The organism is Nostoc sp. PA-18-2419, assembly GCF_005869855.1.
Lineage (GTDB): Bacteria > Cyanobacteriota > Cyanobacteriia > Cyanobacteriales > Nostocaceae > Nostoc.
This window is the reverse complement of record NZ_SZNH01000001.1, coordinates 288,357-346,027: the sequence shown is the minus strand read 5'-3', so window position 1 is coordinate 346,027 and position 57,671 is coordinate 288,357. Positions and strand designations below refer to the sequence as shown.

Here is a 57,671-nt window from a genome sequence, read left to right as displayed (position 1 = left end):
ATTTACGCAAATTATCCTGTCGCCATTTAGCATCAGCTTTACGATTTGTCTGCAACTCCAAAACCTGAATACCTGTAGTTGGTAGTGGGTTCAATTTTTGCTGCAACTCTTCCCAAGAACTAATCAATTCATGCTGCACATTATAAGTAGCACACAACTGAGCGAAATCAATATCCTGAGGAGTGCCGAAAAACTCTTCAAATGGTGGTTCAAATTTGGCGATGGGTAACATTTCAAAAATCCCTCCACCATTGTTATTGATTAATACAATTGTCAGATGTCCGACAAATTTATTGCGGATTAAAAAACCATTGGTGTCATGCAACAAAGCTAAATCTCCTGTTAACATCACACTACTTTGCTGGCGATGGGCAATTCCTAAAGCTGTGGATAATGTGCCGTCAATACCATTTGCACCCCTGTTAAAATGCGATCGCACTTTTAAATTATTCGGTTTCCAAAAAAATTCCACATCCCGCACAGGCATACTATTAGCAATAAACAGCGGTGTTCCCGGCGGTAGCGTCTGAGAAATTAACCAAGCTGCTTTACTCTCAAATAATTCCTCCATATTCCCCATAGTTTGATCAACAGCTATCCTGACTTGCGCTTCCGTTGTACACCACTGGTGGAGATAGTCAGGGGGAGATGAGGTAGATAAAGAAGTATTTTCTTCCTCATCTCCCTCATCTTCCCAAAAAAGCTGTTCTACCCTCATCCGCAAATGTGTCGTCCTCCCGTGCAAAGGGTCGAGGTTTTGGTTACTAGGGTCAATTACCCAGCGTTGGGGTTGGGTTGCATCTATCCAGGTACGTAATTCTTTACTTGTAGGCATTTCTCCTATTTGAATCAGCATTTTGGGTGCTAGCTGTTTGGCTAGTTGCTGATTTCGCAAAATCAGGTCATAGGTGGAAATTAAATAGGGGTTAAGGTCAGCATAATTTCTCAGTGGGGAGAGTCCCTCTGCTAAAACAGGCCATTTGAGAGTTTGGGAAAGTTCGGCGATCGCCTGACAATACTCTCTTGGTTGCTGTGGTTGGGCTACACCTGCAATAATAATGCCGCGATCGCATTCCTTCCATTGTTGGGGAATAGGGAATGGGGTATGGGGCATGGAGAATGGAGTGGCGCTTGTTATTTCTGCAAAAAAGTCTTCTGGGTGAAACTGTGATTGCAAATAGCTCAAGTCAGTTCCATCAGGAAGAGGCGCTAAGGGATCGCGAAAGGGAATATTCAAGTGTACTGGCCCCTTTGTAGGAGTTTGCGCTCTTTCCCAGCTATGAATTACTATTTGCCGCAGGTAAGCTAACATTCCCATCTCAGCAGAGGGTAAGGCTAGCTCGGCTTGCCAATTTGGGTAGTTACCATATAATCTCAACTGGTCTATGGTTTGCCCAGAGTGACAATCTCGCAATTCTGGTGGTCTATCGCTGGTTAAAATCAACAGTGGTACGCGGCTATATGCAGCTTCTATTACTGCTGGAAAAAAGTTCGCTCCTGCTGTACCAGAGGTGCAAACAACTACCACAGGGCGTCCGGTTGCTTTGGCTTGTCCTAAGGCAAAAAAGGCAGCTGAGCGTTCGTCAAGCACGGAAATTGCTTCAATCTCAGGTACTTGTTGAGCAAAGGCCACTGCTAAGGGTGTAGAACGCGAACCAGGACAAATGATGGCACAAGTCAATCCCAGCTGCTTTAACGTCTCTGTTAAGATATAAGCCCAAAGTTGATTAATATTTTTAAAGGCGATCAGCATCAAATCAAACATAGCTATAAAACAATCTTAAATTTTAGATTTTATTTAGGGAAATTCAATTTAAAATCCGTCTGGGAAAGTTGGACAAGCAAAAGTCTAAGGCTCGGTTTTTGACCTTCGGAGGTTCAAAAGCAGCTTTTCTTAAGGGTAGGTTGCAAGTTCCTCCTCGCATTTGTAAGGATGGAAACCGACACTGCCAGGCAAGTTTGTTGGCAATAAAATTTCCAGACAGACTAGCTTGACGCCAGTTGATTCAACTTGGGGAAAGTCCATAACGCAGTGACTAGACTTTCTACAACATGCACACAATTTGTTCTCAAACTTTTATGGATTGCATTTATTTAACAGGAATTCGCTGCTATGGTTACACTGGGTATCTGCCAGAAGAACAGGTGCTAGGACAATGGTTTGAGGTGGATGTGAGGTTATGGTTGGATATCTCCACAGCTGCTAAAACTGACGCGATCGAAGACACTTTAGATTATCGCAGCGTTATTAGTTTGATACAACATTTGGTCAAAACTTCTAAGTTCGCTTTGATAGAGAAGCTAGTAACAACGATCGCAGATTCTATCCTCCAACAATATGATCGCATAACACAAGTTCAAGTCAGTCTCAGCAAACCTAGCGCACCAATTCCTGACTTTGGGGGCAAAATTACCATTGAACTGACTAAAAGTAAGTCCAATCTCTAAACCACAAAATGTGTTTTTGCGTTCGAGATTTATAAACTAGCAAAAATAGGGGTATAGCTGGAGCGGCTAAATATCTAATCAAGAAATTTTTCCTCCCATTTATTCCCCGAAATCCCATTCATTCTCAAAAACCTAAAATAAAATTGAGCCTAGTGGCAAGCCAGTGCAATTTTAAATTCCTTTTGAATTCCAATCTTGGATAATTTGTACCCTGATTCTTATTCCTAACTGCTTAAAAGTTAATATTCCCTAACTGTACTTCAAAAGGATAAAATCAGAGATTAGTATGTTATGAATTTATGAAATTTTATTCTTGATTAATTTTTTTATAAATACTATACTATTAATCTCCCATTTTTATTAACATAATTATTTTATATTTGTGAAGAGCAATTTTTAATTGTTGCTAATTTAGATTCAAAATTATTGCGGCTTGATATTAGCTGTATTATATAATCAAATTAGCTTTATGAAACACAGAAAATATGGCAGGTAAATAACATGTTGTCTGCTATTGAGCTAGGTATTGAGAGATTGTTTATGATATGATTATCGAATTTTAGATCTAGTTGATAGTGACAACAAAATCTCAACCTTAGCAAACAGGCTATTGTAACATGCTCGCCCGCAAAATCCTAGTTGTTGAGGATGAAAAAAACCTAGCCTCGAATATCAGAAAAAGCTTACAAAAATTAGGCTATTCTGTTTCAGATATAACTGAGTCTGGTGAAGAGGCTATAAAAAAGGTAGCAGAAACTCATCCAAATTTAGTATTAATTGATATCTGCCTAGCTGTGGAAATTAATGGTATACAACTTGCGGATATTATCCAGAATAATTTTCATGTGCCTGTAGTCTATCTCATAGACCGTTATGAATATAAAATATTACAAAAAAATCAGTTAAGTGAGCCTTTTACGTACATATTTAAACCACTTATTGAGAGTGATTTACATTTTGTAATTGAAATGGCTCTGCATAAACATCAAAGTGAAAAGAGATTACAGGAAGAAAAGCAGAGGCTGACAGCAATTATTAACAGTATGGGTCGTGGCGTAATTGTGACATATGCAAATGGTTGTATTCAAATGATGAATCCAATAGCAGAAATTCTTACTGGGTGGAAACAAAGCGAAGCCTTCGGTAAAAATTTAGTAGACGTTGTCAGCTTAGTTGACAAAGATGTAGGAGAAGCAATTGAAATAGTCACACATGTAATCGAAGCAGGTGAAGTTTTAAATCTACCGGAAAATTGTACGCTAATTAACAAAGATGGAAAAGAAATACCGATTGGGGATAATGTTGCACCCATCCGCGATCGCAATGGTAATATTACTGGTGCAGTTTTAGTTTTTCAAGACATCACCCAACGTAAGCAGACAGAAGCAGAACTGCTCCGTAATGCCTTTTATGATGGACTAACAGAATTACCGAATCGTGTTTTATTTCTAGACCGACTCCGACAAGCTATTGAACGCGGTAAACGTAAAAGCGACTATTATTTTGGAGTTTTGTTTTTAGATTTAGATAACTTCAAAGAGATTAACGATCACTTTGGGCATAGAGTAGGGGATGATTTTTTAATCGCGATCGCTAGACGTTTAGAATCATGCTTACGCAGTGGCGATACTGTAGCACGGTTTGGTGGTGATGAGTTTACCGTTCTTTTAGAGGATATTAAAGATGTTAATGACGCTACTAATGTTGCCAAACGTATTCAAGACTCCTTAAGGTTACCCCTTAGCCTTAATGGAAATCAATTATGTACTACAGCCAGCATTGGTATTGCTTGGAATTGTAGTAATTATGAAGAACCTGCAACTCTGCTACATGATGCTGATACTGCTATGTATCGAGCTAAGCGACAAGGAAAAGCTTCTTACGCAGTATTTTAGTAATTTACAAAAATTCTTTTAGGATCAATACGCTTGGTGTTAGTGCCAAAAATCATAAACTGGGAAGGTGAGTTTAACCAACACATTTAGGGAGCATCTCAATCGAAGATCTGTTATGGAAAAACCGAAAAACAGAAAATGCTCACAGGCGAGTTATATTTTACAGAAGATCCCGAATTAGCTGCTGAAAATAAGCGAGCTACTCGTTTGTAATTTATCCTAGAATTAAAATTTATACCCTCTAGCAATCCAATAGAGCCAATCTGCGATCGCTTCTTGAGTTTCACTGTCAGCGTCAATGGCTACTATTTCCGATAACTTGGCAGAATATACATCATCATCCTTACCATTAATATCAGCCACTTCTACAAACATATCTTTTAAGCACTCATCATCAGGTGCCATTCCTAGTACTTCAACTTGTTTCTCCTCTACTGAAGCTGATTTGCGCCCCTTCTTATTCCATTTAGCCATAAACGGAAAATTCAGAGTTTCTTCTAAGTAGTAGTACCAACCCATAGCCCGGTCTTCTTTGTCTTCAGCATCTACAACAATCTCTGTTTGAATGCGATGCTCTCGTTTTTCGTCAGGTTCAACACTAGGCATAAAACAACGGTTTGCGTATGATGCACTATATGGTATATCCTTTTGGCGACTGTCTGTCAATTATTCTAATTGATACTTCCATCCAAAAAAGCGAGTAGCCAGTGTCGGTAAGGATTCAACAATGCTAAGGGAACGCTAAGAAATAAATTATCCTGCTTGAAGTTGCTGACTGTTGACTGTTAACTGACTGGAAACAGTGGGATATTTTTTATTTGTCAGTCTTTAAAATTATTAAAAAATCCATTCCATCTGACTTTTAACTTTCAAGAGTCAGTTGTTACCCTTAGAGAACGCTAAAGCCCAACAACTCACCTCAAGTCAACCAAACGCGCCCACAGTGCTGTCTTTCCTATGCACTGGCTGCTTTTTACTTCTGTCTTACACTACTAGTAGTGGGTCTGGTAATCAACTGTTAGACATCGTTTCATTTCTTAACCTAAACTTATCAATAAATTAAATATAAAACTTATTTTTAATTACATTACAATCAGAGGCTGAGAGCTAAGTAATAGTAAGTCGGCATTATTAAACGTAACTATATTTTTCCAATTTTTTAGAGTTTAAAGGCTTGCTATCAACTTTAATACTTAATTATCAAAAGTGATGTTTATTTTTAACCTGATAACTCATTTGGGATTTTTCTCTGTTTACCGTAAAAGGTGTTATTAAATTGATGGTTGCTTCATTTAAACCTAAAAATCAACATTATTTCCCAGAACGCAGGCTAATTTATCAGCAGCGATCGCCAACTTCTAAGATTAAGTTGGAAATTTAGTTAGAGAGTTAAAAAAATATGGTACTGTATAAAAATAATTGAAAAGTATCCATAAATATTGATGCAAACTCATCGTTAAATTCACTTATCAATTTGATAAACAGCTATTTAAATGCTTGCTTATCTAAATTATTTATTATCTAGAAATGCTTAGAATTTATCATTGGTGAATTTATTGGACTGAGAGATCCCAACTTCATAATTTTAATAAAAATAAACAGGTATAATACTCTTAATTTTCTAGATATTCTGACTCTCAGAACTTCTGAGCGGCGGGTTACACTGCTTAAAATTTCTGAATTATGACGCTTTTTTAATATGTTATTAAACTAGTAATCAACTTTAATTCTCTTTTTAGAGAAGAAATTTGATTAGTAATTAAAAATGACAATTCTAGAAAAATATAAATAATATCTGTAAAAAATAAAATGGTAATCTAAATTGACAAAAATTTTTTCAACACCAAATCGTTGAATTATCTTCAAGTAAACACGTAAAATCAGGAGGATCTATGCGTTTTTCTCACCTTGCAGCAATTGTTGGTTGTACGACAGCAGCTTTTATATCGATTGCACCTATACAAGTAGAAGCGGCAACTTTTAAAATAGAATCTGGAGTCACCAGCATTGATCGCGACCATGAAGAAATTCTCAAAAGTCTCGGGCTATTCATCACAGACACAGAGAATACAGTCCCACCAATTCCTAGCAATTATTTAGTTGGCTTGCCAATTGATTCAGATACCAATTTCACCTTCAGTGACGAAGGCGGTTTTACTCCGCTGTTTGGTTCAATCGAGCATACTGGCACTATTACCTTTAACGACCAAATGACTGTTGGTAACTTTTCAATTGGTTTTGCTCCTGGACGCACAGTCCCCAATGCTAGCGGACTTGTTTTAAGAGACACAGTTTCTCCCCTTAATCCGATTTTGTTTGACTTAGGCGCTCCCCAATCTGTGACATTTGATAAAGACAATTTAAGTTTAACTCTGGCTAATGTTCAATTGTTCATTTCTCCAGAGTTCGCTCAGGGACTTGGCAAGTCTAATTTGGCAGGTTTGTTTGCTGGAACTGCACGAATTGATGCTAAAGTTGCTGCCGTACCCGAACCTGGAAGTGCCCTAGCAACTTTGGCGGCGGGTGCGGCTTTGTTAGCAGCGAGATTTTGTACTCAAAAAACTAAATACATTTAATATCCTCAAGCATATCTAGATGCTTGTTAACAGGTGCAAGGGTATTGGCGGCAATCATCCCACTAACGGCGACTGCTGGTAAACCAATACCCGGAAATGTCGAATCTCCACAGCACAGTAGCCCTGGTAGGGGAGTAGTGGGGCCAGGAAATATACCAGAACCAGCTGCAATTGCTGGGCCGTATGAACCTTGGTGACGACGCAAGAAACGCTCATGGGTTAGAGGTGTACCAACAAGTGTGACTTCGCAACGAGAACGAATATCTGGAATAATCCGCTCTAGCGCTTGCCACATTACTTCTGCACGCGATCGCTTTTGTTCAGCATATTCTTGGCTTTTTCTATTCATCCCCTGCCAAATAGCATATGGCTCATTCCCCGGAGTATAAACGTGAATTACATGCTTACCTGGTGGTGCGAGGGATGAATCAAGAGTTGAAGGAATTGATATCACCACCATATTTTGAGGTGCTGTTACCCCCGCTTCCCAATTATTCACCACGACGTAATGACATTGTAAATTTGTCTGTAATCCTTGGGCGTCAATACCTAAATGCAAATGCATGAAACTATCACACTCAGGCGTTGCTTGTCGTTTAGCGCGGAAATGTTTTGATACTGCATTTTCTGGTAACAGCTTTAGCGTGTCCCAAACCGATGCATTAGAAATTACTGCTTGACGGGCGCGGATTTCTTGGCGATCGCCAAGACGCACACCCACCGCCCGATTACCTTCTACCAGCACTTGCTCGACATGCGCGCCCAGTTTCAATTGACCACCGTGACGCTGCAATCCTTGTACAAGAGCGTCAACTAAAGCACCACTACCACCAATCGGATAGTCAAGCACTGCCCCTGGTTTATACCAGTCGGCAAACATAAATGCTACTTCTGCGGCGATCGTGCCATCTGCTGGCAGTCCTGAAAGCAGAAAACACAGCAAATTCAGCCAATTTTGGGTAAATTGGTCTTTGACAACACCATCCATAATCCGGCTGAAAGGCCCAGTCAGCTTGATGATACTGCCAATATGTTTTGCTAGAGTTGGGGCAAATCGTCCCACAGTTTGCACTGCACCCAAATCAAAGCGTAATGTTGCCGGCGACATAGCCGTTGCTGCACTCGCCAGTGGTTCCATAACCCGCTGAAGTTGCTGCCATTCGGCTACAGCATTACGACCACGCAATTTCAGCAATACTTCACAGAATTGCTCAGCTCCAACTGATGCGTCAAAATAACCTTCTGGCAAGAAACAACCCCAAGTATTGTAGGTTACACATGGTAATTCCGAGCCAATAGCATCTAAGACTTGGCGCAGGGGGTTTGTAGAGGGGCCTGCCGAAGACAGTCCAGAGTAGAGAGACGGGCCAGACTCAAACTTAAAACCATTGCGTTCAAAAGCGTGGGCGGCACCACCAGGTATGGAATGACTTTCGCAGACTATCACATCAAACCCATACCGTGCCAAAAGAGCAGCACAACTTAAACCGCCAATACCGCTACCGATGACAACTACATCTGTGTTTTGCATATTCTATGTTTGCAATGATGGCTCTTAAGATTTGTTAAGCGATATTTGGCAGTATAACTCGTTGCGCTCGTTATAAAAGTTTGGTAACAGTCTCACTTGCTAAGGTCAGTTTATACTACTTACAGTATGACTTCCGGTAGGATATGGCTAAAATTTCTATTTCGCTGCCAGATGAATTATTAACTTTGCGTCAATATCTGAAACTGTAGGCTAAAAGTCAGCATGAGCATCATCGTTTTTGGCAGCATCAATATAGACTTGGTAGCTACAGCACCCCGTTTACCACTCGGCGGAGAAACGTTGCTCGGAGAAGATTTTTTTCAAGTTTCGGGAGGTAAAGGAGCTAATCAAGCTGTAGCACTAGCCAAATTGGGAATTCATGTCCAAATGGTGGGGCGTGTCGGTGCAGACAATTTTGGTGTAGAACTTGTCAACAATTTGCAAGCCTCTGGCGTGCAGACAAGCAATGTTTTGGTTGATGAAACTGTTAGTTCTGGAGTCGCCATCATCACCGTTAGTCAGAGTGGAGAAAATCAAATTGTTGTGATTCCTGGTGCAAATGGCCGCGTCAATCACGAAGATGTGCAACGATTATCTCACTTAATACCAGAAGCTACAGCACTACTTTTACAATTAGAAGTTCCGATTACTGCTGTGGTTGCAGCGGCGAAAGCAGCAAGAAGTGCAAACATCAAAGTCATTCTCGACCCTGCACCGGCACAATCTGATTTACCTGCTGAACTTTATCCATTAGTAGACATTATCACACCGAATGAAGTTGAGGCTGGGCAGTTGGTGGGTTTTGCTGTGGATGGAGAAGAAACAGCAGCCAAGGCGGCTGAGATTTTATTGCAACGGGGAGTGAAATGTGCGATCGTCAAACTGGGTGCTAAGGGTGTTTTTTGTGCAACTCTTCAAGAAAAGTTTTTTGTACCCGCCTTTGGAGTTCATGTGGTTGACACAGTAGCCGCTGGGGACGCTTTTAATGGCGGTTTAGCAGCGGCGCTTTTTGCCGGAATACCTTTACACCAAGCAGTTGTTTGGGGTGCAGCAGCAGGTGCTTTGGCTGCGACAAAACCAGGCGCACAAACATCATTACCAGATAGGTTGACGTTTGATGCTTTTCTCAAGCAAAAAGATAAAAGTTAAAAGTAAAAAGAGTATTAGGTATAGTGACTCTCTTAAAAGTCAAAGGCACAGTCTAAGAGCGATCGCTATTTATCACTTATTTAATCACGTCAAATCCCGTTTTGTAGTTTTATAAAGTGTGTTATACCGCTCCCTTTCATACTTAAAATACAGGATGGTGCGTTAGGACTAGTATCCATAACGCACCCTACCATCTGAATCCCCCGCTATCAAGATTTCTAAATTCTAGATTTTTCTTCAAAATCCAAAATTGGTGTTAACTCACAAAATTGTTCCAGTTTCTTTCAAATAAACCCGTGTAAATGGTTCATCTTCGCCCAAAGTGTAATCTTCAATTAACCCTTTGCGACGAATAGAAATGTTGTTGCCTCTTTTAATTATCACAGTAGAACCATCAAAGACATCCCGCGCCAAAATCATCTCAGTTTCCGTAGGGTCATCCAAAACTACAATATTACTGCGCTGATAAAACATACCCTCTTGCTCGAATATATCTTGTGGATACTCAGCAATTAACAAATCGACTTTGGGATGACGCAGTAAAGTTTGAACATTGCTGTTGTAATTTTTGCTTAATACTTTTTTCGAGCGATTTACAAAAACTGCGTCATGGCAAACAGCGCCAATTGTCCAGTCAGGATGTTGCAATAGAATATGGTCAATTGTTGTTTGTAGTTCTTCAACTGAGATTTTATTAAACGTAATAATTGGTATCCTGGCATCTGCGCCGGACTCAAAAAACGTTTCTAAAATATGAGAAGGCACATCAACGCTCTCACCTTCAGATGGTTTAAGATGCATTAAAATTCCTGGTGCAGCGTTGATTTCCAAGATAGCGAAGTTACTCGATTTCCAAGATTCTGAGAGACTTTTAGTAATGACATCAATACCCAGACAAGTTAGCTGAAAGTGTTGAGCAATATCTTGGGCGAGGATAATATTGTCATCATGAACCGTGTGTGTTGCATTGATACTTATACCGCCAGCAGATAGATTGGCAACTTTACGTAGGTAGATAGTGCGCCCTTTCTCAATCACACTATTCAATGACAAACGCTGTTCGTCTAAATAAAGTTCCATCGCATCATCCACCAGAATTTTACTCATCGGCGAAGTGGGTGAGTCTAAACGTGCGGGGAGGCGGTTCTCTTGGCGAATTAATTCGGCGATAGTTAAGTAGCCATCACCAACAACCGATGCTGGACGGCGTTCTGTGGCGGCGACGAATTTGCCATCGACACACAATAAGCGAAAATCCGATCCAGAGATGCTTTTCTCGACAATTATTCGGGTTAACTGGTCTTCAGGAATCGCTGCTACTGCCCTACTGTAAGCAGATTCCAGTTCTTTTGAGTCTTGGACGTCAGCCGTGACGCCAATTCCTTTGTGACCTACCACTGGCTTAACTGCTACTGGGTAACCAATTTCTTTAGCTGCTGCTAAAGCTTCTTTTTCAGAAAAGACGATATCGCCTTCCGGCACTGGAAAACCCAAAGTTTTCAAAAATGCCTTACAGTCATCTTTACGAGTAGTAAATTCCGAATCTAGATGGCTATCACAGTTAAATGTTGTTGCTACCCCCCGCACATGTTTTCTTCCTGAACCGTATTGCATTAATCCTTCTTCCCACAGATAAAATGCAGGAATACCTTTTTCGTAGGCTGTTCGCAATAGAGCGTAAATTGTAGGGCCACCGTAGACAGATGCGCGAAATCTACTTTGCAGCTTTACTAACCGCTCCTCAAAGTCGAAGTCTTCGTCTTCGGTAATGGCTTCAAACCAATCCCAAACAAAGTAGACTACTTCTCTAGTTGTGCGTTCATGTAAGGATTCAACGCTAATTCGCGTGGATTTTGGATATGGCTTGACACTCCAGTGGTTGAGGTGCAAGTCCATGTCCAATTTTCCGACTTGTGACACCACTTGGGCAAATAGATGGGCATAGGATTCGTAGCTTTGGTCACCCAGATAGGGATAGCGCGAGCCAATCTTGGATATATAATCCTCAACAGGCAAAGGCTCTCTCGACTCAACTAGAGCAAAATCAAATACTAATGCCCCTTTATCTAAATAAGGGTTAGCTCCAATATAATGCTTGAAGTTGAAAATATCGAATACATCCCTTTTTCTAGCATTAATCCGGACTAAATCATTACTTTTTTGTTGAACCATTGATTACGAACCTTTGGCTAAACACCCTGGAGTTGAGATGCTGAGTTACGATTACTCAGACTTAATGATTATTAAAATTCAGAAGTTAGAGGACTTACATAATCATCAGAATATTTAATCAATCAGATAAAAGAGTATCTTAAAGTCTTGATAAATCATCACTGATGAATGACAGTTGCTTCAACTTTGTAAAGTAGAGTAATGTCCTGCCTCCTCTTGAATCCTCAATTCTGACAAATAATTCACATTTACTATGGGGATTTATGGTTTTGCCTTGAATTGAACAGAACCTAACTTAACGGTATTATTAAGTATCTACAACTATCTCAAGGCAGAATTGAATATTCATTCTTCAGCAAAAAAAATCACATTCAGCTCATCCTGATGAATAATTAAAGATATGACCTTTGAAAGGTGATATCCTTTACTAACAATTGGTATAATATATATATAAGGTATTAGGGAGACAGCATAGCATGAATAGCACACAAGCTGCTCTAAGAGATGAAGTTAGACTATTAGCTGAGGAAGCTTTTCATCAAAAGCTGATATCTGGACATGGAGATGGACCAGACATCAAAGAGTATCAAATTGTGTATCAAGGAAAACCCAGGCATCTCCCACTAGAACAAGCACGTCTTTTCTTGAATAACTTGCTTAATCAAAGCATAACTTATTAAATAATTGATCAATTACTAGAGATATTTAATTGCGGCTATAATAATCTCATCTGATGTTTGAACTTATTTAGTTTGGTAGCTAGCAGGAAGTAGGGAATTAAAGAATCAGCATTTTGGAGTTTTGCATAGCGAGAGCAAAAATAAAGCAGAATTCAAATACCTAAAATTAATAAAAATTATTTTTACACGAAAAATCTGCGATCGCTACTTTCCAATATCATCAACAAAGCCTCTAGAAAATTACTCTAGAGGCTGTTGATACTGTGGGTTTTAGTTAGTAATAAGTACTTATTTATGAGAAGAGTTATTTTTTAATTTAGTTTTAGTGAAAAATCACTTGGTTTGATTGAGGTCACAAATTTTAATACTTGCTGTTTTCAAGTAATCTACCTAATGGAAGATATTATAAGTTTAATTGTCATGGTTTATTGAAATTTAGCTAAATTAAATTAGGAGTTGTTATGGTAGAAAGTAATTCCAAACGACAGTTGGTAATTATAGGTGGAGCCGAAGATAAAGAGGGAGATTCCCAAATTTTACGGGAATTTGTGCGCCGTTCTGGAGGTACGAAAGCGAACATTGTGATTATGACAGCAGCGACAGAACTACCGAGAGAAGTGGGAGAAAATTATATTAGAGTGTTTGAGCGATTAGGAGCCGAGAGTGTCCGTATCATCGATACAGAAACTCGCGATGATGCGTCTTCATCTACAGCATTGCAAGCTATTGATAAAGCAACTGGGGTATTTTTTACTGGGGGAGACCAAGCTCGCATTACTAGTATCCTTAAGGACACTGAAATCGATGCGGCAATTCACAGACGATTCTCTGAAGGTATAGTTGTTGCAGGTACCAGCGCCGGAGCTGCTGTAATGCCAGATAAAATGATCGTCGAAGGTGACTCCCAAACCAACCCACGGATGGAAACTGTAGAAATGGGGCCTGGTATGGGATTTCTCCCAGGGGTGGTAATCGATCAACATTTTTCTCAGCGTGGACGATTGGGACGCTTAATTTCCGCTTTAATACTAGAGCCTGCTGTTTTGGGATTCGGTATTGATGAGAATACCGCAATGGTTGTGACAGATAATCAAATTGAAGTGGTTGGTCAAGGTGCAGTCACAATTGTCGATGAATCAGAGGCTACATATAATAATATGGGTGAAATTTTGAAGGATGAGCCGTTGGCAATTTGCGGAGCCAAACTGCATATTTTGCCACATGGCTTTAAATTTGATCTCGAAACCCGCCAGCCTATCCTCAATAACGGCTCTGTAGCAAATGTCTCTGTACCAGTTGGCTCAGTTTAAGCAATAGCTAACCTTTAGGAATGGAGATCAGGGAGTAAATTCTTCTCTATCATTATTGTCAAGTAATGTTAAGAATTAGTTAATAAACATCTAATTGAGCAAAATGCAGTCATTATAAAATACTGGGAAAATTGAAATAATTTCCCAGTTTTTTAGTATCTTAGCTTAGTTACTGACTTGACAATGAAAGCAATCATATTAGCTGCTGGTGTTGGACAACGCTTGGGTAAAGATGGGCAAATCCAACCCAAATGCTTACTAAAGTTTAGCGGCAAATCTTTATTAGAGCGCCATTTGGACTATCTTCGTCATTACCAAATAGATGAAGTAGTAATTGCCGTGGGTTACCAAGCAGAAAAAATTCAGGATGAAATCAAAGCATTGAGAGCAGAAAATTGGGTTAGTACGGTTTACAATTCTGACTATACCAAAGGTAGTGTTATCAGTTTGTGGACTTTACGTCAACATCTTGCTGCTGGTGACGATTTATTGTTAATGGATGCAGATGTTTTATACGATCGCCATATTATCGAACGATTAGTAAAAACAAATATCTCTAACTGTTTCTTGTTGGATCGAGATTTTGAAGCAGGCGATGAACCAGTAAAGCTTTGTGTCAAAGATGGTTATCTAGTGGAGTTTCGCAAACAACTGGCTTCCAACCTAACTTATGATTTGATAGGCGAGTCAGTGGGATTCTTTCGCTTTGAAAATGCGATCGCTCGCCGTCTTGCCAGCCGCACAGAACAATATGTTGCTGAGGGACTGCACGACCAACCATATGAAGAAGTAATACGGGATTTGCTGTTAGAAACTCCAGAAAAATTTAGCTATGAAGACATCACTGGTTTACCTTGGATTGAAATCGACTTTCCCCAGGATATTCAACGCGCTCAAAACCAAACTTTACCTCAAATTGAAATAGCAGAGAAGATAAATTTTGCCAAAGTAGATTCTTTGGAAAGCAAACTAAAAACATAGCATAATTCATAATTGTCAAGTCAAACAGACTTGAGTCAAAATAATTCGTAATTACTAATTAATCTTGACTAATCGCTAACATAACTCGTAATTATTACCAGATAATTAAGCATTTGTCTCCAAAATAAAACTTACTTAAATCATAACTTTGTCAAAAAAGTTAGAGAAAAAGCTTGTAAATTATGAATTACGAATTAGTAATTATTGGATCATCTCAAATCATCTTTATTTGAAAGGTTAAAAAAAGCACAATAATGAATGAAATATTTGCACCCGTTATCAACACTGCAAAACTAAGTAAGTGTTCTCAGCTGCGGGCGTTATTGGAATCGCCGCAACTCGAATTTATCATGGAAGCTCACAATGGAATTAGCGCCCGCATTGTGGAAGAGGCTGGATTTAAAGGAATTTGGGCGAGTGGATTAGCTGTTTCGGCTCAATATGGCGTTCGAGACAATAATGAAGCTAGTTGGACTCAAGTTGTAGAAATGCTAGAGTTCATGTCTGATGTTACCAGTATCCCGATTTTATTAGACGGCGATACCGGTTATGGCAACTTTAATAATATGCGTCGCCTGGTAAGGAAACTAGAACAGCGAGGTATTGCTGGAGTTTGTATTGAAGATAAACTTTTTCCTAAAACCAATAGCTTTATTAATGGTAGTCGCCAACCCCTGGCTGACATTGATGAATTCTGCGGCAAAATTAAGGCAGGCAAAGATAGCCAAACACATGCAGATTTCTGCATCATTGCTCGACTCGAAGCCTTGATTGCCGGTTGGGATCTTTCAGAAGCATTGCGACGAGCCGAAGCTTACCATGCAGCAGGAGCAAACGCCATCCTGATTCATAGTAAATCATCGCGTCCTGATCAAGTGCTAGCCTTTGCTAAAGAGTGGGCGGGACGCTCGCCATTAGTAATTATACCAACCAAATATTACAGCACCCCTACTGATGTGTTTCGCAAAGCCGGAGTTAATTTGGTTATTTGGGCAAATCATTTGATTAGAGCTGCTGTTGCCAGTATGCAAGCGATCGCCCGCGAAGTTCAAGTCAGCGAAACTTTAATCAACATTGAAGATGATATTGCCCCAGTCAAAGAAATTTTCCGACTACAAGGAGCCGACGAACTTGTAGAAGCCGAAAAACGCTACTTTAGTAACGGACGCCATCATACCCAGGCGATTGTTTTGGCTGCTAGCAGAGGACAAGAATTAGCAGCATTGACTCAAGATAAACCGAAAGTCATGCTACCTCTTGGAGGTAAACCGCTGCTCAGGCTTTTGGTGGACAAATTCAAGAAACTTGCCATCAACGATATCACCGTTGTTGCAGGTTACAAAGCAGAAACTATTAATGTTACGGGGACAAAAGTCATTCGTAACCCAGATTATGAAACAACCGGGGAATTAGCATCCTTAGCCTGCGCTCAAGCCAGCTTCGCCGATGAGATGCTAGTACTTTACGGCGATTTACTATTTAGAAGCTATATCTTGCGGGATTTATTAGAATGTCCCGGAGAAATTGTGGCTGTGGTTGATTCTTTAATCAACTCTAAATCAGTTAGTGGTTCCCCTGATTATGCTTATTGTTCAATTCCCGATGACCTTTCCATCTTTGGACAAGATGTTAACCTTTTGCATATCTCGAAGGAAACACAAACTCAATTAGCTAAATCCTGCGGACGCTGGATTGGAATGCTGCGCTTACGAAGTCAAGGTAGACAATGGGTAAGTGAAGCACTCAAGGAATTGCAAACGCAACCAGAATTTAATAGTTTGGGTTTGCCAGAATTATGTAATTATTTAATCGAGCAAGGCAAACCAATTAAAGTGCTTTATATTCGCGGTAACTGGTTAGATGTTAATTCTTTAGATGACCTTGATTTGGCGTTTCAATTGAAGCAATAGGGAATGGTGAATGGGGCATTGGGCATGGAAGATGATTAGGGAGAGTTAAAATTGAAAGTTTCAAGCTTAGAAGCTCAATGTTCCAGCAAAAAGGTGCAACTTCCGAGTTCAGAGGCTCAACGTTCCAGCAAAAAGATGCAACTTCCGAGTTCAGAGGCTCAACGTTCCAGTAAAAAGGTGCAACTTCCGAGTTCAGAGGCTCAACGTTCCAGCAAAAAGGTGCAACTTCCGAGTTTAGAGGCTCAACATTCCAGCAAAAAGGTGCAACTTCCGAGTTTAGAGGCTCAACGTTCCAGTAAAAAGGTGCAACTTCCGAGTTCAGAGGTTCAACATTCGAGTTCAAAGGTTCAACACTCAAGCTTATCTCTTTGATGCCCAATGCCCCACATTTATGATTCAAGCAAAGGAATTTGTCGAAGCTGCTCGTAATTTTGGTTTTGATTGGTATACTGGCGTACCTTGTTCTTTTCTGACGCCGTTTATTAACTATGTCATTAATGATCCTCAACTGACTTATATATCCGCAGCCAATGAGGGAGATGCTGTGGCAATCGCATCGGGAGCTACAATTGCTGGTAAAAGTGCAGTGGTGATGATGCAAAATTCGGGTTTGGGGAATGCAGTTAACCCCCTGACTTCACTAACTTATATCTTTCGGATTCCACTGTTAGTTATTTGTACGCTAAGAGGCGATTCCAATTTGCAAGATGAACCGCAACATGAATTAATGGGGGAAATCACAGATAAATTGCTGGAAACTATGACTGTACCTTGGGAATTTTTCCCCACAGACGCAACAGAAATAGAACCAGTCTTGCAAAGAGCTACAGCTTACATGAAAAAAGAGGGTCGTCCTTATGCTCTAATTATGCGAAAGGGAACAATTGCGCCCCATGCACTCACCCGTTCTTCTATCCCCAAACGCGAAGATAACAGCGAGGCTCATATTCAGCAAAGCTTTTTTCGGGGTAACCAAGAACAACGCATTTCCCGCAGCCAAGCTTTAGCTCGAATTATGGAACTGGTTGATGCTGAGAATACTGTCATAATTGCCACCACCGGATACACTGGGCGGGAACTCTTCGCCAGTAAAGACAGCGCGAATCATCTGTATATGGTCGGGTCGATGGGTTGCGCTTCCTCAATGGCTTTGGGACTTTCTTTAGCACGGAAAGACCTGAAGGTGGTGGTGATTGATGGCGATGGTGCAGCATTGATGCGAATGGGTAATTTTGCGACTATCGGTACTTATGGCGGTGCTAATTTAATCCATATTCTATTAGATAATGAAGTCCACGATTCAACAGGCGCACAAGCCACCGTCTCTTTTGGTATCTCCTTTGCCAAAATTGCCGAAGCTTGCGGTTACGGTGTCACGTTAGCCGGAGACGATCCCACTCTTTTAGATGTTTTATTTACTACACATACCAAAACTAGACCAAAATTTGCTCATCTAAAAATCCGTCCCGGAACCCTAGAAAAGCTACCCCGACCCAACCTCACCCCGGAAGCAGTTTTACAACGGTTCATGAAACATATTCAGGGAGTGGGGACTGATACCGTTTCACTTTAAAATTGATGCAAATAGCAGCAGGGGAGCAGGGAGCACAGGGGGCAGGGGGAAAGAATTAAAGACCAATCATTTGTATCAAATATTTTGTGAAATGCTATGAGAGAGACACAGGGACGCGGGGAATAACTAATGACCAATGACAAATCGACAAATGACAAAATGATTTTACTAAATCCTGGCCCTGTTAATTTGAGCGATCGCGTCAGAAATGCGCTCTTATCTCCTGATTTGTGTCATCGAGAAGTGGAATTTTCTCAACTTCAAAGTAGAATCCGCGAACAATTACTTCAAGTTTATGATTTAGCAGGCGATCGCTGGGCAGCAGTTTTACTTACCGGTTCTGGTACAGCAGCGATGGAAGCTATGGTCAGCAGTTTAGTACCCAGGAATGGGAAATTGCTGGTAGTTGAAAACGGCGTATATGGCGAACGATTATCTAAAATTGCCAAAATCCACGACATTAATTACATTACACTTTCCCACCCTTGGGATGCTGAAATAGATATCAAGGGTTTAATTAAACTCCTGGATGAAAACGCCGACATCACTCACCTTGCTGTTGTCCATCACGAAACTACTACTGGTCGCTTGAATAACTTGGTGGAAGTTGCTGCAATTTGTCAACAACGCCGCATCGAACTATTAGTAGATGCAGTCAGCAGCTTTGGTGCTGAGGAACTGAATTTTAGAGATTGGGGAATTACCGCTTGTGCGGCAACGGCGAATAAATGTTTGCATGGTGTTCCTGGAACCTCTTTTGTCATCTGGCGACGCGATGCACTGCCGTCAGCAAACACAATCCCCCGCACTTTATATTTAGATTTAGCAACCTATTGCCAACAGCAAGATAAAGGCGGTACACCTTTTACTCAATCAGTACAGACATTTTATGCTTTAGCAGAAGCTTTGCAAGAAATGGTAGAAGCAGGAGGATGGCGTGCTAGACACAGCTATTACAGCCAACTTGCAAACTTAGTTAGGGATGGGTTAATGTCAATCGGAATTAAACCTTTACTTCCCGAAGGAAGTTCTTCTGTGGTTTTGAATGCCTACTATCTACCAGATAATTTCAGCTATGAAGAATTTCATGACCAACTCAAAGCCCAAAATTATGTAATTTATTCTGGACAGGGAAATTTAGCCCAATCTATCTTTCGAGTATCGACAATGGGAGCTATTACCCAAGCTGATATGGAACGATTTGTTGGTGTTGTTGAAGAAATTATATCAAAGTGACTTTTTGAGTCGGAGTATAACTTGGCAAAACTTGAGCGAGTTTTGCATCATTTATATATAGATGACGTTCCAATACAGTAGAAATAATATCTCGAAAATCAGTAGTGATTGCTAAGTCTCGCTTTTGATACAGTTGGCTTGTCGATAGACCAGGCCATTCACCATAAACTTTACCACCACGAACACCGCCCAAAATCCACATCACATTTCCATGTCCGTGGTCAGTACCACCATTACCATTTTCTTCGACCGTACGACCAAATTCGGACATCACCATAATTACTGTATTTGGATAAACTGCTCCTAAATTTTTTACTAAAACTGCTAAACCATCTCCTAGTTTTTGCAAGTCTTGTGCTAACTGCCCCTTACTATTACCCTGCTTAACATGGGTATCCCAACCACCCAGAGCCATGAATCCTAGCTCAATTCTGGGGTCTTTCATCATTAGTTGTGCCAGCTGTCGAGCATCTTTAGCAAAGCCATAGGGTAAAGGCGCGCCATTATTCGCCATTTTCATTTCTGCATCTAAGTCATTCATTAAAGCCTGACGTGCCATTTTGCCTTCACGATAGGTCTGACTCAAGGCATCATTGCCACTATAAAGTTTGTCAAAGGCGGTTCTGACTTGGGGAGGATCCAGTGGTAGACGCGCGCTAGAGTTGCTACCTGATGCTAAATTGGCTACAGGCATTCGCCCAGACAAAATCCAAGGTGTCGTTGCGCCTACACTCACGGCTTGAATAGGTGTATGTCGAGAAAGTACGCCTAATAGCCTATTCATCCAACCATCATCAGTTCGTCTCACACTAGAGCTACCACTTCCACTTTCCATACAGAATTGAGCATCAAAGTGCGATCGCGTTGGGTCTACAGAACCAGATGCATGAACAAATGCTAAACTTTTGTCTTGCCAAAAGGGCATCAAGCTAGCCAACGCTGGATGCAATCCAAAACGCCCATCTAAATCTAAAACTCCTCCCTCCTTTCCAGGTTGGGGTATGGCAATTTTTGGTCTTGCTTGATAGTAAGCTGTTTCTGAGTAGGGAACTACTACACTTAAACCGTCTACTGCTCCCCGGAGAAAGATGACAATTAACCGTTTTGGGTTACTGTTGGAAGTAGCGGATCTAGCTATCCAAGCATTGCTACTGATAGCTGCAATGGCTGAAGCGGAAAATATTCCCGATTGAATTAAAAAATCACGTCGTTTCATATTTCAAAATCCTCAGTTATCAGGTGTTGAGCTGTAGCGGATTTTAACGTTGCATAAATTCGGGACTACCTAAGATTAAAGCAGCCCTTAGCTGTGGAGGACTGGAGGCGATCGCACTTTGGGTTCGAGGAGAAAAAGAATTACCCAATGTATCGGCTAGTTGTAAAGCATCCACAGGTTGAATGGAACTCATTTGGTCGTTGTTGTCTCGATCCACCGGCATTGTCGATAGCTGTAAACGCCCAGAAGCGAGCACAGTAGCAAAGCTGAGACGACGGTTCATTGCATCAGGATTCAACCATACTTGTTGAGTGTTTTTATAACCTTCTGGAGTTTGATAGCTATAGAGAGGCATTCCCAATTGTTGTAAATTATTAGCAATAGGTTTAGTATTTTTCACTTCACTACCCGTTGCCCGTACCGCAGATATAGTGTATTCATAAGGCGTTTTAAACTTGCTATGGATGTTTTTCGAGTCCCAAAACTCTTTGCTGTGGAACAGGGTGTTTAGGACAGCGCGAATATCGCCATCAGTGGATAGAAAGCGCTGGGCGAGATGGTCAACTAAAGTACTAGGGGGATTATCTCTGACAAAATACTGAGCTAATTGGTAGCTTATATGACGAGCCGTAGCTGGACTGCGAGCCAAAATATCTAAGGCTTGTTCTCCCTCAGCCATACCACTGCCTTTAATTGTCTGCTTGAGAAAAACTTTGTCGCCAAAATCATGACGCTTTGGGTCAAAGTAAAATCCCGAACTATCATTTATCTGCTGGTTGGGACGACTTAATCCCCAACCAGTGAAAATCCGCGCCAGGACAATCACATCTTGCTGAGTATAACCACCATCTATGCCCAGAGTGTGTAATTCCATTAACTCACGGGCGTAGTTCTCATTCAAACCCTGATATGTGCCATGGGCACTAGGGCTACTGGGAGCCGTATTTCGCGAATTATCCAAATAAAATAGCATAGCAGGATGGTGAGCCGTTGCCCCTAGTAAGTCGCGAAAGCGACCAAGCACATAGGGTCTTATTGCTTGCTGTTCGTAAGCACCGACCAACAGACGACCGCGTCCTTTGTTTGCATAGACATTGAAGTGGTTATACCAAAAGTCCACCATCACTTGTTGTAGTTGTCGCTGACTTGTAGTTGCTTGTAATAAACGTGCTTCTATTGCTTCTTTAAACACTTGTTTAGTCCTTTTTTCGGCAGCCTGCTGTTGTTCTGGGCTGGGTTTTTGTCTTGGAGTCACAGTGCCGTATTCATTAAGAAGTTCTATAGGACTTAGCGTTAAAGTCTTGAGCTGTGAAAGCTGAGCATTAAGGCTTGGTGATTCCGGAATAGAATTGGGTGAGAGTTGTTCTTGGATGTAACGCTCTACACCMATCGACTCCACTCTTTGGATATCGCCGGGGCGAGGGCCAAAACTGAGGCGATTAATTACATGTAGTACTTTAGAGTCAACAGGTGCATTAGCTGCATTACTCGGAGCAATACCTCCTAGTGAAATAAATAGCAGCAATACTAAGTATTTTGGCTTCCAAGTCATAGAATTAATTTTGCTTTGGTGGCTGATTAGGTGCGGGTTTCTTGTACATGCTATCGGCAAATTTCTGCCGTTGAGCGGGATTTAAGATTTCGCGGATAGCAAGAGTATTCTCAAACTGAGCATCAGCTAGCTGCTGTCTTATGACTTTGATTTGGTTGTATTTATCGCGTACTTGTTGAGTGGAAGCCGTCCCCGCTATCAGGTTATGTAATTCCTGTTGTGCTTGACGCACTGCCTGTCTTTTTTGTGTTATTTGCAGTTTTGATTGAGTGCGAATCTGCTTAATTAGTTGTATTTGCTGTGGTGTCAAGTTCAAATCTTTAATCCATCCCCCTGATTGAGTGCGATGCCCAGGAGGCGAATTTGTGGGGATTTGGGCAATGACTTGGTGTGATAAAGTTGGTTTGGTCAAAGCGATCGCATTACCACCAAGAGTAATAATCATAGCTGTGGCGATCGCTACACGATTTAATAACATCAAAGTTATCTCCCTTAAATACTGAGTAAATTAATCACTATTTAAATTTGTAAAATGCCATACATCGCTTTCTGGATATTCGTTAACAGTGCCTTGCCAATTACTTTCTATAAAAGTTTGTAAAGTGGCAAGTTCGGCCTCACTCGGTTTACCAGGCACTAAGGCACGGTAGCTGAGAAAAGCAGCTACTAATCCAGCTGTAATCATAGGTAGAACTAGCCAAAGCCGGGAACGATGAGGTAAAGGTTGAATTGATGTTTCTACCTGTTGGAGAATTTTTTGTGACAAATCAGGGGAAGCTGGGGGAACTTCTGGGCGATGTTGACGCACAAAGTTAACCAAGTCTCGGTCATCATCAGGATTACTCATAGCTGCACTCCTTGTTGCTGAAGAAATTGACGCATCGCAGCACGGGCATGGAATAGGCGAGACTTAACTGTTCCTATAGGAATGGCTAGAATTTCTGCAATCTCTTTTTGGGGAACTTCCTCTAAGTCATGTAAAACTATTATCGTGCGGTGGTCAAAGCTGAGATTTGCCAATCCCCGTTGGACTAAATCTTGATAATKCAAATTTATAATATCTGGGGCTTGTTGTTGCGTAGAAGTTTTTTCGCCCAAAGACTGCAATTGAGTCCGTCGCTGGACGGTTGCCTGTCGTTCGTCAGCAGCCAAATTCCAAGCAATCCGGTAAAGCCAAGTAGAAAATTTTGCAGTTTGACGAAACTTGGGCAATCCTTTCCAAGCTCGTAAAAACACTTCTTGCACTACATCATCAAGGCAAGATGGATCGCATAGTTGATAGAGAATTGACCTTACCCTTTGCTGATGGCGACAATAAAGTTGCCCGTAGCTTTGGGTATCACCCCCCAGACACCGCTGTACCAAATAACTATCAATTTCGTTTTCTGATTTGCCGTTGAATTGGCTATCCTGTGAAAGCTTGGTTGGCACAATTAACACCTAAGGCGTTCTCCTGCATCCGTTTCATGGCTTGTAATTATTAGACCGAATGAGTGGGAGAAAGGTTCAAAAGAAACTTCCAATTAAATAACTTCCAAGATTTCACTTTAGAGATAAAATTTCTTCCTCGTCTTCATGCAACAAACGTTTCTCAAACTCCTTCTCTAAAGTCTGGTTGCTAAAGTGAGGAAAAACTATGTTATAAAACAATTCTTGAACTGCCTGAGCTTTATTTTTAAGCAAATGCTGATAATCTTTTTCAACAGAATTTTTTCGTCTTTGACAACGTTCCTCTGCTGAAGACTGCTGCTGATGAATATCAGGTAGCCAAGTGGAGTGTATCGTCATGGCAAGATTCAAGGCGTGTTTAGCATCTGGTTGAGCGCCCAGTTGGTAAATAGGTTTACTAAAATCATCTGCATAGAAAATCCAAAACTCATCTCTACCACGGTCAGATTGAGTAGAGTCATAGAGGATTGCCATCATATGCCACACATCGAGTGCGATCGCCTCTTAAACCGTCATTTATTTAGGTATAAATACTATATGAATTACCATCTTCGCATCATAAGCTTTACTTATAAAAAAACTTTACCTAAATTTATTACTAAAATCTGACCTTTTTCCGACCGTCAATCTTTATACCAACCAATAGAGTATTTGAACAAGCAATATTCATATCTCCAATTTCTTAAAAGATATCTAGCTAAGACAAGCAGCCCTTGAGCGTCTATGCTCCCAGTCGATTATCCCAATAACGCTTGACTTACCGTAAATTTCTCCATTAAATCGGAATTCAGAAGTGCAGAGTATTTTTCTTTACTATGGTTACTTGGAAAATCTTACTTAGGAGGAATGAATTTTCACAGGGTATGCCTCAAGCTAGATATAACAGACTATGAAGTTTTACTTATTAGTTAAGTAAATCTTTATAAGTATGCTAAAGGTAAAAGTTTAGTACTCCAAATCGAACTTGAATAAAATCTAATCAAAAGTTGCAGACAAAGTATAAATAGTATTCTTTGTGTTTAATTAACTATTCTGATTGTTGTAATAATGAATATTTGATTGACTTTTAACTTTTTAATGTTAAAAAGAAATAGAAATTTAGACACAGGAGAAAATCGTTATGACTACAGTTAACTTAGTACAGTTACAGAAAAATTTGAATGAAGTTACTTATCCACTAAGCAAACAAGATTTGCTTAGATATGCTGAAGAAAAAGGTATTGACGAGGGTGTTCTGCGAGCTTTGAAACAGTTGCCTTTAAGACAGTATGAAACTTTAGCTGACGTTACCAAAGCTTTAAGTGAAAGTGAATAAATAATTGTCGATTGGAATGGTAAAAAATAATAGCAACTAAATCGATTAATAATTGTTCTACTTCCCAGCCTATTGAGAAGAAATTTTGTTGTTGACATGATGCAGTTGTACTGTACCCCAACTACTTATTGGTTTGGTTACACTAGCAAAAGTTAGGGAGCATCATCTAGTTTTAAGAAGGGCTAGCCTTTTATCATCTCCACAACAGGTTAACTGCTAATTTTTACAGTCATATGCACGAACAAAGAACCCAGATTTATTTAAATACAGTTGCAGCACTGCTCAATTGTTCTACAAATGAGGAAGTGATGCATATATTAGCAGTTAACTCTTGTTGGATAGATGAAGAGTTTCTAATTGTAATGGCACAAGCCGCAGAGAACATAGCCTCTGTTGGTCGCAATCATACAGCAAATTGGTTACTCTCCTTAAGAAACAAGCTAGCTGCTGGTTTGCTAAAACAAGCAACTCCTTTGGAATTGGATCTTGAGCGACTTTTTTTAATTGAAGTGTTGGAGACAATTCAAAAAAATCCGAACACACAGATGGCGTACCTGTTATTAGTCGCAAATCAAGACAAGCTCAATGATAAATTGGCTGATGAGTTGCAGGCTTGGGCAAGGGATGTCTTGCCTAAAATGGAGGAAATAACAGGACTATGTACTGCACAAACTCTTGTCGATTTCAGTAACCTAATGAAGGAGTTTTCCGTAGGTAACTTAGAAATTAATATTGAGTTGGCAATTATCGGTTATCAAGTAGCTGCGACGCTGATTACACGCGATCGCTTTCCTTCTCAATGGGCAATTATACAAAATAATCTTGGGCTTGCTTACTCCAGTCGTCTTCGTGGTTCACTCGCCCATAATCGAGAACTGGCTATTTATTATTATACCCAAGCTTTGGAGGAACACACACGCGCACACTTTCCCTTTGACTGGGCAAGAGGGCAAAGTAATCTTGGGCTTGCCTACTCGGAACGTATTTATGGTATCAAAGCAGATAATTTAGAATTAGCTATTGGGTGCTACCAACAAGCATTACAAGAAAATATCCGTTCTCATTTCCCCCAAATATGGGCAAGAACACAAAACAATCTCGCAATTGCTTACTCAAACCGTGTTTATGGTAAAAAAGCTGAGAATGTAGAACTAGCGATTTCATGTTACAAACAAGCATTGCTAGAATACACGCTCTCTGGCTACCCAGAAATGTGGGCAGCTGTACACAATAATTTAGGGAATGCCTACTGCCGTCAGAGTGAAAATAAAGCAGAGAATCTGGAATTAGCAATTGAGTGCTATCAACAGGCTTTGCAGCAGTACAGCCGCGAACGCTTTCCCGAAACCTGGGCAAAAACGCAAAACCATCTAGGACTAGCTTTTTGCGAACGTCTCTATGGTTCAGTTGCCGAGAACTTGGAACGAGCAATACAATGCTTTAATCAAGCTTTGCAGGAATACACACAGCAAAACTTTCCCGAAATGTGGACACAGGTGCAAAATCATCTTGCACTTGCTTACAGCAAACGCCAAATTATTTAAGGTAGTTAGAATAATTATGGGTGACGCGGAGACTGCCTTCAAACCCTTATTTCATCATAGAACGAGATGCCGATCGCCCCTAGCGCGCAAATCCTTGTAAGGGACTGACAAATAAAAAAATATCCCATCCCTACGGGACGCTACGCGAACGCTTTTAGGGCAGAGGGCAGGGAGCTATTAGCAGGGAGGAGAGAAAGTCGTTTTGATGGGCGTGAAATTGAATAATTTATTTGTTGGAAGTTCCTAACTCTATCCTGGTAAGTATTCATGATTCGTGGATAAGTCTGTTAGGAATACTTTCACAACCACCGGGAATAGTATTTCTGGTTTTTTCACCACCCCAAGCGCAACAGTAGTAACGTGCAGACTCAGACATCCGTTGAACGTTAGTGAAATCGGCTTTTTCTACCACAGCGCCAGTATGTTCGCCTGTTTGATAATTTGGTGGCTCAGTACGACTGCGGGGTGATGCTTTATCTGCTACTCCGTAGAATAGCCTAACTCCGTTAAAGTCAGCACCAGTGAGATTAGCACCATATAAAATGGTACGTGAAAGGTTGGCTTTTACTAAGTCACACTCAGCCAGATTAGCGCGGACAAGATTAGCTTCGCTCAAGTCAGTCCAACGCAAATCAGTTCCGGAAAGGTCTGCTGCTGCAAGTATTACGCCTAAATCAATGACACGCACACCTTCTAATCGGTCTTCAGCATAACCACCCAGACCATCGAGAATCGCTCTACCTAATCGACGATCGCGTTTTAGGGGTGATAGCAACTTGGAACGTGAGAGAAAGCGAAGAATTTTTGCTTTCCCACTGCTATCAACACTACTTAAAATTGCCGCAGTGCGTCCTTCAGCGATCGCTCTTTCTTGAGGCCAATCTTCTAATAATCCTTCTTCATCTAAAACTAAGTCGGAAACACCTTGGAAATAAGAATCAATTGTTTGCTGCTGGGTGATAATATTTTGCTGGACGGTTAGCAGATTTTGCTGAATTGTCAAGTCTTTAGAAATAACGTATTGTCGCCAAGCTACGTAAACAGCAATGATGGCGATCAAAATTTGTCCTAAAGCGGCAAACCAATCTGCTAAAGTTCCGGCAATATCCCAGCTAATCTGGCGTCCTAAAACAAGTAGGCGATCGTGTATACCTGTGAACTTAATCAAGCCGAAGATGGCTATGATTAATCCCAAAAAGCCAACAAACAATGTCCGTTCTTGCGGTGAAAACCACTCTTCAAAAACTTCTACCAACCAAGGCAATAATATTGCTAGGGATAACACCAAAGTCACCAGTGTTCCGATCAGGCCTACGATCCAGTTATTGAAAATAATTCCGCTTAAAGTGGCAGCGATCGCTACGAAGATCAGCAGCAATGCTCTGGGCTTGACTGTGAATTGCTTGGCAATGGATTGTTTGAAGTCAGAACGAGCTTTTTTAAGAGCTGTTGTATTTTGGGAAGATTGCAAAGACGAAATAGCCGATAAGGCTTGTTGTGTTGCCAGTGCTTCTGAGGTGAGATGATTTTCAGTTACACCATCATCAAAGTCATCTGGCTGCAAGTCGTGTTCTGGAATAGGTTCTGGGGTTGGTAGATTTGAGGAATTAGATTCAATCGTCATGTCTTCTATTTTGCCCCAGTTGATTCAGTTCAACATCTGTTTTATCAGAAATTGCCCGCACTTCTAGTTAGTGGTGTCAAGTTTCCATTCGCTTGCAAAATTGAATTGCGATCGTTCAAGCATTAAGTTGGTAAATAAATTAACAATACTGACTTTCCTGCTCCCGCTAGCAGCTGCTCTTGACTTTTAACAAATGTACACGAAATATCCAATTTGAATTCTATGTGTATTAGTTTCATATTTAGAACTGGTACCAATTCATGATTACGAATTAGTATCAGTCCTATTATTTAGGAATTTGCTAGCAGTCGAAAGCGTTCCTGAATTTCTTTAATCGAAAATAATGCTTGAAAGTTCAACCCAGCTGACTGGTACAACTCTCCTCCTCCTTGGTGTCGGTCTACCAATGCAATTACTTGATTAACGGTATAACCTGCTGCTTGAAGACGCTCAACTGCTTTGAGAGCAGATTGCCCAGTTGTGACCACATCTTCCAAAACTACTATTTTTGCACCTTCTGGTAAATTAGGGCCTTCTATATAAGCTCTTGTTCCATAACCCTTGGCTTCTTTGCGAATAATCAGCGCTGGTATTGGTCGATTTTCATAAACCGAAACTACGCTCACTGCTGTAACAATTGGATCAGCACCCATTGTTAAACCTGCTACTGCTTGCGTATCTTCAGGTAGCAAAGGAAATAACAACCGTCCAACTGCCAAAGCTCCTTGGGGGTGGAGTGTTACCTGCATCTTATTTACGTAATAAGAACTACGTAGCCCAGAAGCGAGAACGAAATCACCCTCTTGATAAGCCAGTTGAGAAAATAAGTCTAAGAGCTTGTAGCGTAAGTTAGTCAAATCAGGAGTGGTTGCCCAAATATTTGAGTTGGTAAGAGTTTCAGTAGGATACGTCATTACAAAACATTAAAAGTTGTGCTACACCAAAGGTTGAACCGATCAAAGTTCTGAAATTAAGCATAAATTAAGATTCGCCAAAAATTTGAGGAGTAAGGAACGTGAGTATAAAATTAAAAACCTTTAGTGGTTTATTAATATTACTTGCTGCTAGTATTGGTTTTCCCTCTGTTGTAGCCGCTCAAACACAAACACCCAAGAGTCAAACTACAAATGATGTATTTGAACGGGCATTTTTTCAACACGATCGCAATTTTTATGAAAATGGTGGCCTCAAGCGTCAACTAGACTCATTCTTCGGATCTGGTTCCGGTTTTGGTGGTTCTTTCCCAGAAAATGAAATAGCCCACGATGCTGAGTTGGTTAATACTTTATATCATGATGTCCTGACTCAGCAAGCAAGCAACGATCCATATATTCGCACTCCTGATTTACCAAATCCTTATGACACATCGTTAATGATGTCTCCCCGCTTGAATACCAACAAGCTCAAAGTTGGAACTGAATTCAAGTTTTAAATACCACCTTGATAGGACTGAGAGTGGGGAATCCTGTAAGGATGGAGTAGCAGGGCGAAATCATCTCCCCATCTTCCCCATCTCCTGATGCCCCATATCCCTATATTTTTAGACAATTTAGTGCGCCCTGCTGGAATCGAACCAGCCTGAAGGCGAATTATGAGTTCGCTGCCTCCCCAATCGGCCAAAGGCGCTCATTTTGTTGGGTTTAAAGTTGCTATCAGCTAATTAATTAAACCCTGAAGTTAACTTTATTTGCTAATTTTAGAGTAAGGTATACTACCTTTGCCATCTTAATTTCAGCAAACCCCCTGATTTTAGCACAAATATATTACCTGTGAATACTCGACAATAGTTTCCTAGATTTTTATACTACATAATCTAATCATAAAATAGTGCAAACTAATATTGATTAAGTTGCTTTAAGAATTAAGGTGTAAAGCTTCATTTTTCTTAAAAACCAGCATTTTTGTGCGTTAGCTTGTCAGCAATGAAAATAAATTCTACTGTACTTCTTACTTTGACTTTGTTATTCCTAATGTTAGGAGCAGGTTCTGTAAGCGCCTTTTTGGGGTTTGAACTGGGAAGTTCAGCACTTAAAGGCGTTACTACACCAGATGGGCGTCCCACAACTAAATTTGCCAGCACTAAAACAAATAACTCTCAACAGGGAGGGGTAGCGTTATTAAAAGAGCAAGACATCCTAAAAATTGTTAAGGCACGAATTGAGGGCAAGACCAAGGCTGCTAAATCCCAAAAGCTTGAGGAAGATGATGAAGAAACTAATACTAGCAAGCAAAAGCCAGAGGAAAAACCTCCACAAGTGGTTGAAGAAAAACCGCAGCCAGGTTTTCCAGTGGTTGCCCAGAGTGAAGGTGTGACCATGTCTGTGCAATCTGCCCGTTACTCTGGTGGAGATTTGCTCCTGAAAGTAAAAATGCAGAACAAAGGTAAGGATTCTGTGCGTTTTTTGTATAGTTTTTTAGATGTTACCGATGATAAAGGACGAACCTTAAGCGCTAGTACAGAAGGTTTACCCACAGAATTGCCTGCCAATGGCCCAACATTTTCAGGTACGGTAAGCATTCCCACAGCTTTACTTGATGATGTCAAGAAAATATCACTTGCTTTGACTGATTATCCCGCTCAAGAATTAAAGCTAGAGGCATCGAATATTCCTGTAGAAAGGTAGGAAGAGTGCTGGGGATAAGGGGTAATGGGGACTAGGGATTGGGGACTAGGGACTGAAAAATTCTTTTCTAGTACCCAATACCCAGTCTCCAGTCCCCCTGAATGGAGGACGTGAATTTTACACGAGCTTTGGCAGTGAGTGGTTTTCCTAATTTAATTTGGACAGATGCAGGGCTGCGATTGTTGTCAGTTTTACTGCTGATTGCCATAAATGCCTTTTTTGTAACGGCGGAATTTTCGATGGTGAGCGTGCGGCGATCGCGTATTCACCAGCTAGTTAAAGCTGGGGATGTGCCAGCACTGGCAGTAGAAATGCTTCAACGCAGTATTGACCGACTGCTATCTACCACCCAGTTAGGTATCACTCTTTCTAGTTTGGCTCTGGGATGGATTGGAGAAAGTACAATTGTCGTGCTGGTGAATGCATGGTTAAAATCCTGGCCTCTACCCAGTGGGATCACTACCTTCATTGCCCATTCTTTATCAATTCCCATCGCCTTTTTCTTAATTGCCTATTTGCAAATTGTTTTAGGAGAATTATGTCCTAAATCATTGGCGATGCTGTATTCAGAACAGCTAGCTCGATTTTTAGGGCCTTTGATCAAAGCGATCGTGCGTTTTTTTAGCCCCTTCATTTGGATTCTCAACCAATCAACTCATTGCTTACTGCGAATTTTTGGTATCGAATACACAGGTCAAGGCTGGAAGCCGCCTATCACCCCGGAAGAATTACAAGTGATTATCTCTACAGAATGGGGGTCTACAGGTTTACAACGTGCAGAGCGAGAACTGCTAAATAATATTTTTGAGTTTGGGGATGTGATGGCTCATGCTGTAATGATCCCCCGCACCAGTATTGTAGCGCTGCCAAAAGATGCTACCTTCGAGACATTACTCAAAGAAATGGCTACTACTGGTTACTCCCGCTATCCTGTAATTGGTGGGTCTTTGGACGATGTTCGCGGCATTGTTTATTTTAAAGATTTGGCACAACCTTTAGCTGTAGGAAAGCTAACTTTAGAAACACAGATCCAACCTTGGATGCGTCCTGCTCGGTTTGTTCCAGAACACACGCCCTTGAGTGAACTTTTGCCGATGATGCAGCAAGAGAAACCAGCTATGGTCATGGTAGTTAATGAATTTGGCGGTACTGTAGGACTCGTGACCATCAAAGACGTGATTGCCGAAATCATTGGCGACGCTAGCGAACCTGAAAACAACGACGATTTGCTAATTCAAATGTTGGATGAGCAGAAATTTCTGGTGCAGGCACAAATTAACCTCGAAGACCTCAACGAAGTATTAAATCTCGATTTACCCTTGACAAGAGAATACCAAACACTGGGAGGTTTTTTGCTGTATCAATTACAGAAAATTCCTGCCAAAGGCGAAACCTTCTATTATCAAAATCTCGAATTCACTGTGATGTCAGTTATCGGACCACGCCTGCATCAAATTCAATTGCGACGTTTAGAAGAGTTAGGAGTTAGGAATAACTGATAACTCAAGAAGCATATGTCAGGGGATCGACAAGTCCCAATTCGGCAAAAGCTGCTAGCCGCAAACGACAAGAATCACACACACCGCAGGCGACATCACCACCAGCATAACAAGACCAAGTTAGTTCCCAAGGAACTCCCAATTGGTTACCTAGTTGAATGATTTCAGTTTTTTTTAGGTTAATCAGGGGTGGAACAATATCAATTGGTTGTCCCTCGCGTCCTTGTTTAGTTCCCAGCCGAAAAACTTCTTGCATGGCTTGGATATAATCGGGGCGACAGTCAGGATATCCTGAGTAATCTAAGGCATTGACGCCGATATAGACACGCTCACCTGAGATCGCTTCGGCGTAACTCAGGGCAAAGCTTAAAAATATTGTATTACGAGCCGGAACATAAGTAACAGGAATATTTTGAGCCATTTCATCCAGGGTACGCTTCTGGGGTAAATCAATAGTGTCGTCTGTAAGTGCCGAACCACCCCATTGTCGTAAATCAAAATTGACCACCTGATGTTTTACGATCCCAGCCTTTTGAGCAATCAGCACGGCTGAGTGTAACTCTCGTCGGTGTCGCTGCTGATAATCAAAAGAAATAGCATGACATTCACAACCATCTTCTATCTTTGCTTTGTACAAAATTGTGGAAGAGTCCAATCCTCCAGATAACAAAATTACGGCTTTCATATCGCTTGTAAATTTTGGATTTCAAATTACCAAATTACACTTCAACAAGATGCTAACAAGCAATGCCAAAAACACTCTTAACTTCTATGAGTGATTGTGAACACCTTTGCACCCTAGATATTCCAACAAACAATCCATACCAGTTTCTCTTAAAAAGCGGTGCGATGTCTTCTCTTGTGTGCCAGAGGCTACGCCAATGAGACGCTCTTGCTAGCTTGCTTCTTTGCAGGAGTACGACAAGACACGAACTGTCTACGACAGATGTTGCAAATAATCATCCAAAAATCATTTCAGGTAATCAGTGGCAGTAATTCCCTATACCATTTTTTCTCAAAAAAAGCATAGGTATTACTCGTCTATTATTTTGTAATGTTAATACTCTCAATTCGATATCGAGCTACTAATTAATTGTCTAACTCAATCTTAAGCAAAATCCCAGCACAAAAAACCGACCCTGAGAATTTTCCAGAATTTATACTTAAGTCTTACCGAATATTCTAAAGTTAATAAAAAGACATACATTTTTTTCTATAAAATGCAAAGTGCAAACCAAAGCCGAAGTATCCATACAAAAGATAGCTGGATTGCGGGAACCGATCGCAAACTTTGAAATTCTTCATAAACATAGCCTCTATGTTACCATCTGGATGGTTTTAGACGGATCGTAACTGGCTTTTTTTGTATAAACGCCAACGGCCGTAGCGTCTCTAAATTTGGTGGTTGAGGAGAGAATAATAGTGCAAAATAGCATGTCACTGGCAGAACCGAATCCATATACACAGCGCAACCAGCCACGACCAATCCGCATAGGCGTGATTGGGGTGGGTAACATGGGACAACACCACGCTCGCGTCCTGAGTTCAATGAAAGATGTTGAACTAGTCGGCGTGGCAGATATAAACGTCGAACGAGGGTTAGAAACTGCCAGCAAGTACAAAGTGCGTTTTTTTGAAGACTACTGTGACTTGCTACCCCTGGTGGAAGCAGTTTGTATTGCTGTTCCCACCCGTTTGCATTACGCCGTGGGCATTAGCTGTTTGTTAGCGGGAATTCATGTTTTAATTGAAAAACCGATCGCAGCCAGTATTTCTGAAGCAGAATCCCTAGTAAATGCTGCTGCTGAGTCTCAATGTATCCTCCAAGTAGGTCATATCGAGCGCTTCAATCCAGCATTTAGGGAACTTAGCCAAGTGCTAAAAACAGAAGAATTACTGGCATTAGAAGCCCACCGCATGAGTCCTTACTCAGATCGAGCAAACGATGTTTCGGTTGTCCTGGATTTAATGATTCATGACATTGATTTACTTCTAGAATTAGCAGCTTCCCCAGTGACCAAATTGACCGCTAGCGGTAGCCGTGCCCTAGATTCCGGTTATTTAGATTACGTAACTGCCACCTTAGGCTTTGCTAATGGCATAGTCGCTACCCTTACTGCTAGTAAAGTCACTCATCGCAAAATTCGCCGGATTGTTGCCCACTGCAAAAATTCATTTACTGAGGCAGATTTTCTCAAGAATGAAATTTTGATTCACCGACAAACAAATCCTAACTCTCTTACCGACCATCGACAACTACTTTACAGGCAGGATGGTGTGATTGAAAAAGTCTACACCAGCAATGTTCAACCTCTGAGTGCAGAATTAGAACATTTCGTCAACTGCGTACACGGTGGCAATCAACCCTCAGTAGGTGGCGAACAAGCTCTCAAAGCCTTGAGATTGGCCAGTTTAATTGAGCAGATGGCACTGGAAGAAAGAGTTTGGAATCCTTTAGACTGGCAATCGGAACCAAGAGTACAATCATTGACGCCGACAGTCTAGAACTAAAGGAGCTTCAGGTGCTTCAAGGGCAGGGGACAAGAGGAGTAGCGAAGCACACAAGTATAGGGTAGGGAAGCTTCAGGGGAGAATAATAACTCTTAACTCCTCACCAGAGCAAAGCTTTCCTGGCTTTGCTCCTAACTCAATACTCCCAATGTCCCAATACCTAATTCTCAGAACAGAACTCTACATTATATTTTTAAATTTGTCATAAAGTCTTTCGATCCTCCCTAGTCCTTTTAAAAACCAAGCTAAGGAGGATCTAATTAATTAGAAAACAAAACCTAGTTACCATGTCTGTGATTCTGTTCTCAGTTGCAAAACTAATTTTTAGTGTAGCTGAGTTACGTTGACTCTAACAAGGACAGATAGTTACAGCCGTTTGCAAGTAAGTGGGTAGGTGGTTTACAAAACCCAGGACTCAAAATCAAAGATACAGAGTTTGGTGTCTTTTACCTCCTAGCTCAAAACCTCTAACTTTGTACTTCACACTAAAGAAAATTGCTCTAAATTTTGAGAAAGCTAACATTGAATTTAGTAAAAAAATAAGTACAGTAATTTTTAGGGTTCGACCCAATGCTTGAATGGATAACTAATACTATCAACTCTTTGGGCTATTGGGGAATCGCCCTACTGATGTTTCTAGAAAATCTCTTTCCCCCCATTCCTTCAGAATTGATTATGCCACTGGCTGGATTTACGGCAAGTCCATATCAACCTGGCGGGGCAAAGCTCAATTTCATTGGTGTATTTTTTGCAGGACTTTTGGGTTCTGTATTAGGGGCACTTATTTGGTACTATCCAGGTAAGTTTTTGGGCGAAAAGCGTTTGCAAGCTTGGGCTGACAAATATGGGAAATGGCTGGCTATATCTAGTAAAGATATTACTAAGGCTAAAAGCTGGTTTGACCGACAAGGTACCAAAGCAGTATTCATTGGTCGTCTTRTACCAGGAATCCGTACTTTGATTTCTGTTCCTGCAGGAATCGGCAATATGCACTTGTTGCCATTTGTGTTTTACACAACCTTAGGTAGCGCTGCTTGGGTGGGTTTGCTAACATACTCAGGATATATATTGGGTAGTCAGTATGAACTTGTGGATAAGTATCTTGCTCCTGTGTCCAAAATTGTGCTTGGGGGTTTGGTTCTAACATTTGTTTTCTGGATATTCAAGCAACAACTCAGACGCACCAGAAGATAAACAGAGGTACTTTTGGTTTGAAAGCAGTGAAAGCAGGGGTTACATCTGACCAAAATTCGCCTACACTATGCCAAATAATACTAGATGTGCAATTGCCAGAATTAATTTTTGGCGTATTTCTAGCTACACTTGACGCAACCTAGAATTTCTGGTTGCTCGCATTTTTGTAAGATGAGCATGACAACTTTTTACAGTTAAGTTAGAACTAGGAGCTTTCATGACAGACCAACCTTCCGCCGCCACCCCCATTAATGCCGCTGCCATACCGATGAATAGAGTATCGGCATCAACTCCCATAAATGCTGTTAATCCTGCAAAGCCAGCGACAACTTCAGGCAAAACTATTCTCAGTGTTGATTTAGGCAGAACTTCTACAAAAACTTGTGTAAGTCGCGAACCCGGTAGTGTAGTGTTTGTACCTGCCAACGTCAAGCAGATGTCAATAGAACAAGTACGCGGTGGTGTATTTGAAGCCCGCGCTACTGACCCTTTGATGGATTTGTGGCTGGAATATCAAGGCAACGGATATGCTGTAGGTCAGTTAGCAGCAGATTTTGGAGCGAATTTAGGAGTAGGGCAATCTAAGGTAGAGGCTGCACTGATAAAAGTGTTAGCAAGTGCTGGCTACTTCAAACTCAAAGACGATATTTCAGTTGTTTTGGGTCTGCCTTTTCTTTCTCTAGAGCAATTTGAAAAGGAAAAAGCACAGTTAATCAGCCAAGTAGGTGGGCCTCATTTGTTAAACTTCCGAGGCGAATCTGTCTCCTTGAACGTGAATAAGGTTTGGGTGATGCCAGAAGGCTACGGCAGCTTGCTATGGTCTGAAGCTCAACCGAAGAAAAGCCCCGGCAGTCCAGATTTTACAAAAATATCGGTGGCGATCGTTGATATCGGGCATCAAACTGTCGATCTCTTGATGGTAGATAACTTCCGCTTTGCCAGAGGTGCTTCTAGGAGTGAAGACTTTGGGATGAATAAGTTTTATGAATTGGTGGCTGCCGAAATTGAGGGAGCAGATAGTCAATCTCTAGCCTTAATTTCTGCTGTCAATAAACCCAAGGGCGAACGCTTTTACCGTCCGAAAGGCGCTAGCAAGCCCGCCAACTTAGACGATTTTCTACCAAATCTCATAGAGATGTTTTCCCGGGAAATTTGCAGCCGTGTGCTAGCCTGGTTGCCAGAACGTGTTACTGATGTGATTCTCACTGGCGGGGGTGGTGAGTTTTTCTGGGAAGATGTTCAACGTCTGCTCAAGGAAGCAAAGATTAATGCTCATTTATCTGCACCTTCCCGGCAGGCGAATGCTTTAGGGCAGTATATTTATGGAGAGGCGCAATTGTCCGCCGTTCGCGCTGCTAGGGCTTAAAACTAATGTTCCAATGGTCAAAAAAGGTAGTTAAATCCGTCACGTTCAACCCAGGGCTTGCTGATGAAAGCTTGTTAGCACAAGTGGAAAGTTATTTGGAGAAACAACCCGACAAAACTTTCAGTGACCTATGTAAAGAAGCACTGTGGCAATCCTTATGTGTACCGGAATCTGTACGACCTGCTCCAAAAACAGCAGCAACAACAACACCGATTGAACAACAAATCGGCGAGCTGCAACGTCAAGTAGCTGGCCTTGAGGAACGTTTTTTTGCCAAGGGATCTAATCGTTTGGAGGCGATGGAACACCACCTACTGCAACTTTCTCAACAAGTTGCACAACTGGCACTCATAGTCAATGAGCGATCGCTAATTCAGTCTCCAACTCCAATAGAAGTAGTAAATAATACTTCTTATACTATTCCTGCCCCTCCTCAAGAGGTTGACCCTGTAATCAGTCGCCTTAGTCAGTTTCTCGATGATTTTTAAGAAAAAATCAGGTTTTTGAGCAGTTTTTGCTGCTGTCATCAATCCTTAATAGTCTTTACTATTAAGGATTATTAATATTTATCCATATTTTTTAAAAATTAGATTTCTAACGGCAAGCCGCTTTGGGTTTTTGCAACTAATTAAGTTTAGTAAAAAAAGCGATCACACATACATTTTTACCGTGCGCTCAGCGCTTTAACTGAGATAGCAAGAAGCCTCTGACCTACTTAAAGGAAAGTGCTGAGATGAATTGCACGTGAGTTGACGACAGTCCTGCCCTCAATCTGCAATAGTAGATACCTCAGAACAGGCTAGAGAAGACTTAAGAAATATAAAAAGCAGAAAAAATATTACTCAGGTAAGAAAAAATCCTATACCTTTAAAATTATTATCAACAGTAATTGTATGAAGTCATGATTATTAAGTTGGAAATGACTGAGTAGACAATTGGCGATCGCTGATTGAAATTCAGTCACAGAGCGGACTTAGTATTCTTGGGAGATATCTAGTAGGTAATACAAAAATGATTTTCCCTCTGTTGATAAATACTTGCGATCCAAAAGCAGAAGAAGGAGCAGGAGATGCACGTGCAGCTTATAGATTACATCAGGGACTACTTAAGTTAGGAATTAATTCCCAGATGTTAGTCCAAGATAAGAAAATTGATGATCCAACTGTAATCTCTTATCCCAAAAAATTAGGCCAAATAATATCGAAAGTTCGTCCTTCTTTGGATGCTTTACCGCTAAAACTTTATGGTCATAGCAAACGCAATCCTATATATATGCGCTTACAGTGGCTCCCCAATAATCTTACCTCGCAAATTGCTACTCTTAATCCAGATATTATTAATCTCCATTGGATATGTGACGGATTTGTGCCAATTGAAGCTCTGGCAAGGTTTAATAAACCTATTGTTTGGACATTCCATGATTTGTGGGCATTCACTGGAGGATGCTGCTATAGCAAAGAGTGTGATCGCTATACAAAATCCTGTGGAAATTGTCCTCTACTCTGTAGTAACCAAACTTTTGATTTATCGAGTTGGGTTTGGAGGCGCAAAGCTAAAGCATGGCAAAATCTCAAATTGACGATTGTCACCCCTAGCAAGTGGCTTGCTGAATGTGCTCAGTCAAGTTCACTATTTCAAAATAGTCAGATAAAAGTTATTCCCAACGGGTTAGATATTGGCATATATAAACCAATTGAGCGTCAAACAGCAAGAAACTTACTTAAGCTACCGCAAAATAAGCAATTGCTTTTATTCGGAGCGCTCAACGCAACTGGTAACAAGAGAAAGGGATTCCATCTACTGCAAGGAGCATTGCAAAAGTTAAGCTCTAGTGAGTGGAAAAACAAGATAGAACTCATTGTTTTTGGTGCATCTCAACCGTCCAATCCAGTTGAGCTTGGTTTCAAGGTATATTATCAGGGCAAAATCTCTGATGAAAATAAGTTGGCACTTCTTTATTCAGCAGCTGATGTGATGATTGTGCCATCAATTGAAGAAGCTTTTGGACAAACGGCTTCTGAATCTCTAGCTTGTGGCACACCTGTAGTTTCTTTTGATTCGACAGGTTTAAAAGATATTGTTGATCACCAAAAGAATGGCTATCGAGCTAAGTGTTTTAGTGATGAGGACTTAGCAAATGGAATTATTTGGACGATTGAGAACAAACAGCGACATGAAAAACTCTGCGATCGCGCTCGTGAGCAAGCCAAACAAAAATTTAATTTGGAACTAATTACACGTTCTTACTTGTCTGTGTATGAAGAAGCACGCACCCAATTTAGTTTAACTTTAACGACTTAAAGACCTTGAGTGCAAACGTCTTCGCCGTCAATAGCCTTGAGTTACCGTGCGTTTGTCCGCTCTAGATTCAGAAATTCACTCGCTTTTGTGTTAAAACAGCCGAATATTCCTACTAGATGTTAATACTAGATTCTTTTTTTACTTTGTACACTGTATAAATGCTAGAATCCTCAGGTAGACAGTTAGGATACTTAGATGGCAGTTGTAGCTAACTCAATCAAGTTTGGTACAGACGGCTGGCGGGGCGTTATTGGAGATGAATTCACCTTTGAACGCCTAGCCCTAGTCGCGCCTGTCGCTGCAAAAGTACTATATGATACATACTATTCTACGGTGGGTAGCCAGACAATAATTGTCGGTTATGATCGCCGATTTATGGCGGAAGATTTTGCTCGTGCTGTCGCCGATGCTGTCACCGCTGTCGGATTTGATGTTTTACTCAGTGAAACCTATGCCCCAACTCCGGCTTTTAGTTGGGCAGCAAAACAACTCAATGCCTTAGGAGCACTAGTAATTACAGCCAGTCATAATCCGGGCGCATATTTAGGCTTAAAAGTCAAAGGATATTTCGGTGGCTCGGTATCGCCAGAAGTCACAAAGGAGATAGAAGCACTGTTGGTTGAAGGAGTACCACCCGCAGCTACCCCAGGCAAGCAAGAGAAGTTCGATCCTTGGCCGAGTTACACCCAAGCACTAGAACGTAAAGTTGATATTGCCAAGATTAGAGAAGCGATCGCCTCTGGGAAACTGACGGTATTTGCTGATGTTATGCATGGCGCTGCGGCTGGTGGATTGGGAAAACTATTAGGGGATAAGGTTAAAGAAATTAACAGCGAACGTGATCCCCTATTTGGTGGCGGTGCGCCGGAACCTTTACCAAAATACCTTTCCAAACTATTTGAAGTTATCAAAACTCACCGAGAAACAAATAAATCAAGTTTATCTGTAGGATTGGTATTTGATGGAGACTGCGATCGGATCGCGGCTGTAAACGGGGAAGCTAACTTCTTGAGTTCTCAAGTGTTAATTCCGATATTAATTGACCACTTAACCCTGCGGCGAGGCTTTAAGGGTGAAATAGTCAAAACTGTCAGTGGTTCTGACTTGATGCCCCTTGTGGCAGCACTACATAACCTGTCAGTATTTGAGACAGCAGTTGGTTATAAATACATTGCTGACAGAATGTTAGCAGCAGAAGTTTTATTAGGTGGTGAAGAGTCGGGAGGAATTGGCTATGGCAGTCATATTCCCGAACGTGATGCCCTGCTGTCAGCATTGTATGTCCTAGAGGCGATTGTAGAATCAGGTTTAGATTTGGGTGAATATTATCGCCACTTACAGCAACAGACAGGATTTAACTCAGCATATGATCGCATTGATTTACCCTTAGCCAGTATGGAAGTGCGATCGCGTCTTTTACAACAACTACAAACTACACCCTTAACAGAAATTGCTGGAAAAGCAGTAATTGATTGCCAAACAATTGACGGCTACAAATACCGTCTTGCTGACAAAAGTTGGTTAATGATTCGTTTTAGCGGAACTGAGCCCGTTTTACGCCTTTACTGCGAAGCCCCAACCCTTGAGCAAGTGCATCAAACTCTTGCTTGGGCGAAACAGTGGGCAGAGTAAAATTAGTTATTAGTTATTTGTTCTTCGTCATTTGTCCTCTGTTACAAAGTTATGAGCAGAGGTTTCCTGCGTATCAGACTTTGCGCTTTGTCCTTGGTAAATGACCAATAACCAATGACTAATAACTAATAACTAATGACCAATGACTAATGACCAAATTACTTGTAGTAGCTACAGGAAATCCAGGTAAGTTGCGGGAAATGCAAGCTTACTTGGCAAATTCTGGCTGGGAATTAACCCTCAAACCTGAAGAATTAGATATTGAAGAGACAGGTGAAACCTTTGCTGCTAATGCTTGTCTCAAAGCGTCGCAAATTGCCAAAGTAACAGGAAACTGGGCGATTGCTGATGATTCTGGCTTAGAAGTAGATGCTTTAAATGGCGCACCAGGAGTGTATTCTGCACGCTATGCCAAAACCGACTCAGAACGCATTGCTAGGGTATTGACGGAATTAAGCAATGAGGTAAATCGGCAAGCGCAATTTGTTTGTGCAGTGGCGATCGCTCATCCTGATGGTGCGATCGCATTACAATCTGAAGGTATTTGTCGTGGCGAAATTCTTCATGCACCTCGTGGTAATGGTGGATTTGGCTATGACCCAATTTTTTATGTGCAAGAGTTGCAATTGACCTTTGCCGAAATGACACCGGAGTTAAAGGGCTCAATTAGCCATCGAGGCAAGGCTTTTACAGCTTTACTTGGTCAACTGGAGAGAGTTAAGAGTTAGGAATTAAGAATTAAGAGTAAAAAGTTAAGAGTTGTGAGTTTAGGAATAATCAATGAGGATTTAGCATAACTCCTAACTCGTAACTCTTTACTCTTGTATAGACGCGATTAATGAGCCAACGCGTTGCAAAGAGAAGTCTGAGCGGAGGTTTCCTCCGCTCAGAACTTTGGGGGGTTCCCCCCGTTGTAGCGACTGGCGTCGCGTCTGTACTTTTTTAAACTGCTTCTGTGTTCTTTTCGCCAGTACGAATCCGAATCACTTGCTCAACAGGCGAGATGAAAATCTTACCATCACCTATTTCACCAGTGCGGGCAGCAGCGATAATTTTGTCTACTACCATATCAACCTGATTGTCGTCAACTACGATTTCCACTTTGAGTTTTTGGAGAAACTCAACAGTGTATTCAGAACCACGATAGCGTTCAGTTTGACCTTTCTGCCGTCCGAACCCCCGGACTTCAGAAACCGTCATCCCAACAATCCCAGCATTAACCAAGGCAATTTTTACTTCATCAAGTTTAAATGGGCGGATAATAGCTTCTACTTTTTTCATTTCTTTGACTTGTGACTTGTACTAGCTTCGTTTATCTATCTAACCAGATCTGTTGTCTGAAACTGTAACTAGTAGCGCCTTTGCTAAAACATATGTAATAATTATCGCTTTTTTCAAATTTGTAGATACTTGGTGTGAGTGCTTTTGAACCTAAGAGCAGCCTTGATGAAGTAATTTAATAATCCTTAAACTTGTAACATAAAGAAATTGCTGTCAAATTAGCATTCTTTTATGTGGTGTTTGTTACCTAAAAATAGATAAATTCCGCTATCGAGTGGATACGCTTAGATGTTCAAAAGACTGATAAAAAAGAAAATTGTACGATAGCCCCTAAGGTTGCTGCTGACTGTGGGAGTGTTAACTAACTTTTTTGATGTTCAAACAAAGGACGCACAATTAAATACCCAGCAGTGAAGGCAGTAAGCATAATTAACAAGATGGTAATAATTAACCACCAGCCGCTAACTTCCTTGGCATCTGGCTTAGCAGTAGAATAATAACTTACTTCTTGTTCTTCTATAAAAACTGGTTGTGGTATGGAAATATTCTCGATTACAGGTGTAGAAAACTCCTGGCGTCTTTTTTGAGGTGGAGGCACTTGTGTTACTGGCTGCTTGGCGGCACTTTTAACTTTGCCAGAAGCTTGGAAAGCCTGGTCTTCAGTAAAAATTGCATAGGAACCTACAAAATTTTGCAAGTGTGAAAAAGACTCAACGACTTTGGTAATTTCTTGGCGTAGTAGTTGATTTTCTTGTATTAATTGCTGATTTTTCGTGGTAAGTGCATCTAGCCTCGCTTGAGTTGCTTGCAACTCCATTGACAATTCCCGGTATACAGATAGTGGTACAGAGGGAGGGTACGCTTGACTAGTCTGTGTTGACGAATTCCTGTGAACAGAACCTGTGGTTGTTCGCATTGGGGCTTGGTATTAAAAATCAAAGTGATTAGATTGTACAGAGATGCTAACAGAGATAGTCAGCCCTGAAACTATGCCCAAGAATAATAGAAAAATGCCGAGACGGCAAAGATTTTTTATCGGAGACTGGGTATTAGGTACTGGGTGTTGGGAATTGGATATTAGAAAGTCCCTAGTCCTCAGCCTTCAATTCGCATAATGGAAAGAAGTGCCCCACAGGCCCTTGTCCTTCGCCAATATCTAGGGCGTAAGTCAGTGTGGTAGTTACATACTCCTTTGCCTGTTGCACTGCCTGCCACAAATTCTTTCCCTTTGCCAGATTAGCAGCAATCGCAGCCGATAGCGTACAACCAGTACCGTGGGTATTCGTTGTCTGTACTTGCTTTGTAGTTAGAACTTCCAACTTTTCCCCATCAAACCAAATATCAACGCCACGTAAATTCCCTTGCATACCTCCACCCTTGACTAAAACAGCCTTTGTCCGTAAAGTCTTGTAAATAATTTCAGCAGCGGCTTGCATATCCTTTAAGGAATTAATTTGTAAACCGCTCAAAATTTGGGCTTCGTAGCGATTAGGCGTGATAATAGCTGCCTTGGGGATAAGGGCATGGCACAAAGTCTTCACAGCATCATCATCAATCAATTGTGCCCCAGTACGTGACACCATAACTGGATCTACTACTAGATTATCGATTTGTAAAGCTTCTACTTGCTGGGCAACAGCAAAGATAATTTCCTGATTCAGCAACATTCCTGTTTTGGCAGCTTGTACACCAATATCTTCAACCACTGCCTGAATTTGCGCCACAACCGCTTTTGTTGGCATGGCATCAACCCTCATTACTCCGAGAGTGTTTTGTGCGGTGACGCAGGTTATAGCACTAGTACCGTGGACACAGTGAAAAGCAAAGGTGCGTAAATCAGCTTGAATTCCTGCACCGCCACCACTATCTGAACCAGCAATAGTTAAAGCAACAGGTATTTTGGAGATGATTTCAGCATTCATATAGCGGATTCAACTTACTGGAATACAGTAGCAGCAGTGGGTAAAGTAATTTAAAACATCATTTTGATTAAATTATATCCAGTGCAAGGGCATCGCTTTTTCAGCGATCTTGTTGTGACCGCGCAGCAACAGAATGCACGAATTACCTAACTTTTGACCAAAAATTTTTAATTAGAATCAAATCAGAGCCCTCAACATTCTACCTGTATGTAATTCACTATAATTGTCTAGTAAAACGTTTTTCCAACTGCTTAAGCCCAAATTTTGTAGGTCTGTGAGTTAAGCTTGTTTCAAACCTGAAATATAAGCGATGAGTTTAACAGTTTCTCTACATAACTGAACCGCTATAAGTAGGTTAGTGTGAATATTTATCGTTGGGATGAAGCAGGAGGCGGGATAGGGGAGCTAAGCCGTGTCCGTGTCCCTTGCGCGTCTCGTAGAGAGCGTCGGCAGATAGGCTAGAGAAAAGAGGGTTTAAGCCTATTTAATTTTTCTTAGCATAGTTTTGTTTTTCCACACCGTTTTACTTAGTTACTTGGTTAAATATTAACTGGTTGAAAGAAAAACTTTTGAAATTGCCCTACATAAGCCTTAGAAGTATGTCTAAGGCTTAGTATAGCCCTCATACCATTAAACAAATTAGTATCTAAATATACAAATTACCCAAATAACTTAATAATATATACTTCTTTAGTATAGATCGAGAATCAAATAGACATAATAATATTTTAAACAAAGAAGGATATCAACTCATTTGATTGCTTAACAACAAGGTTGGAATAACTTAATCTTCCAGTTTTTTTCGAGAGAAAGCTGGAAATATTATGCTCAGTAAAATTCTGAAGGAAAAATATTTTGATGATTAACATCAATATGCAATTACCCTATCCATAATTATTTCTAGATTTGAGGATAGAAACTTTATTTTCTTGTTTCGAGAGTTAAGAAAACAGAGGAATAATTTACATTCAACATTGCTTTTTGTAGAGAAGATAAAGTCTTTATATGAAGCACAAAATATCTGTCATCACAAATTGTAGCAGTTTTCGCTCTGAAAAAAGTTCTGAAGTGGCGATCGCATGGAGCGAGTTAAATTCTCAAGTAACTTCATCAAATCCTTGCATCAAGAGCTCTTTATTTCCATGTTGGACTGCAAGTTAACAGGACTCCACTACAAACTTTCCATAAATTTTTGAGTTTTTCTGTAAAAAATCTTACAAATATCTGAGTATTCACTGATATCAATCACTGTTTGTGAAGGTTAGTCTAAATTGAGTTCACAAAACTTGCTTACACGGATTAAAACAGGTTTGACTAAGTTATTAGATTAGTCCCTTTATCTTAAGGGATCGACCTACTAAAGTTTGAAACAATCAGCTTTGACCACTGTAATTTTAAGTCCCTGGTTATCAGCCAGAGGTGCGCTTTCCCATACCGTGGCAACTTCTGACCTCAGACAACAGATAAAGTTCAGAGAAATTATATACCAAATACGATCACCGTATTGAAATAAAGCATCTGCGATCGCAGTGCAGATCCGATTTGATTTGACCCCAAAGCTATCGATTATTCAGACATCCTCTAATCGTCCGATTACTCCCAACAACACCCTGACGATTGACGGTATCGACATCCCTGGTTTAACCATCAACGGTTAACAGGAGAAAAATTTTTAGTTTGACAACAGCGCTTCTACCACTGACGCAATTTGAAGTTGCGATTGGACAACTGTGACTGTGCTCAACACTCGAACACTAACTACTTAGCAATGAACTGACTCGCTAAGAGTCTACTACCAATTCCCTTACACATATTCGGAGTTAATCTATGGCTGGCAAAGTATACTACGTTTCTGGAACAGGTAACGATAGCAATAATGGCTTGAAAGAAACAAGCGCGTTTCGTACCCTCCAAAAAGCCGCAGACTTAGTAAAGGCAGGCGACACGGTATACGTGATGAATGGTACTTACGAGCAAAGTAAATACCCTAATAACCCAGTCCTTGGTATCAATCAAAAACACGGCACTTCCTCAGCACCAATCACATTCACGGCGTATCCTGGTCACAATCCTGTGATCAAATCAACGAATTTCCAAGCCATCAACATTGTCGGCTCCTCGTACATAGTGATTGAAGGTCTGACGATGGTCGGTGCTAACGACCAAATAACATTGAAGTATGCACAGTCTCAAGAATCAAACAAACTTAATCCCTTAACCAATGGAGCTGGGATTTATATCCAGCCAGATAAACAAAATAATATTTCTCACCACATAGTAGTTCGCAACAACACTATTTCTAAGTTTGGAAGTTCAGGAATTGGATCAAAAGAAGCTGATTATCTGACGATTGAAGGGAATACCGTATCTGAAACATCCTGGTATAGTCCTTGGGGAACAAGTGGTATTAGTACTCTCAATAACCATAACTTAGATAACAATACTACTGACTATAAAATAATCATTCGGAATAATACAGTTTACGACAATTACACTTACATTCCTTGGTGGGAAAGTCCTAATGGAAAAGCCACTGAAGGTCATGGCATTATGATTGATTCGGCCGATAGCTTAGGATTAGACAAAAAAGCTTATACTGGAAAAACATTAATTGCCAACAATATTGCTTACAACAATGGTGGCGCTGGTATCCAGGTATTTAAAAGTTCCAATGTCGATGTAGTCAACAACACGACTTACCAAAACTCACAACATCCCGATCTCCAAGATGCTGGTGAGATTTTGATTAGTGGTCCATCTACAAATGTAAACGTTGTAAATAACATTATGTATGCCAAAAATAATGGCCAATCATATGTTGTAGGTGGCTCAACTAAAAATATTAAAGCTGACCACAATTTAATTTACAACACTAATAACTACAACAAGACAGGAACTAATTTGATTCTGGGTAAAGATCCGCAATTTGTTGATGCTGTGACTGGTAATTTTGCACTCAAACCAGGAAGTGTTGCGATTGATGGTGGTTCCAATGCCTTTAATAAAATAACTGGAAACACTCCTTATGATGGGGATGGTAATGGCATTGCAGTGATTGATATTGGTGCATACGAAGCCTCAACTATTAAAATTCCCACTCCAGAAATTCAAGTTCTCGATGGCAAAGTTGACATTATAGATGGAAGTACAACTGCCATCAACTTTGGTGAGGCCATTGTTGGCAATACTCTGACCAAAACCTTTACGATTAACAATATCGGTGCAGCTGCACTCAATTTGAGTAATCTTGAGCTTCCTGATGGATTTAGTTTAGTGGGAACTCTCCCCACTAGCGTGGCTGTGAATGCTTCCACCAACATCACAGTGGCACTCAATACTACGACACCTGGCACTTATAGTGGCAGTCTAATTTTAAGCAACAATGATAGCAATGAAAGCGCCTTTGACTTTGCAATTGGTGCCACAGTTAAACCTGTTCCCACTCCAGAAATTCAAGTTCTTAATGGCAAAGTTGACATTGCAGATGGAAGTACAACTGCCATCAACTTTGGTAAGGCTACTGTTGGCAATACTCTGACTAAAACATTTACGATTAAAAATACTGGTACAGCTGCACTCAATCTAAGTAAGCTTGAGCTCCCCGACGGATTTAGTTTAGTGGGAACTCTCCCCACTAGTGTGGCTGTGAATGCTTCTACCAACATCACAGTGGCACTCAATACTACGACACCTGGCACTTATAGTGGCAGTCTGATTTTAAGCAACAATGATAGCAATGAAAGCGCCTTTGACTTTGCGATTAGTGGGACAGTTAAACCCGCTCCCACTCCGGAAATTCAGGTTCTCGATGGCAAAGTTGACATTGTAGATGGAAGTACAACTGCCATCAACTTTGGTGAGGCTATTGTTGGCAATACTCTGACCAAAACCTTTACGATTAAAAATACTGGTACAGCTGCACTCAATCTGAGTAATCTCAAACTCCCTGACGGATTTAGTTTAGTGGGAACTTTGCCCACTAGTGTGGCTGCTAATGCTTCCACCAAGATCACAGTAGCACTCAACACTACGACACCTGGCAGTTATGGTGGCAGTCTGATTTTAAGCAACAATGATAGCAATGAAAGCCCGTTTGACTTTGCAATTGGTGGCACAGTTAAATCTGCTCCCACTCCGGAAATTCAGGTTCTCGATGGCAAAGTTGACATTGTAGATGGAAGTACAACTGCCATCAACTTTGGTGAGGCCATTGTTGGCAATACTCTGACCAAAACCTTTACGATTAAAAATACTGGTACAGCTGCACTCAATCTGAGTAATCTCAAACTCCCTGACGGATTTAGTTTAGTGGGAACTTTGCCCACTAGTGTGGCTGCTAATGCTTCCACCAAGATCACAGTAGCACTCAACACTACGACACCTGGCAGTTATGGTGGCAGTCTGGTTTTAAGCAACAATGATAGCAATGAAAGCCCGTTTGACTTTGCAATTGGTGGCACAGTTAAATCTGCTCCCACTCCGGAAATTCAGGTTCTCGATGGCAAAGTTGACATTATAGATGGAAGTACAACTGCCATCAACTTTGGTGAGGCCATTGTTGGCAATACTCTGACCAAAACCTTTACGATTAACAATATCGGTACAGCTGCACTCAGTCTGAGTAATCTCAAACTCCCTGACGGATTTAGTTTAGTAGGAACTTTGCCCACTAGTGTGGCTGCTAATGCTTCCGCCAAGATCACAGTAGCACTCAACACTACGACACCTGGCAGTTATGGTGGCAGTCTGGTTTTAAGCAACAATGATAGCAACGAAAGCCCGTTTGACTTTGCAATTGGTGGCACAGTTAAACCTGCTCCCACTCCGGAAATTCAGGTTCTTGATGGCAAAGTTGACATTGCAGATGGAAGTACAACTGCCATCAACTTTGGTGAGGCCATTGTTGGCAATACTCTGACCAAAACCTTTACGATTAACAATATCGGTACAGCTGCACTCAGTCTGAGTAATCTCAAACTTCCTGACGGATTTAGTTTAGTAGGAACTTTGCCCACTAGTGTGGCTGCTAATGCTTCTACCAATATCACAGTGGCACTCAACACTACGACACCTGGCACTTATAGTGGCAGTCTGGTTTTAAGCAACAATGATAGCAATGAAAGCCCGTTTGACTTTGCAATTGGTGGCACAGTTAAACCTGCTCCCACTCCGGAAATTCAGGTTCTCAATGGGACTGAGGGTTCTGAATATTTAAAAGGCAATGCCTCAGCTAACAAGATTTATGGTTTTGGAGGTAAAGACACGATTGTAGGTAATCGTGGAAATGACCAACTTTGGGGAGGTGAAGGACAGGATACTCTCTGGGGGCAAGATGGTGATGACTTACTGTATGGCGATAGTGGCAATGACCATCTCTGGGGCGATAATGGTAACGATACCCTATTTGGCGGTATCGGCGATGACCAACTTTACGGTCGTGCAGGTGACGACTGGCTTTACGGCGGTAAAGGCAACGATGCACTCACGGGAGGTTATGGTGCTGATACTTTTGTGTTGGCTTTGGGTGAGGGCACTGACTCCATTCTTGACTTTGAAGTAAATAAAGATAAAATTGCCCTCTCAGGAGGTCTCCAGTTTGGTCAATTACTGATACAGCAAAAAGGAAGTCAAGCCTTGATTGTAGATAGTCTTGAGAATCAAGTGTTAGCAAAGTTGGATAATGTCAATGCAAGTACACTCTTGGCTCAGTCTTCTACAATTTTTATGACTATTTAGTTCTTTTTAATAACCAAGTGTTTTAAAGCAGATGTCAGACAAGAACTAGTACTGCAAGGCGTAATTCGTAATGACGCTCGTTCCGACGCTCCTCCGTCGCTAACGCTTCGCTATCGCTACCGCTTCGAAGACAGTAATTCGTAATTCGTAATTAGCTGTTCACAAGGGTTTTAGACATTTAAAATGGTTGGTTTATTTCCACTCTGCTGTACTAGACCAAGAACATTAAGTATTAACTAGAAGAGGACAAGAGGAGGGATTTATTAAAGGTTGTCCCTTGTCACCAAGTCATCCCCTTGTTCTCTTATCTTTTCGATGACCAACTAAATTCTTTAATGGGTCTCTACACCCGATTCTTGCTAATCCGGATTTCTGCCTCATGAGAAATCCGGGTTACTTGACAATCATATAGGCAACCAAATGCACTAAGTAAGTCGGGGCAATAAAACCAAACTATGTGAAGAAAGATTAACTAGACTAAAACTTTCTTTCCTCGTGCCTCCTACCTTACCTCAACAATAAATTTTACTACCCACCTACTTAAATGTTGTTTAGCTCCATTAATGAAATTTTCTGGTTAGAATAAAGCCATTTTTCAAAATTGGCTTTACAGCGTGGCCATTCTTTATTTGTCATGGCGAACCAATCGGTATCTCTGTTTTTTCCACGAACAAACATATGTTGTCGAAAACGACCTTCATAAATGAATCCCATCCTTGCAGCAGTAGTCCGGCTTGCATGGTTAAGTGAATCACATTTCCATTCAACTCTACGATAAGAATGGTGATCGAAAAGATGTTGAAGTAATAAAAACTGTGATTCTGTATTGACTTTACTTTTGTGGACTGCGGGAGTAAACCATACATGACCGATTTCAGCACGACCATGATTGGGGGCGATCGCGAGTAATGCTACAATTCCCACTTGAGTCTTTGCTGAGTTCTCAAAGACTGTCCAAGTCAGAGGATCGGATTTATCTACTAGGTTTGTTTCTACCCAGTCTTTCATTTTCGAAGGGGTATCAAATGGCCCGTAAAATAGATAATTCCATACGGCTTCTTTTTCGGGACTGCCATGTGAAGCTGCATATAAAACATCTATATCTCTTTCTGAAATCAGGGGACTAAGTGTGACAAATTGACCGTTGAGTTGAAAAAAGTCAGGTGGCTGCCAAGTTCGATTTTGCATGATTTTATAATTTTTTCATAGACAGATAATACCAATTCGTCATTAGTCATTTGTGATTATAAAAATAACTGATACACTCTACTTTTCATCACCCATCTGGTCATTAGACCTCTTGCAAAAGTCAGTTACGCAGATTCAGTTTTGGCGAGACGAAGCTCATAGTTGTACAAGCCAGCGATGAGATTTAATCTCAAACTAAATCTTTTTGTTCGATTGCGATAACGGTCAGATAAAATTTTAAATATCTTCAGTTTCTGATTAATATGCTCAATCATAACTCGGGCTTTCGGTAACATCTATTACCACTATCTCTGTTTGACAATTCGAGTCAGAAAATTTTTTCTTCTCTGGAATAAAATTTTTTTTAACTGATGAGAATATCTTCAATTTTACGGATAATACGATATACTGTTGACTCGTTTACTCCCCAAGATTGGCCAATATGAAAGTATGTCCGGTACTCCCTCCAATACTCTAATGTCATCAATAATTGGTCTTCCAAACTCAGTTTTCCAGGTCGTCCTATTTTCAGCTTGATTTTTGAGCGCGATCGCACTACCTCTATCATCCGGCTAAAAGTCTCCGGATGCAGACCACACAGGCGTTTGAATTCTTCTAGTTTGAGGCTCTTTACCTTTTCGTAGCTCATAGATCTTAAGAAAACTCTAAGCTACTTTGACCACGCTTATGGGACTTTTGCAAGAGGTCTATTATGTGAGTAATCCAATTAGTGTTTGCTTTGAAAAACAAATTGTTGAGTCTTAACGAAAAAGAGTTCTCCAATTGAATTGGAGTGTAGCCCGTGGATGAATAAACGATAAAATACGCCACCAAATTTTCAATTCGGTAGTGCTTCTATATGGTGAGTATTAATCCTAACTAATTTATTCTAAATTCTGTATTCTTTTTCAACGTTTAATTCCCTTAAAACGTTCTTGTGCCGCCTGAAAAGCTTCTTGCATCACCAACTGAATTCTCTGGGGATCTGGTTTTTTACCTCCCATTAAATCACCAAAGTAAACGCAGGCTGCTTCCCCTAATGCCCAGGTATAGGCGGCTGCCCAAGATGCGGCGATCGCACTGCCAAAAATTGGTATAAATTTGACTAATTCCCGTCCGATGGCCTGTGCTAGAAAACCACCGGCGATTGTACTCACAACACCCCCCGCTTGGGATGGAGTAAGTGTTTGTCCATATAATTTTCCTAAAAGACCCACCATCGAAACTTGCAGGGAAGTTAGCACTGGCATTGTAGCAAGTGGTAATGGCACAGCTGCCAGAGTTGCAGACATAATTGCAAAAGGCAAAATGTAACGGCGTGCTGTATCACGGTAAAGGTTGCCAATTTGTTTACCAACTTCTTCTCGATCCAATAATTGATAAATCGCCTGGGCTTCTGCTTGGGGGAGTAGTTCTGCAAGCCTATCTCTTAAGGCTTCTAACCCATAAAATACCGGGTTATAGCCATCTTCTTCTAGGGTAAAGTCAATGAGTACAGAGCGATCATACAGTCCAGCAAAAGCCTCTTCTATCTCAGCAAATGCACGGCTGACTTGCTCAAAGTCTGGCGGATAGGCAGGATGATCGACGATATCAGCAGGATAAAGCTCATGCAGGCAGGTAACCACTAGCAAACAGGGAATATTTGGATACTGCTGGCGCAGCTGTTGAGCAATTTGTCGTAGGGTATCAGTTGCAAAATCATTGATTTTGACGGTCAAAAGTAAAATTCTGGCAGAACGAGTGTCCTGTTGCAAATCCTCAACTAACTCTTGAATTACTCCTTTTGTATCCTGTTTGACATCTCCCAATCCAACAGTATCAGTAAAAATCAGTAATGGCAGGTCATTGGAAGGATAGGCATAACGCTGGGTGTGCTGGGTGTGGGGACGAAATCCCTGACCAACAATTTCGGCAGAAACTCCCGTTAGTCCGCGCACGATTGAGCTTTTGCCTGCTTGGGGCTTACCAATTAGCAGCGCTTGTGTAGTTGGCAGTTCGGCTCGAACTTTGTCTAGAATGTCTGCAACTTGCGCCTCACTTACACTAAACCAATCAACAACTGTCTGTGCCAGTTGTTCTAGGGGTAAGAGTTGCGTCAAACCTGTTGTTGCTTTGTTCCAGACGCCAGCAATGCGATTTTGCCAGGAATTACCGACCGAATTGTTTGTCTGAGTATCGGTAAGTTCATTCAATTGCTCAGAGTCAGGATCGCGTTGCTTACTCATTCGCATGAAAACGGTAGATAGAATTTAAGTCCTGTCTTTATTCATCCTACTGTTAAACTCGGTTGAGCTTGGGTTAATTTCCTCATCCACAAGTTTAGTTTAAGGACTTCCAATCGAAGAAGAATTCAGGAGCAAAGCCACAGACGCTTTGCCAAGGCGTTAGAATCAATCACTGGGAGATTCTAAACTCCCCACCCAAATTTATGATTTGCCGGGGATCTTAAACTCCTCTATCCATCCGCCAGTCGGATTCAAATTCATGTTGAATTCTAACGCCTGAATTCTGTTTTAATCAAAAAACAACTGATAAATAACAAATTAGTACCCAAAAATATTTTATTCACATTGCAGTAAACCTATAATCGCACAGTTGGCCGCAACATAATCACCTTACGACTATCTACGATACTGGTAACAAAACCGCGATCGTTTAGCTTTTGTAATGTGTTATATGCTTCACTTTGATTGGTAGTATAAACTGCCAATAAGTAGGGACGTTGTCCGTAAGAAACAAAACCAACGTTACCTCCCACCACTTGCTGGACACTATTTGCTATTTCTGGACGATTGTAATAATCTACCAGTACTGCAAAACCCTCTCCTAAGGCTTGAGGATTATAATTAACTGTCTGCTGCTGAGATGGCTGTGATTGTACAATATCTGGTGTTGTTGGTCGAGTAGTAATGATAGCAGACAAACCAACAATATTGCTGACATATCTTGCCCATCGATTGGCATCGTCAATTTTGTTAAAGCCTCCGATGCGCGTCACAGTTTCATTGAGATATTCACAGGTGATAGTCTTGAGTTTAGGCGGTAAGGCACTACGTAACTGCTTTTGATTATCTGCCGTAGGACTGACTACTAATAAAAGATACTCACCTGCATTCGGTGGTTGACAATTAGGAATGGCTTGTTGGGCAAAGCCAGAACTCATGCCACCAATTAATGCTGCGTAAGCGAAGCTCGTCGTAGCGAAAAGTCGGAGCGGCAGCTTCCGCCGCTCTGAACTTTTTAAGACAGACATCGCTAATCCTAAAACACTTGGTATTTGAAATCTCAGCACAAAAGTTACTATAGATAAATTATGGTGTCATAAAAGATTTTATAAACAAAAATGGGGAGTGGGGAGTAGGGAATTGGGACTAGGGACTGGGAAAGTGTTTCTCAACAAAAATTTAATTATTAATCCCCAGTATCCAATCCCCAATTTTTAAGATACGGTAGCTAAGGATGCCAATGCATCTGGTATTGTCTCACAAGGAGCTTGAAATTCTCCTACGAGCACGTACTCTAAACGCAATTTTAACCAAGTAATAAATTGAGGATTAGTGGAAATAATAGCTACTGCTGGTTGAGGACACTTCGCTTTTAACTCTGCTAGGTGAGGCGCTTCTAAGAAAGCTGGTTGCTTAACCAACCAAAAATCAATTTGTTTTTCTTGTTCGTGGTAATGACGGGTGCGTTCTTTGAGAACTTCGTCTATCGGTTCTTCTTCCAGAAGAAAGCGTTGACTAGCCAAAACGTAATAGTATGTTTGCATTTTTATCCTTTGCTTACTATGTGAAGAATTTCAGGGCACAGTGCTACACTCTGTACCCTGATAAATTAACTTTGGCGGAATTTCTTGAACCAAGAACTGAAGGGACAAGCACTTCCTTGTTTGTCTGCATTTGCTGGTTTGCCACCAGATGTTAGCTTGCTTAAGAACAGACTATTATCAAAGTAGTGTTCTAAGGAAATAATCTTTAAGTCATCGGTAACTTTTGCAATACTCATGCCGATAATTTCCACCGTCTCTCCAGTAGGTGCATAGTCTTTGTATTGTCCATTAAAATGTCCCCAATGCCGCCACTTGAATGTTACATTCGGTGGCCCTGAGAAAACTTCCAGCACTTCCCAAGGAAATCCTTTGGGAAATGTTCTGTGGAAGACTTTTGCGGATGATTCAAAGCTTTCTTCTGAAGCCTTATAGTGGTCTGAATCGGCCATAAATAGATTGTAAGTACCTTGAGCTGATAAATCTGCTGCTGTGTAGTCTACTCCACCGTTGCTACTGACGCGAAACTTATCATTAACAATAGATAACCACTGTTGGGGGTTAGCTTTAAAGGATACTTCCATCTCGAAGGTTCGCACTAAGTTTTGGACGATCGCTTCTAGTGTACCTTCAAGGTGATTACACGTACTTTCTTGGGCTAGATTCTCTTTTGAGCGAGAATAATCTGGTGGTGTCTGATAGCGCCACTCGATATCAATGCTTTCTCCTATTACCCGATCTCGATCCTGTACCCAAAGCGGTAGGTTGTTAGACTGTGTTGCGCTCATAGAAGTTTTTGCTGAAGATTTTTCTAGATTTCGCAGTTACAACCCCTCTTGAGGAGGTAAGGAGATGGGGAAGGGCCCCCACGAATTGGGGATTAGGGGCAATGGGGAGAAAATAACTTTCAAATCTTAACTCCTAACTCAGCACAAGGTAAACGCTCTGCTACCGCTAACAGCACTCAGCATTAGGCACTCTCCATCTCCCCATCTCTCCATCTTTCTACCTCCTCATCTCTGTCCATACCCCCGTATCGCTTCTTTCATTTCACGGACTGCTCGTTCTATACCTACTAAGGCAGCCCGACTGATGATGGTATGACCAATGTTTAGTTCTTCCATACCTGGAAGCGCAGCAACTTGATAGACGTTCCAATACGTTAGTCCATGACCAGCGTTAACTCGCAAGCCTGCTTGAATCGCTTGTTCACACCCTTTAGCTAATACGGCTAATTCTCGATGGCGATTTGTTTCGTCCTTAGCCTCAGCATATTGTCCAGTATGCAATTCAATAAATTTGGCTTTTACCTTGACAGATGCTTCGATTTGTGCTTGTTCGGCGTCGATAAATAAACTAACTGGAATGCCAGCGCTTTGCAATTTATCAACTATCTCACCTATTCTAGCAATTTGCCCCACGATATCTAGCCCGCCTTCCGTTGTGACTTCTTCGCGTTTTTCGGGAACTAAAGTTACATAATCTGGTTTGATATCGAGAGCGATCGCTAACATTTCATCTGTAGCGGCCATTTCTAAATTTAAGTGAGTTCTCACTGTTTGTCTTAATATTCGCACATCCCGGTCTTGGATATGTCGGCGATCTTCTCGCAGATGCACTGTAATTCCATCTGCACCTCCTAATTCTGCCAGCACCGCGGCTGCTACAGGGTCTGGTTCTACCGTCCGCCGTGCTTGCCTGATGGTGGCAATATGGTCAATGTTAACGCCAAGTGTAGACACCCCAAAATTCTCCCAATCCACAGTCCTCAGAACTTGATTTTACCGGAAATATCGGAAGTTTGGCTTGAGAGTTAGATATACCACAACACCTTAAAGGAACTCCAAGATATAAATTATCCTGTTTGAAGTTGCTGACTGATGACTGTTGACGTAAACAGTGGAGTATTTTTTATTTGCAAACCGTTATAAAAAGCAAAAGCAAGGTCGTCAATGCCTTGCTTTTGTTTTATTTCACTCCACTACACTGAATATTTCACGAAGGATTAGCGAGACCTATTACCACTTGTTGAACCTTCAGCGGACTTTGCTTCTTGAAATAACTGCGGCATATGCTGCTCGAGCTTTTGAACTGTCTGCTGTTCCTGTTGCAAATTTTGCTGTAATAGTTGCACGACTTGATTGTGACCTAACTGTTCAGCTTCTTTAATCAAACCGCGATAAGCAAAAATTTCTAATTGTTTGACCTTAGCCTGTGCTCCTGCCACTATCAGCTCGACAATTTTCGGATTATCACCAGCCAATAGAGTTAATTTCTGAGCATCGCTAATCAAACCAGCCGCAGCATCACAAGTCACCCGTTGTGGTTGCTGTCCCAAGGCGCTAAATGATTGCTCCAGATTTCTAATTTGCTGCTCGGTTTCCCGAATATGAGTTTCGAGCAAGGACTTCAATTGATTGTGTTGGCTACACTGCAACATTAGCTGCTGAGCTTCCAAAAAGCGCTGTTCAGCATCATACATACCAC

Annotated in this window: 49 protein-coding genes, 1 tRNA gene and 2 pseudogenes (2 of these 52 cut by a window edge); 26 read left to right on the top strand and 26 right to left on the bottom strand. The window is 41.1% G+C overall.

Going from position 1 to position 57,671, the window contains the following annotated elements:
- Positions 1 to 1,765, bottom strand: the 5' portion of a protein-coding gene (menD, locus tag FCR06_RS01580; protein WP_138497099.1) for a 2-succinyl-5-enolpyruvyl-6-hydroxy-3-cyclohexene-1-carboxylic-acid synthase. Its footprint begins 29 nt before the window's first position; only the first 1,765 of its 1,794 coding nucleotides appear in the window; the start codon lies at positions 1,763 to 1,765; the stop codon falls past the left edge of the window.
- 314 nt (positions 1,766 to 2,079) lie between these two features.
- Here menD and folB point away from each other — a divergent pair, with 314 nt between their 5' ends.
- The 3 genes and pseudogenes from folB to FCR06_RS01565 all read left to right on the top strand — a co-directional run.
- The gene (gene folB / locus FCR06_RS01575) at positions 2,080 to 2,448 is read left to right on the top strand and encodes a dihydroneopterin aldolase (protein ID WP_138497098.1); all 369 of its coding nucleotides are present in this window, start codon (positions 2,080 to 2,082) and stop codon (positions 2,446 to 2,448) included.
- A 617-nt stretch (positions 2,449 to 3,065) separates the two neighbouring features.
- A complete protein-coding gene (locus tag FCR06_RS01570; protein ID WP_138497097.1) occupies positions 3,066 to 4,343 on the top strand; it encodes a diguanylate cyclase domain-containing protein in 1,278 nt (425 codons plus the stop codon).
- Positions 4,344 to 4,481: 138 nt separating this feature from the next.
- Positions 4,482 to 4,553: pseudogene (locus FCR06_RS01565) on the top strand (maltose acetyltransferase domain-containing protein); the annotation flags it as partial.
- A 15-nt stretch (positions 4,554 to 4,568) separates the two neighbouring features.
- Here FCR06_RS01565 and FCR06_RS01560 read toward each other — a convergent pair.
- Positions 4,569 to 4,949 (bottom strand): calcium-binding protein, encoded by a 381-nt coding sequence (locus FCR06_RS01560; RefSeq protein WP_138497096.1) that lies wholly within the window; start codon positions 4,947 to 4,949, stop codon positions 4,569 to 4,571.
- A gap of 1,286 nt (positions 4,950 to 6,235) precedes the next feature.
- Between FCR06_RS01560 and FCR06_RS01555 the strand changes: the two genes are divergently transcribed.
- Positions 6,236 to 6,919 carry a hypothetical protein gene (locus tag FCR06_RS01555; RefSeq protein WP_138497095.1) on the top strand — a complete coding sequence of 228 codons (684 nt, stop codon included), beginning with the start codon at positions 6,236 to 6,238 and terminating at the stop codon, positions 6,917 to 6,919.
- Here the strand turns inward: FCR06_RS01555 and FCR06_RS01550 are convergent.
- Positions 6,906 to 8,450, bottom strand: coding sequence for a phytoene desaturase family protein (locus FCR06_RS01550; protein WP_138497094.1), 1,545 nt, complete (start codon positions 8,448 to 8,450; stop codon positions 6,906 to 6,908). The two genes, FCR06_RS01555 and FCR06_RS01550, sit on opposite strands and share 14 nt — an antisense overlap.
- Positions 8,451 to 8,672: 222 nt before the next feature.
- Between FCR06_RS01550 and rbsK the strand changes: the two genes are divergently transcribed.
- Complete coding sequence (gene rbsK / locus FCR06_RS01545) at positions 8,673 to 9,599, top strand: ribokinase (RefSeq protein ID WP_138497093.1); 927 nt, start codon at positions 8,673 to 8,675, stop codon at positions 9,597 to 9,599.
- Between the two features lie 261 nt (positions 9,600 to 9,860).
- On the opposite strand, the gene FCR06_RS01540 is transcribed toward rbsK, so the two are convergent.
- Positions 9,861 to 11,771, bottom strand: coding sequence for an acetate--CoA ligase family protein (locus FCR06_RS01540; RefSeq protein WP_138497092.1), 1,911 nt, complete (start codon positions 11,769 to 11,771; stop codon positions 9,861 to 9,863).
- A 476-nt stretch (positions 11,772 to 12,247) separates the two neighbouring features.
- Between FCR06_RS01540 and FCR06_RS01535 the strand changes: the two genes are divergently transcribed.
- The 4 genes from FCR06_RS01535 to aepX all read left to right on the top strand — a co-directional run bounded on the left by FCR06_RS01535 (position 12,248) and on the right by aepX (position 16,652).
- A complete protein-coding gene (locus FCR06_RS01535) occupies positions 12,248 to 12,451 on the top strand; it encodes a hypothetical protein (protein ID WP_138497091.1) in 204 nt (67 codons plus the stop codon).
- Positions 12,452 to 12,912: 461 nt separating this feature from the next.
- Entirely contained in the window at positions 12,913 to 13,761 is an 849-nt protein-coding gene (locus tag FCR06_RS01530; protein WP_138497090.1) for a cyanophycinase, read from the top strand.
- A gap of 183 nt (positions 13,762 to 13,944) precedes the next feature.
- A complete protein-coding gene (locus FCR06_RS01525; RefSeq protein ID WP_138497089.1) occupies positions 13,945 to 14,742 on the top strand; it encodes an NTP transferase domain-containing protein in 798 nt (265 codons plus the stop codon).
- Positions 14,743 to 14,996: 254 nt separating this feature from the next.
- A complete protein-coding gene (gene aepX, locus FCR06_RS01520; RefSeq protein ID WP_138497088.1) occupies positions 14,997 to 16,652 on the top strand; it encodes a phosphoenolpyruvate mutase in 1,656 nt (551 codons plus the stop codon).
- On the opposite strand, the gene FCR06_RS01515 is transcribed toward aepX, so the two are convergent.
- The gene (locus tag FCR06_RS01515; protein ID WP_138497087.1) at positions 16,606 to 17,010 is read right to left on the bottom strand and encodes a hypothetical protein; all 405 of its coding nucleotides are present in this window, start codon (positions 17,008 to 17,010) and stop codon (positions 16,606 to 16,608) included. The two genes, aepX and FCR06_RS01515, sit on opposite strands and share 47 nt — an antisense overlap.
- 33 nt (positions 17,011 to 17,043) lie before the next feature.
- Here FCR06_RS01515 and aepY point away from each other — a divergent pair, with 33 nt between their 5' ends.
- Positions 17,044 to 18,225, top strand: coding sequence for a phosphonopyruvate decarboxylase (aepY, locus tag FCR06_RS01510; RefSeq protein ID WP_138497086.1), 1,182 nt, complete (start codon positions 17,044 to 17,046; stop codon positions 18,223 to 18,225).
- Between the two features lie 129 nt (positions 18,226 to 18,354).
- The gene (locus FCR06_RS01505; RefSeq protein WP_223280003.1) at positions 18,355 to 19,461 is read left to right on the top strand and encodes a 2-aminoethylphosphonate aminotransferase; all 1,107 of its coding nucleotides are present in this window, start codon (positions 18,355 to 18,357) and stop codon (positions 19,459 to 19,461) included.
- On the opposite strand, the gene FCR06_RS01500 is transcribed toward FCR06_RS01505, so the two are convergent.
- The 6 genes from FCR06_RS01500 to FCR06_RS01475 form a co-directional block, all read right to left on the bottom strand.
- A complete protein-coding gene (locus FCR06_RS01500; RefSeq protein WP_138497085.1) occupies positions 19,448 to 20,677 on the bottom strand; it encodes a DUF1501 domain-containing protein in 1,230 nt (409 codons plus the stop codon). The two genes, FCR06_RS01505 and FCR06_RS01500, sit on opposite strands and share 14 nt — an antisense overlap.
- Before the next feature lie 43 nt (positions 20,678 to 20,720).
- Positions 20,721 to 22,229 (bottom strand): DUF1800 domain-containing protein, encoded by a 1,509-nt coding sequence (locus FCR06_RS01495; protein WP_138497084.1) that lies wholly within the window; start codon positions 22,227 to 22,229, stop codon positions 20,721 to 20,723.
- Positions 22,230 to 22,233: 4 nt separating this feature from the next.
- A complete protein-coding gene (locus FCR06_RS01490) occupies positions 22,234 to 22,707 on the bottom strand; it encodes a Spy/CpxP family protein refolding chaperone (RefSeq protein ID WP_138497083.1) in 474 nt (157 codons plus the stop codon).
- Between the two features lie 30 nt (positions 22,708 to 22,737).
- Positions 22,738 to 23,076 (bottom strand): DotU family type IV/VI secretion system protein, encoded by a 339-nt coding sequence (locus tag FCR06_RS01485; RefSeq protein ID WP_138497082.1) that lies wholly within the window; start codon positions 23,074 to 23,076, stop codon positions 22,738 to 22,740.
- Positions 23,073 to 23,660 (bottom strand): sigma-70 family RNA polymerase sigma factor, encoded by a 588-nt coding sequence (locus FCR06_RS01480; RefSeq protein ID WP_223280002.1) that lies wholly within the window; start codon positions 23,658 to 23,660, stop codon positions 23,073 to 23,075. The genes FCR06_RS01485 and FCR06_RS01480 overlap by 4 nt, the downstream gene beginning before the upstream one ends.
- Before the next feature lie 111 nt (positions 23,661 to 23,771).
- Positions 23,772 to 24,155, bottom strand: a complete 384-nt coding sequence (locus FCR06_RS01475; RefSeq protein WP_138497080.1) for a hypothetical protein — start codon at positions 24,153 to 24,155, stop codon at positions 23,772 to 23,774.
- Positions 24,156 to 24,798: 643 nt separating this feature from the next.
- On the opposite strand from FCR06_RS01475, the gene FCR06_RS01470 reads away from it, so the two are divergent.
- Positions 24,799 to 24,993, top strand: a complete 195-nt coding sequence (locus FCR06_RS01470) for a DUF2795 domain-containing protein (RefSeq protein ID WP_138497079.1) — start codon at positions 24,799 to 24,801, stop codon at positions 24,991 to 24,993.
- Positions 24,994 to 25,226: 233 nt separating this feature from the next.
- Positions 25,227 to 26,537, top strand: a complete 1,311-nt coding sequence (locus FCR06_RS01465; protein ID WP_138497078.1) for a tetratricopeptide repeat protein — start codon at positions 25,227 to 25,229, stop codon at positions 26,535 to 26,537.
- 265 nt (positions 26,538 to 26,802) lie between these two features.
- Here the strand turns inward: FCR06_RS01465 and FCR06_RS01460 are convergent, their stop codons facing one another.
- Both FCR06_RS01460 and pyrE read right to left on the bottom strand, forming a co-directional pair.
- A complete protein-coding gene (locus FCR06_RS01460; protein WP_138497077.1) occupies positions 26,803 to 28,161 on the bottom strand; it encodes a pentapeptide repeat-containing protein in 1,359 nt (452 codons plus the stop codon).
- Positions 28,162 to 28,451: 290 nt separating this feature from the next.
- Entirely contained in the window at positions 28,452 to 29,075 is a 624-nt protein-coding gene (gene pyrE / locus FCR06_RS01455) for an orotate phosphoribosyltransferase (protein ID WP_138497076.1), read from the bottom strand.
- Between the two features lie 101 nt (positions 29,076 to 29,176).
- Between pyrE and FCR06_RS01450 the strand changes: the two genes are divergently transcribed.
- Positions 29,177 to 29,593, top strand: a complete 417-nt coding sequence (locus FCR06_RS01450; protein ID WP_138497075.1) for a hypothetical protein — start codon at positions 29,177 to 29,179, stop codon at positions 29,591 to 29,593.
- Positions 29,594 to 29,714: 121 nt separating this feature from the next.
- On the opposite strand, the gene FCR06_RS01445 is transcribed toward FCR06_RS01450, so the two are convergent.
- Positions 29,715 to 29,787: transfer RNA gene (locus FCR06_RS01445), tRNA-Ile, on the bottom strand.
- 296 nt (positions 29,788 to 30,083) lie between these two features.
- On the opposite strand from FCR06_RS01445, the gene FCR06_RS01440 reads away from it, so the two are divergent.
- Positions 30,084 to 30,785, top strand: a complete 702-nt coding sequence (locus FCR06_RS01440) for a hypothetical protein (RefSeq protein WP_138497074.1) — start codon at positions 30,084 to 30,086, stop codon at positions 30,783 to 30,785.
- A 101-nt stretch (positions 30,786 to 30,886) separates the two neighbouring features.
- Positions 30,887 to 32,284 carry a hemolysin family protein gene (locus FCR06_RS01435; protein WP_189523293.1) on the top strand — a complete coding sequence of 466 codons (1,398 nt, stop codon included), beginning with the start codon at positions 30,887 to 30,889 and terminating at the stop codon, positions 32,282 to 32,284.
- A gap of 4 nt (positions 32,285 to 32,288) precedes the next feature.
- On the opposite strand, the gene queC is transcribed toward FCR06_RS01435, so the two are convergent.
- Positions 32,289 to 32,969, bottom strand: coding sequence for a 7-cyano-7-deazaguanine synthase QueC (queC, locus tag FCR06_RS01430; RefSeq protein WP_138497072.1), 681 nt, complete (start codon positions 32,967 to 32,969; stop codon positions 32,289 to 32,291).
- 542 nt (positions 32,970 to 33,511) lie between these two features.
- On the opposite strand from queC, the gene FCR06_RS34140 reads away from it, so the two are divergent.
- The 8 genes from FCR06_RS34140 (at position 33,512) to rdgB (ending at position 42,016) form a co-directional block, all read left to right on the top strand.
- Positions 33,512 to 33,637, top strand: a complete 126-nt coding sequence (locus FCR06_RS34140) for a hypothetical protein (protein WP_262984635.1) — start codon at positions 33,512 to 33,514, stop codon at positions 33,635 to 33,637.
- A 69-nt stretch (positions 33,638 to 33,706) separates the two neighbouring features.
- Positions 33,707 to 34,789 (top strand): Gfo/Idh/MocA family protein, encoded by a 1,083-nt coding sequence (locus FCR06_RS01425; RefSeq protein ID WP_138497071.1) that lies wholly within the window; start codon positions 33,707 to 33,709, stop codon positions 34,787 to 34,789.
- Between the two features lie 576 nt (positions 34,790 to 35,365).
- The gene (locus FCR06_RS01420) at positions 35,366 to 35,989 is read left to right on the top strand and encodes a DedA family protein (RefSeq protein WP_138497070.1); all 624 of its coding nucleotides are present in this window, start codon (positions 35,366 to 35,368) and stop codon (positions 35,987 to 35,989) included.
- 217 nt (positions 35,990 to 36,206) lie between these two features.
- Entirely contained in the window at positions 36,207 to 37,355 is a 1,149-nt protein-coding gene (locus tag FCR06_RS01415; RefSeq protein ID WP_138497069.1) for a ParM/StbA family protein, read from the top strand.
- Between the two features lie 5 nt (positions 37,356 to 37,360).
- On the top strand, positions 37,361 to 37,843 hold the full coding sequence (locus FCR06_RS01410) for a plasmid segregation centromere-binding protein ParR (protein WP_138497068.1): 483 nt from the start codon (positions 37,361 to 37,363) through the stop codon (positions 37,841 to 37,843).
- A gap of 523 nt (positions 37,844 to 38,366) precedes the next feature.
- On the top strand, positions 38,367 to 39,656 hold the full coding sequence (locus FCR06_RS01405) for a glycosyltransferase family 4 protein (protein ID WP_138497067.1): 1,290 nt from the start codon (positions 38,367 to 38,369) through the stop codon (positions 39,654 to 39,656).
- 195 nt (positions 39,657 to 39,851) lie between these two features.
- A complete protein-coding gene (locus tag FCR06_RS01400) occupies positions 39,852 to 41,288 on the top strand; it encodes a phosphoglucomutase/phosphomannomutase family protein (protein WP_138497066.1) in 1,437 nt (478 codons plus the stop codon).
- A 149-nt stretch (positions 41,289 to 41,437) separates the two neighbouring features.
- Positions 41,438 to 42,016 carry an RdgB/HAM1 family non-canonical purine NTP pyrophosphatase gene (rdgB, locus tag FCR06_RS01395; RefSeq protein WP_138497065.1) on the top strand — a complete coding sequence of 193 codons (579 nt, stop codon included), beginning with the start codon at positions 41,438 to 41,440 and terminating at the stop codon, positions 42,014 to 42,016.
- Between the two features lie 214 nt (positions 42,017 to 42,230).
- Here the strand turns inward: rdgB and FCR06_RS01390 are convergent, their stop codons facing one another.
- The 3 genes from FCR06_RS01390 to thiD form a co-directional block, all read right to left on the bottom strand.
- Entirely contained in the window at positions 42,231 to 42,569 is a 339-nt protein-coding gene (locus tag FCR06_RS01390; protein WP_012410794.1) for a P-II family nitrogen regulator, read from the bottom strand.
- Positions 42,570 to 42,930: 361 nt separating this feature from the next.
- The gene (locus FCR06_RS01385) at positions 42,931 to 43,485 is read right to left on the bottom strand and encodes a hypothetical protein (protein ID WP_138497064.1); all 555 of its coding nucleotides are present in this window, start codon (positions 43,483 to 43,485) and stop codon (positions 42,931 to 42,933) included.
- Between the two features lie 172 nt (positions 43,486 to 43,657).
- Complete coding sequence (gene thiD / locus FCR06_RS01380; protein ID WP_138497063.1) at positions 43,658 to 44,491, bottom strand: bifunctional hydroxymethylpyrimidine kinase/phosphomethylpyrimidine kinase; 834 nt, start codon at positions 44,489 to 44,491, stop codon at positions 43,658 to 43,660.
- Positions 44,492 to 46,020: 1,529 nt separating this feature from the next.
- On the opposite strand from thiD, the gene FCR06_RS34135 reads away from it, so the two are divergent.
- Positions 46,021 to 46,149: a hypothetical protein gene (locus FCR06_RS34135; protein ID WP_262984634.1), complete on the top strand. Its 129-nt coding sequence runs from the start codon at positions 46,021 to 46,023 to the stop codon at positions 46,147 to 46,149.
- A 169-nt stretch (positions 46,150 to 46,318) separates the two neighbouring features.
- On the top strand, positions 46,319 to 50,227 hold the full coding sequence (locus tag FCR06_RS01375) for a choice-of-anchor D domain-containing protein (RefSeq protein ID WP_138497062.1): 3,909 nt from the start codon (positions 46,319 to 46,321) through the stop codon (positions 50,225 to 50,227).
- 540 nt (positions 50,228 to 50,767) lie between these two features.
- Here the strand turns inward: FCR06_RS01375 and FCR06_RS01370 are convergent.
- From FCR06_RS01370 to FCR06_RS01335, 8 genes and pseudogenes are all read right to left on the bottom strand, one after another.
- Positions 50,768 to 51,415 carry a GNAT family N-acetyltransferase gene (locus FCR06_RS01370; protein ID WP_138497061.1) on the bottom strand — a complete coding sequence of 216 codons (648 nt, stop codon included), beginning with the start codon at positions 51,413 to 51,415 and terminating at the stop codon, positions 50,768 to 50,770.
- Between the two features lie 125 nt (positions 51,416 to 51,540).
- Positions 51,541 to 52,064 (bottom strand): annotated as a pseudogene (locus FCR06_RS01365) (helix-turn-helix domain-containing protein).
- A gap of 259 nt (positions 52,065 to 52,323) precedes the next feature.
- Positions 52,324 to 53,643 (bottom strand): GTPase family protein, encoded by a 1,320-nt coding sequence (locus tag FCR06_RS01360; protein WP_138497169.1) that lies wholly within the window; start codon positions 53,641 to 53,643, stop codon positions 52,324 to 52,326.
- Between the two features lie 356 nt (positions 53,644 to 53,999).
- Positions 54,000 to 54,671 carry a hypothetical protein gene (locus FCR06_RS01355; protein ID WP_411267973.1) on the bottom strand — a complete coding sequence of 224 codons (672 nt, stop codon included), beginning with the start codon at positions 54,669 to 54,671 and terminating at the stop codon, positions 54,000 to 54,002.
- 186 nt (positions 54,672 to 54,857) lie between these two features.
- Positions 54,858 to 55,187 (bottom strand): MgPME-cyclase complex family protein, encoded by a 330-nt coding sequence (locus FCR06_RS01350; protein WP_138497060.1) that lies wholly within the window; start codon positions 55,185 to 55,187, stop codon positions 54,858 to 54,860.
- A gap of 65 nt (positions 55,188 to 55,252) precedes the next feature.
- Positions 55,253 to 55,972 carry an ester cyclase gene (locus FCR06_RS01345; protein WP_138497059.1) on the bottom strand — a complete coding sequence of 240 codons (720 nt, stop codon included), beginning with the start codon at positions 55,970 to 55,972 and terminating at the stop codon, positions 55,253 to 55,255.
- A gap of 225 nt (positions 55,973 to 56,197) precedes the next feature.
- Positions 56,198 to 56,926 (bottom strand): pyridoxine 5'-phosphate synthase, encoded by a 729-nt coding sequence (locus FCR06_RS01340; RefSeq protein ID WP_138497058.1) that lies wholly within the window; start codon positions 56,924 to 56,926, stop codon positions 56,198 to 56,200.
- A 263-nt stretch (positions 56,927 to 57,189) separates the two neighbouring features.
- On the bottom strand, positions 57,190 to 57,671 hold the 3' portion of the coding sequence (locus tag FCR06_RS01335) for a ferritin-like domain-containing protein (protein ID WP_138497057.1). The gene runs 73 nt beyond the window's last position; the window shows 482 of its 555 coding nt (coding positions 74–555); its start codon lies beyond the right edge, outside the window; it ends in the stop codon at positions 57,190 to 57,192.

Excerpts from the sequence above, each read along its gene's own strand:
- folB (WP_138497098.1), top strand. The coding sequence starts at position 2,080 with ATGGATTGCATTTATTTAACAGGAATTCGCTGCTATGGTTACACTGGG.
- FCR06_RS01570 (WP_138497097.1), top strand. The coding sequence starts at position 3,066 with ATGCTCGCCCGCAAAATCCTAGTTGTTGAGGATGAAAAAAACCTAGCC.
- FCR06_RS01560 (WP_138497096.1), bottom strand. The coding sequence starts at position 4,949 with ATGCCTAGTGTTGAACCTGACGAAAAACGAGAGCATCGCATTCAAACA.
- FCR06_RS01555 (WP_138497095.1), top strand. The coding sequence starts at position 6,236 with ATGCGTTTTTCTCACCTTGCAGCAATTGTTGGTTGTACGACAGCAGCT.
- FCR06_RS01550 (WP_138497094.1), bottom strand. The coding sequence starts at position 8,450 with ATGCAAAACACAGATGTAGTTGTCATCGGTAGCGGTATTGGCGGTTTA.
- rbsK (WP_138497093.1), top strand. The coding sequence starts at position 8,673 with ATGAGCATCATCGTTTTTGGCAGCATCAATATAGACTTGGTAGCTACA.
- FCR06_RS01540 (WP_138497092.1), bottom strand. The coding sequence starts at position 11,771 with ATGGTTCAACAAAAAAGTAATGATTTAGTCCGGATTAATGCTAGAAAA.
- FCR06_RS01535 (WP_138497091.1), top strand. The coding sequence starts at position 12,248 with ATGAATAGCACACAAGCTGCTCTAAGAGATGAAGTTAGACTATTAGCT.
- FCR06_RS01530 (WP_138497090.1), top strand. The coding sequence starts at position 12,913 with ATGGTAGAAAGTAATTCCAAACGACAGTTGGTAATTATAGGTGGAGCC.
- FCR06_RS01525 (WP_138497089.1), top strand. The coding sequence starts at position 13,945 with ATGAAAGCAATCATATTAGCTGCTGGTGTTGGACAACGCTTGGGTAAA.
- aepX (WP_138497088.1), top strand. The coding sequence starts at position 14,997 with ATGAATGAAATATTTGCACCCGTTATCAACACTGCAAAACTAAGTAAG.
- aepY (WP_138497086.1), top strand. The coding sequence starts at position 17,044 with ATGATTCAAGCAAAGGAATTTGTCGAAGCTGCTCGTAATTTTGGTTTT.
- FCR06_RS01505 (WP_223280003.1), top strand. The coding sequence starts at position 18,355 with ATGACCAATGACAAATCGACAAATGACAAAATGATTTTACTAAATCCT.
- FCR06_RS01500 (WP_138497085.1), bottom strand. The coding sequence starts at position 20,677 with ATGAAACGACGTGATTTTTTAATTCAATCGGGAATATTTTCCGCTTCA.
- FCR06_RS01490 (WP_138497083.1), bottom strand. The coding sequence starts at position 22,707 with ATGTTATTAAATCGTGTAGCGATCGCCACAGCTATGATTATTACTCTT.
- FCR06_RS01485 (WP_138497082.1), bottom strand. The coding sequence starts at position 23,076 with ATGAGTAATCCTGATGATGACCGAGACTTGGTTAACTTTGTGCGTCAA.
- FCR06_RS01475 (WP_138497080.1), bottom strand. The coding sequence starts at position 24,155 with ATGATGGCAATCCTCTATGACTCTACTCAATCTGACCGTGGTAGAGAT.
- FCR06_RS01470 (WP_138497079.1), top strand. The coding sequence starts at position 24,799 with ATGACTACAGTTAACTTAGTACAGTTACAGAAAAATTTGAATGAAGTT.
- FCR06_RS01465 (WP_138497078.1), top strand. The coding sequence starts at position 25,227 with ATGCACGAACAAAGAACCCAGATTTATTTAAATACAGTTGCAGCACTG.
- FCR06_RS01460 (WP_138497077.1), bottom strand. The coding sequence starts at position 28,161 with ATGACGATTGAATCTAATTCCTCAAATCTACCAACCCCAGAACCTATT.
- pyrE (WP_138497076.1), bottom strand. The coding sequence starts at position 29,075 with ATGACGTATCCTACTGAAACTCTTACCAACTCAAATATTTGGGCAACC.
- FCR06_RS01440 (WP_138497074.1), top strand. The coding sequence starts at position 30,084 with ATGAAAATAAATTCTACTGTACTTCTTACTTTGACTTTGTTATTCCTA.
- FCR06_RS01435 (WP_189523293.1), top strand. The coding sequence starts at position 30,887 with ATGGAGGACGTGAATTTTACACGAGCTTTGGCAGTGAGTGGTTTTCCT.
- queC (WP_138497072.1), bottom strand. The coding sequence starts at position 32,969 with ATGAAAGCCGTAATTTTGTTATCTGGAGGATTGGACTCTTCCACAATT.
- FCR06_RS01415 (WP_138497069.1), top strand. The coding sequence starts at position 36,207 with ATGACAGACCAACCTTCCGCCGCCACCCCCATTAATGCCGCTGCCATA.
- FCR06_RS01410 (WP_138497068.1), top strand. The coding sequence starts at position 37,361 with ATGTTCCAATGGTCAAAAAAGGTAGTTAAATCCGTCACGTTCAACCCA.
- FCR06_RS01405 (WP_138497067.1), top strand. The coding sequence starts at position 38,367 with ATGATTTTCCCTCTGTTGATAAATACTTGCGATCCAAAAGCAGAAGAA.
- FCR06_RS01400 (WP_138497066.1), top strand. The coding sequence starts at position 39,852 with ATGGCAGTTGTAGCTAACTCAATCAAGTTTGGTACAGACGGCTGGCGG.
- rdgB (WP_138497065.1), top strand. The coding sequence starts at position 41,438 with ATGACCAAATTACTTGTAGTAGCTACAGGAAATCCAGGTAAGTTGCGG.
- FCR06_RS01390 (WP_012410794.1), bottom strand. The coding sequence starts at position 42,569 with ATGAAAAAAGTAGAAGCTATTATCCGCCCATTTAAACTTGATGAAGTA.
- FCR06_RS01385 (WP_138497064.1), bottom strand. The coding sequence starts at position 43,485 with ATGCGAACAACCACAGGTTCTGTTCACAGGAATTCGTCAACACAGACT.
- thiD (WP_138497063.1), bottom strand. The coding sequence starts at position 44,491 with ATGAATGCTGAAATCATCTCCAAAATACCTGTTGCTTTAACTATTGCT.
- FCR06_RS01375 (WP_138497062.1), top strand. The coding sequence starts at position 46,319 with ATGGCTGGCAAAGTATACTACGTTTCTGGAACAGGTAACGATAGCAAT.
- FCR06_RS01370 (WP_138497061.1), bottom strand. The coding sequence starts at position 51,415 with ATGCAAAATCGAACTTGGCAGCCACCTGACTTTTTTCAACTCAACGGT.
- FCR06_RS01360 (WP_138497169.1), bottom strand. The coding sequence starts at position 53,643 with ATGAGTAAGCAACGCGATCCTGACTCTGAGCAATTGAATGAACTTACC.
- FCR06_RS01355 (WP_411267973.1), bottom strand. The coding sequence starts at position 54,671 with ATGTCTGTCTTAAAAAGTTCAGAGCGGCGGAAGCTGCCGCTCCGACTT.
- FCR06_RS01350 (WP_138497060.1), bottom strand. The coding sequence starts at position 55,187 with ATGCAAACATACTATTACGTTTTGGCTAGTCAACGCTTTCTTCTGGAA.
- FCR06_RS01345 (WP_138497059.1), bottom strand. The coding sequence starts at position 55,972 with ATGAGCGCAACACAGTCTAACAACCTACCGCTTTGGGTACAGGATCGA.